Raw genomic sequence first — 57671 nt, forward strand, 5'->3', positions numbered from 1 at the left:
ATTAGCATCTACTCACTTTACTTGGACAAAGGATAATAAGGCTCAGACGATTACGTTTACGACGTATGGTTACGGTCATGGCGTTGGTATGAGTCAATGGGGAGCGAACGGAATGGCTCAAGAAGGATATCTAGCAAAGGATATTGTTACTTACTATTATAAAGGTGTTCATATCGAACAAGCTTCAAAGCTTGTAAAAAACTATTAAAAAATAGTATATATCACGTATAAAGATAGTCAGATTGGTAACAATGGCTATTGAGGTGATATTAATGAGTGAATATAATCAAAAATCAAAATCAACAGATGAATCTCTTAAAAATGAAAAGAGAGGTTCTAATGTTGCAAAGTCGGGTTCAGGATTCAAAAAGCTGCTATCGAAAAAATGGTTTTCTCCAGCATTGTTCATGATCACTGCAGCAATTATCGTTACCTTACTGTGGGTGTACCAGGATGTTAATACAGATAAGCCTACAACAGGTACAGAGGTAACTGAAGGAGTAGAAGGTACTGACAGCGAAGTTATTGCAGAGGATCCTCTAGATGCAACAGAAGAAATTGCAGCGACTGGTGAAGATATGCAGTGGCCTGTTGCTAACGTCAGTGATTTCCAAGTAGACATTCCATACTATGATGCACAAGCAACAGCAACAGAGCGTGAAGCTGCATTAATTCAAGTAGGTACAACGTTCGCTGCACATATGGGTATCGACTTCTCTGATCCAGAAGGCAAAGCTTTTGATGTACAAGCAGCATTAGCAGGTACAGTAACTTTGGTAGAATCAAATCCTATTAACGGACACCAAGTAGAAATCAGCCATGGTAACGGATTTATAACTGTATATCAAAGTTTATCTGAAGTAACGGTGAAAGAAGGAGATGAAGTTACTCAAGGTACAATTATTGCAAAAGCTGGTCGCAGTGATGTTGAACGTGATCTTGGTAACCATCTACACTTTGAAGCTCGTCTGAATGGCGCTAACGTCAATCCTAACGACTACATCGTAAAATAAAGATATTTGATAAAGGTACTTCATCCATTTTGGAGGGGTACCTTTATTTATTTTTAAACAGTCATAATCGATAAAAATTTCGCATAATGTGAGTGTCATTTTCATCAAAAAAAAGATGTTTTCGTTAGAAAAAACAACTTTATAACGTTCGTAAAAAGATACATAAAGAATATCTGCCCGCCCCACTCATATAATGTACCAAACTTAATACGAGTAGGGAGGCGGGAGCGTGCACGATTACATCAAGGAGCGAACGATTAAAATAGGCCGTTGTCTTGTGGAAACGAAACAAACGGTACGAACGATCGCCAAAGAATTCGGAGTTTCCAAAAGTACAGTGCATAAGGATTTGACGGAGCGATTGCCAGAAATTAACCCTGAGCTAGCAGATCAAGTGAAGCATATTCTCGAATATCACAAGTCAATACGCCATTTACGAGGCGGGGAAGCGACAAAAATCAAGTATAAAAAGAGTACTCCTAAGAAGCGGGAGGTGCTTACAGCAGGCAATACGAAGTGATTTCGTAGTGTTGCCTATGAGTGTGAAAGAAATACCAATATAATTTCTTTTTTCAAAGAGAGGATTTTCTGTCATTTTGGCGAATAATGTTAGTTAACGGTTATTTCCGGTTAGTGGAGATGCGCTAAGTAATGAATACATTATTCGTTGGAGGACTAGAGCCTGATGTTTAGTAAGGATATTGGTATTGACCTAGGTACGGCAAACGTATCGATTCATGTAAAGGGCAAGGGTGTTGTGCTTGACGAACCTTCTGTAGTAGCTATTGAAAGTGATACAAAAAAAGTGCTAGCAGTTGGAGAAGACGCACATCGTATGGTAGGGCGTACTCCTGGTAATATTATTGCGATTCGTCCATTACGTGACGGTGTAATCGCTGATTTTGACATTACAGAAATTATGCTAAAAGAATTTATTCATCGTGTTGATGGACGTACTTGGTACTCACGTCCGCGTATTTTGATCTGCGCACCTACGAATATTACTTCTGTTGAACAGAAGGCTATTCGTGAGGCCGCTGAACGTAGTGGTGCAAAAGAAGTATATTTAGAAGAAGAACCAAAAGCTGCCGCAATAGGGGCTGGAATGGATATCTTCCAGCCTAGCGGCAACATGGTGGTGGACATCGGTGGCGGTACAACAGATGTAGCAGTACTATCTATGGGTGACATTGTTACAGCGTCTTCTATTAAAGTAGCGGGTGACAAGTTCGACGAATCTATTATGAAATTCATAAAGAACAAGTACAAGTTACTTATCGGTGAAAGAACTAGCGAAGATATTAAAATTCGTATAGGTACAGTACTACTAAACTCTTCAAATGAAGAAATGGATATTCGTGGTCGCGATATGGTAACTGGGTTACCGCAAACGATTACGATCCATTCCAACGAAGTGCGTGAAGCGCTTTGGGATCCAGTTATGTCCATTGTGTCTGCAGCAAAATACGTTCTAGAACAAACTCCTCCAGAATTATCTGCGGATATTATTGATCGTGGTGTTATTCTTACTGGTGGCGGTGCGCTATTAGGTGGATTTGATTCCTTACTTGCTGACCAATTAAAAGTTCCTGTATTAATCGCAGAGAATCCGATGCACTGTGTTGTTAAAGGTACAGGCATTCTATTAGATAATCTGGACAAGCTCAGACGTTAATACAAGTGATGAGACGAGTAAGCGCGGGTAAGACGTCATAGGGGGACGTGCTGAAGCGCTTATTCGTGTAGTAATTCAAATTGTCCGCTTGTGATCACGCGGTAACGCGCTGTAGCATAGTCGGCATCGAAGATGACGTCCATCGGTTGCTCCAGTGCTCACGTACCAATAACGTACGCTTCGCGCTTCGCTTCCCTAGCTTCATGTCATTTTCTTGGTGCTGACAAGCGAACAATTGAACCTTCATTGTAATTTGTAGATCAGATAAGCGAACAATTTGAACGCAACGCACTATTCACATTACGTCTTCTTTATCCGATAATGATATAATAGAATTATGAGATGATGAGGAGGAGCAATATGCTTAGAGGGCTCTATTCCGCTGCATCAGGCTTAATTAGTCAGCAGCGACGTCACGATACCGTTACAAATAATATATCTAATATAGAAACAGCTGGATATAAACAGAATACAACTGCACTTCGTTCATTTAACGAAATGTTATTACAGATGACAGGTGTAGAAAGTACAGGTAACAAAACCATTGGTACATGGACTGGTGCTGTATTTGGGGAAGAAAGTTTAACGTATCATTCGCAAGGTGATATAACACAGACGAATAATGCGAACGATTTTGCTATTATTTCAAATATTTTAGTAGACGGATTGAACTTTGATCAATCAGGGAAAGCTATCTCTCAAGATGGTGAAGTTGTGTTTCAACCGCAAGCATACTTCACGGTTCAGAATGTTTCTGGAGAAGTGAAGTATACTAGAGGTGGTCAATTCTCTGTAGACAGTCAAGGGAACCTGCTTACGAATAATGGCGATCGTGTACTTAATACGAATAATGAGCCAATCGTATTACCTGCAGGAGTAAGCATCAATGATCTTACATTAACTGCTGATCGTCGTCTTGTTACATCAAAAGGTGAAGATACGGGCATTCAGCTCTTAATCTCTCAAATAGATAATCCTAACGGTTTAGTGCGTGAAGGTGATGGAACCTTCAAATTAGTTGAAGGAACCGCTGAAGCAATTGCTGATAATGCTCAAGTTGAAGTAAGACAAGGTTATATTGAACTTTCTAATGTGGATATGACACAAGCGTCCGTTGATTTAATGGCAGCAGCTCGTGCGTATGAGGCAAATCAAAAGATGGTTCAATATTTCGATCAAACATTGCAAAAAACAGCGAATGAAATTGGAAGAATCGAATGATATTCGATAAATTGGATGATCTAGTGAGGTGTGAATTATAATGAATAGCTCAATGGTAAATGCTATCAATTCCATGAATGCCTATCAAAATAAAATCAATACGATTTCTGATAACGTTGCAAACGTAGGCACAGTAGGTTACAAATCGAAATCAGCTGTGTTTAATGATCTATTAACGACTACAAAAGCACAGCCTGAAGGTTTTGGTCTTGATGGACGCTTATCTCCACTAGGTTTCACTCAAGGATGGGGCTCACGCGTAACTGGAATTGCAACGGATTTCACTCAAGGTTCATTGAATCAGACCGGTGTATTGACGGATATGGCCATTGAAGGCGATGCATTATTTGAAGTTATTGTTAATGATTCTGGAACAAAAGCATATACACGAGATGGGTCATTCCAGATTAGTATGAATGCAGCAGGTCAAGGTGTGCTTACTACTAGTGAAGGTTATCCTGTTTCAGGAACATTAGCGGATGGTTCATCTGGACCGATTATTATTCCTAATGGATACGAAATGCAAGTTCAGTCGGACGGAACAGTACTTGCTGTTAACAATAGTGGTACAATTACAGTAGGTTCTATAAATATGGTAAAAGCAGTTAGACCTGATGCAATGACAGCTATTTCAGATAACTTATACGCTGTATCTGCGGGCTTGAATGTTGATCAAGTTGTTGCTAGAATTATTCCTAATGGTGATAACAAAATAGCTATTCGTCAAGGTTACTTAGAGCAATCTAATGTTGACATGGCTACACAAATGACAGATTTAGTTAGAGTACAGCGTGCTTATCAGTTAGCTGCAAGAGCTTTAAGTTCTAGTGATACGATGATGCAATTAGCTAATAACTTACGCTCGTAACATATAGAACGAAGGTGATTGTACAATGAAAGAAAGCGGACATGAAGTAGAAGATCGGAAAAGCAAAGAGCAGTCCTCAAACTTAGATGTTCATACAACGATCGATGATACGGAAAGAAGTATGTTGCTTTCTCGCTCAGACAAGCATAAATCCGCCGGACGAAGTGCTAAAGAAGAAGATGTAGTTGAAGTGAAAAAAGAAGTTTCCACTAAAAAAATACCGTGGTGGGCGAGCTCGACATTTTGGATACTACGTAAATGTATCGCTCCGATTATTATGATCGTGATGTTATTGGTCGGATTGTACATTGGCTATGTTGTTGTAGGTGGCCAACCTAAGGGTGAAATATTGCAGTGGAGTACGTGGAAGCATATGTGGGATCTAGTCTTCGCCGACTCTTAGAGGAAGTTCATGAACTTTCATTGTAATATGGATGTTCAAATCTTCGATAGAATAGATGGTTTACGCAAAAAGAATCAGTCAGCTATAGCTGACTGATTCTTTTTGCGTAAATGGGACTAGAAGGTTTTGGATTTGTTTTCATTTTCCATGAGGTAGTCTATAATAGTTGAAGACAAGTGTATTAATCTACAAAGAGACTTACCCTTTAGAATGTTATTCTAAAAAGTAAATCTCTTATCTCAACCTTCATTACCTGCAGGACAATGTAGGATAGTATTAGTATAGGAATAACGATACACTTTTATACGTAATGATAATATTGGAAGGGGTAATATATACTATGATGGATATCAATGAAATTATGAATGTTATACCACACCGCCCACCTTTTTTACTTGTAGATCGAATGATTGAGGTAGTACCAGGGCAGCGTGCTGTAGGTATAAAAAACGTTACGATGAACGAACCCTACTTCGTAGGACACTTCCCAGGCTATCCAGTTATGCCGGGAGTATTAATAGTTGAAGCATTAGCACAAGTAGGTACGGTTGCTATGCTTACGGTAGAAGGTAATGCTGGTAAGTTAGGTTTCTTCGCTGGTATTGACGGATTCCGTTTCCGTGGTCAAGTTACACCTGGAGATACACTTACTCTTGAAGTGGAAATCACAAGACTTAAGGGCACAATTGGTAAAGGTAAAGGAACTGCTAAAGTAGATGGTAAGGTAGTTGCAGAAGGCGAATTGATGTTTGCGCTATCCGATGCAAATAAGAAATAGAAGAACTACAGTATAGAAAGAGGTTATTGGTAATGGGACAATTGTTGAATGAAGAAGTTTTGAACAAATATGAGTCATGGCTGAATGATAGTAATATTGATGCAGCTACAAAACAAGAGCTACAAGAACTTTCAGGTCAAGACGGTGAGATTTTAGATCGTTTTTATCGTGATCTTGAATTCGGTACAGGTGGTTTACGTGGTGTTATGGGTGCAGGTACGAATCGTCTTAATGCATATACAGTCGGTAAAGCTACTCAAGGACTAGCCAACTGGTTATTAGAGTCGAACGTACAGTCACCATCAGCAGTTATTGCACATGATTCACGTAATAACTCCCCACAATTTGCACTTGATGCTGCACTTGTTTTGGCGGCTAATGGAATTCGCACATATTTATTCACTTCACTTCGTGCTACTCCTCAATTGTCTTATGCAGTTCGTGAGTTACAGGCAAGTACTGGTGTAGTTGTAACGGCAAGTCATAATCCTCCTGAATATAATGGTTATAAGGCATATGGCGCTGATGGATGTCAGTTAATTCCTGAGGATGCAGAAAAGGTCATTGCGGCAATTGCACGTATTGAAAGCTTCGATGAAATTAAGCGTATGAACCAAAAAGAAGCTGAAGAAGCTAATCTTTTAGTATGGCTTGATGAGACAATCGATAACTCCTACGTTGAAACTGTTGTAGCACAAAGTGTGAATCAAGAGCTACTTCAAGGCGATCTAGGTAAAAATTTCAAAGTAGTATTTACACCCCTTCATGGTGCGGGTAATCAGCCAGTGCGTGATGTATTAGCAGCTGCAGGTTTTGAAAAAGTATACGTTGTAGAGCAGCAAGAGCAACCTGATGGTTATTTCAGTACTGTTAAATCTCCGAATCCAGAAGAGAAAGAAGCATTTACACTTGCAATAGAGCTTGCTCGAAAAGTAGGCGCTGATGTTATCGTTGGTACTGACCCTGATGCAGACCGTATGGGCGCGGTTGTGAAAAACAACGAAGGTGAATATGTTGTACTTACAGGTAACCAATCTGGGGCATTAATGATTCATTATTTGTTAGGTCAATTACAACAACGTGGTCAATTACCTGATAATGGTGTTGTTATCAAAACAATCGTGACAAGTGAGATGGGCGAAGTTGTGGCTAAGCATTATGGTGCTTCAGTCGAGAACACTCTTACTGGTTTCAAATATATTGGCGAGAAAATGTCTGCTTATGCAGCGTCAGGCGAGAAAACATTCTTATTCGGATATGAAGAAAGTTATGGTTACTTAACAGGTACTTATGCACGTGATAAAGATGCTATTGTTGCTTCAATGTTGATTTGTGAAGCTGCGGCTTATTACAGTACTCAAGGAAAAACATTGTATGATGTGCTACAAGAACTATACCAACAATTTGGTTACTATCTTGAAACACAACAATCACGTACATTGAAAGGGATCGATGGCGTACAGCAAATAGCTGCTATTATGAATAGCTTCCGCGAGCAACCCCCTGTGGAGATCGCAGGTGTTACTGTTACAGAAGTTCTTGACTACTCCAAAGGTATTCAAGGATTACGTCCTGAAAATGTATTGAAATATATGCTTGCAGACGGTTCTTGGTTCTGCCTACGCCCATCTGGTACTGAACCGAAAATTAAAGTGTACTTCGCTGTGAAAGGTTCTTCCGAAGAAGATGCAGTTAACAAGCAGGGGAGAGTATCGGCAGCGGTAATGCAAAGAGTAGACTCCCTATAGGAGAGGATGTTCAAATCGTGCGCCCGTGATCACGATGTAACGCGCGTTATAGCTTAGTCGGCATCGAAAATGACGTTCATCGGAAGCCTGTGATACTCACGTACCCAAGACGTACGCTCCGTGTCTCGTTTCCTAGCTTCCCGTCACTTTCTTGGTGCTGACGTGCGAACGATTTGAACTTTCATTGGAAAAAGGACCGTTCAAATCGTCCATCCGTGATCACGATGTAACGCGTTGTGGCTTACTCGGAGACGAACATGACAATGACCGCCCGTGTACTCGAATCGTACACATTGCTAGGTTCAGACATGAGAACAACCTGAACAGAAACTAATTAACATTATTTTTAATAAAGATGACGTCAATGTAGCATTTTATAGTATAGGACATATATTCAGGTTGCCACCTTACTTAAATTACGGGTGGCAATACTATGTTTTGCTCAATGATGGTTTCCGCAGAAAGAGAGGGCTTTTGTGCGCACACTATGGCAGCGTTTTAATAGACAAGCTAAGCTTTGTTTATGGGTAATTACATTAATAGGTGTTATTGCAGCTATTCCATTAGGCTTTATACGTGTAGAGATGGAACATTCCTCAGACACCGTAGAGTATGTATTTGATTATCGAGACTTAGAGGAAATTGCGAATTATCAATTGGACTTTACGAAATATATGGACGAGCAGCTCGCTAGTTTGAAAGCAGCTGGCGTAAACTCTATGTCCTTATATGAAAGTTCTTTAAAAGACTTGATGCAATCAGGACGTTTGGTGTACTACTCTGAGAAAGAAATGGCAACTTTGAAGGGCGAAGTGCTCGACACTAATGTTAACCATACTTACGTTCTGTTCAGTAGTGAGCAAGCAGCTACGGAAATTTCACCAATCATTAAACGTGAATTTGAACGTCAAGGTGTCAATGTTACGGAGTATGAATACAAAGGTAAGTCAGGTCTGATTATTGATGAAGCAGTTAATGCTGCTACATTAAAAACATTAGATTTTGATCCTATGACAATAGACAAATTAATTAGTATGGGATTCAATATCGTAGCACGTTTTTCTGACCGTATTCAGCCATTTGATGTGAATTGGGGTGCTGAACAACTTGCTCGTCTCAATGAACATGGCGTTACGCGTATTATTTTCGACGGTACTAAAGTAAAAGGTGCTACGGATCAAGCTGAATTGAAAAGCTTGACTCAATATGCTGCACTTCTTGAAAAATATAATATCGGTGTAAGTATTATCGAAAACTTGAAAGCACCACAAGAAGGCTTAGATAAGCTTGCATATGGAACTAATTATAATATCGTTCGTGTATATTCTTTATCTCCTGACGATAGCTTTACAATGACCGCTGAAGGAATGACAGATCGTTTCTTACTTGCAGCTAAAGATCGTAATATTCGTATATTCTTCCTGAATGTTGGTATTAAATCAAATGGTAACACAGGTGTGCTTGAAAGCTCTGTTGAGAAACTTGTTAATGAACTTGCAGGTGAAGAAGGAGTAATCGCACAATTAAATGCTGAAGGGTACACTTCAGGAATTGCAAAAGCATTTACGTATGAAAATCCGGCTTGGGTTAAATATTTACGTATGATCGTTGTACTTGGAGCAATTGCGATTATTACATTACTAATTTCTACATTTATTCCAGGTAGTCAGCTTATCGTATTCTTGCTAGGTCTGATCGGTTCTGCTGGTTTGTACGTGCTGAATAGCTCGCTGCTAGAGCAGGGGTTGGCATTAGGCGCAGCGATAAGTGGACCGACACTAGGAGTCATTTGGATCATGAATCGTATCTATGCTCGCACTATCGGAGAGCGTCGTATGGTTGGTGGCAACGAATGGACTCTGGGTGGCACAACTCCGATTCATGATGGTAGCTTAGAGCAACATAAATGGATTTTCCCTGATATTGCTGCTACACGTCGCTTAGGGCTTGCTCTGAACTGGTTCGTTGTTGGGACATGCATTACGCTATGTTCTGTTCCACTCGTATTTGGACTATTGCATAACATTACGTATCGTCTAGTCATTGAACAATTCCGCGGGGTAAGTGCGCTTCATATTGGTCCAATTGTTCTAGTTGCGATTTATGTGTTCTTATATCAAGGCAATGGCGCTAAAGGTGTGCTTTCGCGTCTATGGAATATTCTTGTAAAGCCAATTACTTTGCTGTGGATTGTAATTGCGCTTGTGTTAGCTGCTATAGGGTTATACTACTTAAGCCGTACTGGTAATAGTGGACAAGTACCAGCAATAGAATTAATCGTTCGTCGCTGGTTAGAATCAACCGTTGGAGTACGTCCACGCTTCAAAGAATTTATGATTGGACATCCACCGATGTTATTAGGTCTATTCCTTGCCCTTCGTTATCGTTCTGCTTGGTTACTTATTATTATAGGGACACTAGGTCAGTTGACGATGGTAAGTACATTTACACATATTCATTCTCCATTATTAATTTCTGTCATTCGTACGGGATTAGGACTTGGTGTGGGTATCATCTTCGGCTTAATACTTATCGGCATTTGGATTGTATTGGAAGGGGTTTGGCGTAAATGGGTATGGCCTCCAATTCGACAACGTTTAGAATTGTAATTTCAGGTTATTACGGTTTTCGCAATAGTGGGGACGAAGCGGTGCTTCGTTCTATCCTACTTGCCTTGAAAGAACAAGGTAAACGCGCGAACGTAACCATTGTGCCTATCGTGCTAAGTAATGATTCTGCTTTGACAACTGCCATGTATGGTGTAGAGTCTATGCCACGGATGCATCCTGCTTCTTTATGGAAAGCATTGAAGTCAGCAGACGCCCTTATAAGTGGTGGAGGAAGTTTATTACAAGATGCAACGGGCAAGAAGACTATTCCGTATTATACTGGAGTCATTAAACTTGCCCAGTGGTTAGGCAAACCAACCTTTATCTATGCACAAGGATTAGGGCCGGTTAATTCTCGAGCAATGTTCCCATTAATTTCCTCAGCGATGAAGAAAAGTAGCTACATTTCAGTTAGAGATGAACAATCTGCACGGTTATTGCGTAATGTTGGCGTAGTTAAACAGCCAATCGACGTAGTTCCCGATCCAGTGATGGGTATGCCACTTCCTGATCGACAAACAGCTTGGAAGGCAATGGAGCAAGACAAGCCTGTTATTGGCGTTTCTGTTCGTTTCTGGCGTAGTGATCGCCAAGAGCTGGATTCAATTGCAGCAGCTTTACTTAAATTAATGAATGAACGTGATGTTCATATTCGCTTCTTACCGTTTCATACGCCCGATGATGTGGAAGCGTCTCGTTATGTCCACAATCTCATCGTACCGCACCTTAATAAGGCAAGTACGTTAGAAATCGCTGATGTCGAAGACGACCCACAGCAGATGCTATTAGCCGTTTCACAGTGTGATGTCTTGTTCGGTATGCGACTTCATGCATTAATCTATGCGGCTAATCAACGCATACCTTTGATTGGTCTAAGCTATGATCCAAAAATTGATCAATTTCTAGAGCGAATCGGTTCAGAGGCAATTGGATCGACAGAACAATTGAATGCGGATCAATTTACTACGAAGGTCATGCAATTATTAGATGGCAAAGATAAGTGGAAAACGGACAAAGAACCTTATATTTCACAACTTATTGAACAATCTCAGAAACCAGCGCAACAATTGATCCAATTTTTGCGTCAAAATATATCGAGGTGATGATCCTCATGACGAAACCTGTACCGAAAATTCCGATCTTTGGTATTCCGTTTTCCAAAATGAGCATGCAAGAAACGGTTGAACATGTAACTGAACGTATTGAATCCAATATTCAAACCCATGTAATTACAGCAAATCCAATTATGGTCATGACAGCTCTAGAAAAACCTCAGTACAAAGAAATGATGTTCAAAGCAGATCTTATTGTGCCTGATGGTGCTGGTATCCTATGGGCAGCAAAGCAAGGTGGTAATCCAATTGAAGAGCGGGTTACGGGTATTGAACTTATTCATGAGCTGATGGCTAAAGGTGAGAAGCATCATTGGAAAGTGTATTTACTAGGTACGAGTCAAGAAGTTATTGAATCTGCTGCCAACATGCTTCAATTGCAATATCCTCAAGTGAGAGTAGTGGGTTATCGAAATGGTTACTTTACTGCTGAGCATGATGCTGAAGTTGTAGCAGAAATAGCAGAGTTGCAGCCACATTTGCTCTTTGTAGCTAGAGGTGCCGAAACACAAGAACCTTGGATTGTGAAGTATAGGAAGCAACTAGGCGTTCCCCTTATTATGGGCGTCGGCGGTAGTTTTGACGTTATTTCAGGTCAATTGAAGCGTGCGCCGAAATGGATGCAAAAATCAAAACTTGAATGGTTATTCCGATTATTGCAAGAACCGAAACGTTTACCAAGAATGATGGTTATTCCTAAATTTATGATTAAAGTGATGCGAAACCGCGATAATGTAACAAAATAAGTAGGAAACGATTGTTTTTCAATCAAATTTATGTAAATTTGCACGAAATCGATAGTAGTAATTTACCTTAGTGGGGAGTATAATTCTGTTTGGTGCCTTATATATAAAGAACTGGCATCAAGACCTTGGATAAGTTGATGGCTACTTGTGAATGATAAGCACATCGCAATCATCTATTTCCGCTTGTACGTACAGAGGGGGAGAATTATTATTATGCCAATTGGAGCAGTGTATGCGGTTGGTTTCGTAATTGCACTTGTAATAGCCTTGGTATTAACGCCGTTGGTTAAAAAGTTTGCATTTATGGTCGGCGCAATTGATAAACCGAATCATCGTAAAGTTCATACAAGAATCATGCCGCGAATGGGTGGTCTTGCTATCTATCTTGCGTTTGTCGGAGCATTTTTCTGTGTATTCGCATTAATTCCTGAAGGTACATGGCTACCGAAAGATTCTAATCTTGTGAAAGCGATGCTAGTTGGAGGCACAATTATTATCGTAACAGGTGCACTTGATGATCGCTTTGAACTATCCGCGAAACTTAAACTTGTATTTCAGATTATTGCAGCATGTGTTGTTGTATTTGGATTCGATATTCATATTAGCTTTGTTAGCTTGCCGTTCGGAGAGAACATGCAGCAACTGAAGGAATGGATCGGTATTCCCGTAACAATTCTTTGGATCGTAGGCGTAACCAATGCCATTAATCTTATTGATGGTCTAGATGGTCTAGCCGCTGGTGTTTCCGGTATCGCAATTAGTACTATTCTTATTATGGCAATTATTATGGGCTTCCAGCCTGTTATTCTTATGAGTACATTGTTACTCGGTGGTATTATAGGATTTATGAAATATAATTTTCATCCAGCCAAAATTTTTATGGGCGACTCAGGGTCACTGTTTCTAGGCTACTGCTTAGCGTTGTTATCTTTGATTTCCTTTAAACAAATTACACTTGTATCATTTGTCATTCCGTTGCTTATTATCGGTGTACCGCTATCTGATACATTTTTCGCCATTATTCGTCGATTAGTGAACAAAAAGCCAATCTTCGCACCTGACAAAGGTCATCTACATCACCGTTTGCAAGACCTTGGCTTCAGCCATCGTAGAACGGTACTGATGATATGGGGGATTGCAGCAATCTTTGGCGCTATGGCAATTATTCAATCAGCTGTTATCAAATTCAACGGTGCGAACTGGATTACATTCGCTGTAGTATGTTTAGTTATCTTCTTCTTACAAATTGGCGCAGAAGTTATCGGCATCGTGGATAAATCAAGAAGACCCGTCATTAATCTGCTAACGAAGCTTGGACTCAAGATCGGTAAAGTTAATGCGGAGTCTCGAAGTAAATAATTATACCAACATCATATAAATGAAAAAACTACTAAACATTATTGTTTAGTAGTTTTTTCATTTTAAAATCCCTTAAAAAGAACATCTCTCTAACCGATATACAGTGTATGGAACTTTTTTGGACATTTTGCGTCTATAGTAAGATAGGACATGTAAATTATGGGAAGGAGTATTAAATTTTGAAGGCTATTCTCACATGTGATCTGCATTAAAATGCAATTCATATAGGAGCTAAATAATAAATATGGTTGTCAGAGAGGAGTTATTCACTTGAAAAAGTTTTTATCAATTGTTTTAACATTGGCGTTATTCATATCATTACTTCCAATGTATGGAACGACAAATCAAGCTGAAGCTGCAGGTAGTTACTTCTTGTTCCCGAACGAGAAAGATGTGAAAGCTTCAGCAAGAACGGTTTCTAGTAAATATGTTAATCTTACAGGTACGATTAATGGGATCGTAGGTTCTTCTATCAGTTACAAAGTAGAACAAGTAACTGCTAGTAGTGATGTGCCACTTAATAGTACACAAGAAATTTCAACTGGTATTACAACCACGGGTAATAATTCGATTACAGTTTCTAATCTAGAATTATTTGCGGGTATGAATAAAATTACGTTTAAAGGTGTTGCAGGCACTTCTACTGTAGAAGAATATATCTATATTGAGTATCGTGATAGTCCGATGCTAAATAACTTGCAAATTCTATTTGAAAACCAATCCTATAATGTAGAAGAAAATGGAGTGACGATGCTTTACTCTAATGCTACAACTCCTTCTTCAACAGGTAACATTACTATTGTTGGTAGTGCTCCTAATGCAAGCAGAGTAACGGTTGAAATCAATGGAAATAGTTATGAATTTAATGTTTCTGCCAATTCGACAGAGTATAGATTCTCAACTTCACAACTTGTTATTAATAAAGGTATGAACACAATTAAGTTCAAAGTATCTAACAGTGGACAAATTATCGAAACAACTCGTCTAGTAACTTTATACAATGGTGAGGTGACGCACTACGATGAGAAGATTTCTGATGGTACGAACACATACGATATTAAGTTCGGTGAGGAATATTCTGTAGTTAATACAAATAACCTAACGCTAACAGGAAAAGCAATTATACCACTGCCACTATATGATGTTGCGGGTATTCCATCGCCAGAGGTTCCTGGAGTTGATTATAGTATTGATCTAACGAATAGTACGGCTAATCAAGCTGTTAAAGATGCGGTATTTGCAGCATTAAAGAAAAATATTACTATAGCTTTTGGTCTTGCAGCAGTAGATCCTATCGTTACAATTGATAGTATTAATCCTGCTGTAATAAATAATACATCCAAATTTGTAACAGTGAGCTACAAGTTTAATCTGAGTAACTTAGGATTAGCTTATAACACGCCAATTACTTATAAGATTAAAGCCCCTAACGGCAAGAGCCTAAATACTTCTACAGAGCGCAATTTTGTTTTACGTAATGGTAGTTTAGCCTATATCGCTGATATAAATTATTTGACTGGCTTTGATTCGACAATGACTAAGTCAGATCCAAACGATTCAAACTACGCAAAGGCTGTAATTCCTAATCAAATTAAAGCATTAGAAGGTACAGACATTCCTAGCTCAGGTGTAGAGGTGTACTCAGTACCTATGGGTGTAGAATTATTAATAGCTAACCATACTAGCTTAAACAAGAGTGTTGCTGGTTTAAATAGTTTAATTAAAGTCGAAATTAACGGCAAATCGTACGCCTACAAAGTAATAGGGGTAGACTCTAACACACCAGTTATGGAAGAAGTTACAAAGATAGTTAATGGTATTCCACAATCATATTTACGTGTGTTTCTGCAATTTGCTCAATTAGACAAATCTGGTACGAATACAGTAAAGTTTCAACTTAGTGGTAACGGAGCCGTTACTGAAATCAAAACAGTAATCTTCAAACTACAATATGGACCATACGTGAAATTTGAAAGCATTGTTGATGGTATGGCTGTTCAATATGATTCCTACAAAGACACAGATATAGACCTTTTAGAAAAACTTGGTGGATTAACTGGTAGAATTATGAATGTTGCCAATAATTCAGATATTTTATATAAAGATTTAACTACGAATGGTGTTACGAAAAAAGCATCAGTATTTGTATATTTGAATAATGTTAAACTAAATATGGAATCGTCAGATAGTAGTAATCCAAACGCTAACTTATTTAAACCGAATGGAATTACCATTAACGCTAACAATACTCTTACAATTACTCCGGCTACAGCTGGTGAACTAGTTGCTATTATGAATAAAGCGGGCGAAAATACGCTGAAATTCATGTTCTATACCGATTCATACAGCTATGAGAGTACAGTGAAGTTCAGTGTTGTTCCAACGAACTTGCCTGTTATTCCCGCTGATAAAACAGATGGCGTGTATCCATATGCAGTTAATACGCAATGGCCTCCTGTAGGAAATGACGCTAAATTCACGCTGACAAATGGAATTTATACGACTAAGGAAGCCGAGTTTAATGTGTATGGCACATTTGACTTTGTAGACTTGGGTATCAGTGAAGCTGACATTAATGCTACAATGGGTGTTACTTCTTCAGGTACCAATAATGGTAGTATTATGAAAGAAAACTATATTGTATCGATCTCTAATCCGAACTGGGATAATCCTATAAAGTGGGATCTATCAAAAGAATTTACAGTTGTTGATAAGAACAAAAATAAGCTTAATAACGCAAATGGAACAGCGTGGAAATACAATGAAAATAATAAAGTCTTGAGTCCAGATGCGGCCATTGCATTCTACTATGATAAAGACAACCAAAGTTTCTTCTTTGATATTACTGGTCAACAAATGCCGGAAGATGGTAGTCCGTTAGTTTATGTTATCTCCGTATTCAATGCTGGAGATGCTGGACCACGTGCTACGTATCGTCTTGAGATTAATCCAATTTCTATTCCGTATACGATCAAATCTCCAGTAGAAGAAGAACGTATTGTGAATCAGAACTTTGTAGAATTCATTATTAATGCTCCAGGTGCCGAATCTGTTGTAGTAAATAAAATTAAAGCAGAAAAGGTAGTGTTCTTGGATTATAATTCTGCAGATTCAAGAGTCAATGCGTTCAAAGCGGTTATTCCAAACCTAGGTGCGAATAAAGACACCAAAATATCGTTCACTATCACTAGAGGCGATACGACAATCACGGATACTATTACAGTGAAATATGTGCCTACGAATATTCCAGGTGCACAATATATGACACCACTAGATAAAACTCATAAAGTATTTAATAACAGCTTAACGCTGACATTTCCGAAAAGTACGAATCTAATTCGTTCGGAGTTTAAAAAGACGGATGATTATGCAACTCAAGTATTTAACGGTCATAACCTTTTGTTTGCCATTGCAAACTCTGAAGATGGGATAGTAGATCGTCATATGTATGACGGGCAAGCACCTAACTATACAGCTTCCAGTAATTCTACTGGTTATCTGTGGGTAAAAACTCGCTTCGAAGATATAGCAAGCCGTTACATTAAAGCAAGTCCGTTATATTGGATAGATGGTGGACTAGCTGACGATCCAGATACAACGAACAAATTTGACCCGATTAAGACAGGTCTAGATCCATTCCCGTTCCCTAATATTGAGGGACAATATAGTGAAAACTTTGCAAGTCGCTACCAGCAATATAATCGACAATTACTACCGAGCAATGTTGGTCAATTGACATTGACTTACGATCAGAACATTGTTTCTAGTGCAGGAACTACAGTTACGGTATTCCGCTTTGACCCCGTAGAATTATCATGGGAAAACATCGGTGGGGTTGTTGATACAAAAAAAGGTACAATTACAGTACCATTCACTAAATTCGGTTACTATGTCGTTACTAAGCTAACTCGTAGCTATAATGATATTATCGATCATAGCTATGCTCGTGAAGCGATGGAGGCAATCTATGCCAAAGGTGTTATGAATGCTGTTCAACCAGTCAATCAATTTGGTGGAGATCGTTATGTCACTCGTGGAGAGTTTACGCGTATGATTGTTAGAGCGCTTGATCTACCATTGAATTATGATGGTACATTGCACTTTACGTATTACCCAGAGACAATTACTAACGCAAGTAATCCTGAAGCGATTTACGATTATCGTTATATCGAGACAGCAGCACGAGCAGGTATTGTTAATGGTACGCGACCAGGTTTCTTCGATGAGGATGTACAACTTACAAGACAAGATGCTTCGGTAATTCTTGCTAGAGCGCTAGAGCTTAAGTTAGAGACGAGTTCTACTAAAGCGAAGACTCAACTAGACAAAGCTTTCAAAGATGGAGCTAACTTCGACTTCTATGCTATTCCGTCAGTATTAGCTATTCAGAAGAAGGGTTTCATTGTAGGTAAGCCAATTAGCACAACAGATCCGAAAGCTGGATATATGTTTGATCCGAAAGCCAGAATGCTTCGTAGTGATGCAGCGATTATTTTATCTCGCGTCATGGCTGATCAGAAGAAGCTTCCAGTTATCTATAATTAGTAAGATCAAGAACGGTACGGATTAATCCGTACCGTTTATTGCTTTCAATGGTAAAACTTTGGTATCGACTTAAAATCTAGTACAAGCTATACTAGTAAATAGAAGATTGGAATAATAATTTCCATATTATGCTTTCCATCAATTCTTGAAAATTATTATAGATTGCGCAACTTTTTCAAAGTTGATACGTCTATATATATGTAAAGATGAGATGGGAAGATGAAGAATGAAAAATTTCGGAAATATTTGGAATGAAATTTGAACTTCCTCTTTACGGTGTAGGTACAACAATGTATAATGTTATAGTGATACATATAATCTACCAGTACTCTCTCATTCGTTTACAAGTTTCTACAACATGTTACTTATTAAGTCGTGTTAGTAGACATTATTTTATAATTACGTGCTCTACTCTAGGAAGGGGGTGAATTGGCTATGAGTAAAACGAGCCATTTATTATCAAAACAAAACTCTCAACAACCGAAGCAATTTAGAGGAGGAGAAAAAAAGGTTATGAAAAAAAGTTTATCCCTATTAGTTGCGATTGCCATGGTATTCTCCATGTTCGCAACACTTGTATCTGCAGCTGAAAAAACTGCAGGTGAGAAATTAGAAGCATATGGTATTATTAAAGGTACTTCTGAAGGTCTTTCTGAGGACGCTGAATGGAAACGTCAAGACGTAACTGTTCTAATCTCTCGTCTACTTGGAGTAGAAGCTAAAGCTGCTGCTACTGCAAACACTCACGGATTCACTGATGTAGATTCTAAATTCTACAACGGTTATATCTCTTGGGCAAAAGCTGAAGGTTATTTCCTTGGCGAAACAGCAACTGTGTTTGGTGTAGGTAACTCTATCACTAACCAAGAATTCGCAGCTGTACTTCTTCGCGTACTAGGTCTTAAAGACGTTCCTTACGCTGAAGCTTTTGAAAAAGCTGTTGAATTGAAACTAGTTTCTGCTGATCTAGTGAAAACTGATAAAGCTATTCGTGGCAATATCTACACTGCACTAGTAACAGCTCTTGATTATGAAATCGATGGCAAAAAACTAGGTACTATTCTTGGTCTTGAAGGTTATAAAGTTGTTGACGTTGCAATTTCTTCTGCAAAATCAACTAACTCTAAAACTGTTGTAGTTGAATACAACCAAGAAATCGCTGATGTGATTGCTAACGATTTCACAGTTCTTGGTCCAGATGATTCTTTACAAGTAATTGAATCAGTTGCTACTTCTGGTAAAACTGCAACAATTACACTTACTGAATCTTTGAAACAAGAAAAAACTTATACTGTTACTTCTACAGGAGTAATAAGCAAAGATAAAGCTCAAACACAAGCTAAAGATCAAACAGCTGAATTCACTTATGTTAAAACAGCTCCAGTTTCTGTTGAAGTAACTAAAACTGTTGTTGCACATGATTCAGTAGTACCATATGCTATTAAAGATGCTGCTGGTAATGATATCGCTGTTGACGTACTAGCTAACGATGATTATATTGTAACTGCAGTTTCTTCTGCTCATGATGTTATTGGTGTTGATAGCACTGATACTGAATTGAAGTCTAAAAACGAAGATGGTTATTCTGTAGTAAACGTTACTGTTGTGATTGATGAGGATAAAACTATTGAGTCTGGTAACACTGTTGTTAAAGTTCAACCAACTGTTAACATCGTAAATGGTGTTTCTGAACTTACTCTAGGTGACCTAGGTAAAGATGCTGTTCTTTCTATCTTTGCTGGTGAATCTGGTGTGTTTGCAACTAAAGTAGTTGATACAGCTGGTAACACGGTTGTTCCAACTGAAAAAACTTTCAAATCTGCTAATCCGTCTATACTAGTTGTTGATACAAATGAAGGTACTGTTCAAGCTGTTAAAGCTGGTTCTGCTACTGTAACATACACTGCTAAGTATAACGATAAAACAGTTACAAAATCTGTTGTTATCACAGTTAAAGCTGAAGCTAAATTAACTTCAATCGAAGTTAGTAAATCTTCTGTGAAACTAGTTGATACAGCTGGTATTGCTGAAACTGTTAAAGTAACTCTTAAAGATCAATACGGCGATAAAATGAAAAACTATGATGACAAAAACCTTGAAATTACTGTTAAAAACGGTGATGTTGTAACAATCAACGATGAAGCTGTTGCTAAAGGTGCTGTAGAAACAATTACTGACCTAACTTCTGGTGAAGTTTCTCTAGTAATTGCAGAAAATGCTAATGATGCAGCTTCTGAAGTAATTACAGTTAAAGTTGGAACTTTCAAGAAAACAATTAGTGCATCTGTTGTTAAAAAAGCTGCTCTAGCAGGTTACATTGCTGAAATTTCTGCAGAAAAAATCGACAAAAACGCTGGTAATGGCGATAAAGCTCTTGACGATGCAACTGCAACAGTAAAAGTTTACGAAAAAGACACTAACGGTAATAAAATTGGTATCGTTACTGATTTCGATCTAGAACTTTCAAAAGGTGAGTTCATTGAATTCGCTGACGCTGCTGAGCACACTGTTAAAGTAATTAAAGCTGGTAAAGAAGTAATTACAGTTAAAGTTAAAGGTGTTAAAGTTGCTTCATTCAATGTAGAAGCTGTTAATACTGCATCTACTTTGACTAAATATACACAAGCTAAAAATGCTTTGTCACTTAAAAACACTGCTAATCTTTCACATGAACTATTCGGTTATGTGAATGCTGATGGTGATGTTGTTAAAGGTGCATTTGTTGGTTACGATCAGTATGGTACAGTAGTTGATCTTACTGGTGCAGATATCTCTGTATACTCTGCAAACAAAAACATCATTGATGGTAAAACAGTTAATGAGGTTGACTTCACAACTGACGCTGGTACTGTTCTTCTTACAGTAGTTATCGAAGGTAATGTATTTACAATCAGTGTTAAAGTATCTAAATAATCGAATCTTCGATTAAACTAAACTGCTAAGTCTTCGGACTTAGCAGTTTTTTTATTTTAAACGCAACTTTTCTACACGTTTCTTCGTTTAACTATTAGAAGAGGAGGGGTATCGTTGTTAAGGAACAATAGCTCATATTACAAAGTGATTATTATTGCGTTATCCTTATGTTTACTGCTGCCAGGTTCATTCTTAGGTGGACAACAAGCTGCGGAAGCGGCTACATCAGTAAATTTAAGTTCAGGCGTTACTGTATCATTGTATGATGCTCAGCTTGTAAAGGATGAATCAGGTAAACTTGCAACTTATACATTAATTATCGAGAACAAATCCAGTACAAGTGTACAACTAATTGATTACTGGGCAAAGATTAAAGGAAGTAATAACAAAGCTTATGTCACGAAATTAATTACAGAGGATAAAGCGAAAAAAGTAGTTATTCCCAATTCGACAACTTATCTAACATATTATGCATATGTTGATGAAAAGGAACAACTAACTGACCTAAAAATTGATATGATCAGATGGGACTTTGGAGTAAACAATTATGAAAGTGTAGTTGGACAAATCAAATCTGCTAATGATGGTGTAACCGCTTATAAAAAAGCAGAAGAAACAAATATTAACAAATCATTACTGAATATGTTACTCGGTACATACAAAATGTACTCTGATGAGAAGTATAGCTATATTAATGTGGAGTTAAGTATGCGTAACAAAGGTAATTCTACAGTTGATATGAAAGCAGTTGGCTATTACTTGTCTGATGGAAAAGGTGCATTGATTCCATTAGTTTCATCAGTTACAGAACCAATACTGAAGCCACAAGAACGTAAAAGCATACTACTTACTGCTACGGTAGCGAAGAACTTTGCCAAAGATAATGCTTCAATTGTAGTTATGTACAAGGATGAAGAAGGTGGAATGAATCTTCCACGTATCACGTTCGCATTACCAGCATTGAAAGATACTATAGCTACGAAAGCGAATACTGCTACATCATATCAAGTGAATGGAAGCGAAATTGCTGTAACCGTTAAAGATAGTAAATTAAGCTATGTAGAAGGTAAAGCATTCCTTGATACTGTTATTACGCTTGAGAACAAAAGTTCAACTAAGCTTAATATGCCTACTTTTGAATATTATATTAAAACACAACAAGGTTATTTATATCCATTATTATTACCAGAAGATAAGGCAGTTAACCTTCTTCCTAAAATTGTGCAACAACTTGATCTTCATGGTGAGATCCCAACAAATGTTGACTTGACGAAGAGCCAATTTGTTGTTTTCCTACGTAATGCAGATAATACGAGCAGTAATTTCCTAGGTAATTTTAAAATTTCTGTTGGAACTAGTAGCGAACCAACAAAACCTGCATCTAATAGTGTTACCTATGAGAAGAATTTAGTAGAACAGGTTTCTCTGCAACGTGTTCCTAATGGTATGAATGATCTATTAATAGCTGAATTCAAAATTACTAACAAAGGAACAAAATCTCAAGCTCAACTTGCCTTGAATGGACAGTTCCAGATTGATGGGGTTAAACTTTCTGAAGAGTCTACAAAACTCGTTAACTTAGATCGCTTACTTGCTGTAGCTCCTAATCAAAGCTATCGTATTATTACTTATACAGAAATTCCATATAGTCAATCTGCAAAAGATATTATGTTTAGTATGACTGAGAAATCAACGACAGGTGCTAAGAGCATTCATACATTCAAAGTATCTTCTATGACTAGTGCGAAGCTTCTTGGTACTAATGAAAGCTACAAAATTGATACTGCTGGTGGCCGTGGTGAGGTTACTGTAGTAAACTCTAAAATTTATAATGGTACGCAAACAGATATGTTCTTTGCACAGCTAGAATACGAGAACAAAGAGCAACGTACTGCAATACCTTCTAAACTAAAAGGTTACATCGAAAACAGTAAAGAAGATATTGTTGAACTTAATGTGAAAAACTATGAATCTAAAATTCTTCCAAACGGGAAAGCTGTATTAAACGTGTGGGCAATTATTCCGAAAAATTACGAAAGTCAGAAACTGAATATCTATATCGGTGAATCGATAGAGACTTCAGATGAATTGACAAACGTAATGATTAATCCGGCATACACACAGTATGTTTACAAAGAAGACAAACCAGCGACGTCGTTGAAGGAATTAGAATTTATGCAATATGATGTTTCCTTATACAACATCTATGCACAATTAGATAGCTCTGATGGCGGTTCAGCTGATACAATCAAACTAAACTTTGATTATGATCTTAAGTTACGTGATGGTGCTCCTGCATATAGTGATGCTCAAAGCATTGTTATCGAGTATGTTGATCCAGAAGTATCAACAGTTAAATTCTCGAAAAGCTTCGCTATTGGAGATGGTGCGGAAGGTTCTCTACAGGTAGGTACTCGTAGAAACATGGAATTTAGCTATACGAACCCGGTAATCCAAGCGTTAGCGCTTAGCAATTACAAACTAAACGTCTATGTACAATATCAAAATCACAAAAAATTGATTGCTACAGATGAGTTCCTTTTCGGAAACTTAGAACAGTAATCTAGCAATTCCTCTCTTAATCTAGTATCTTATAAGTAGAGTATTTACGAGAGAGGAGTGGAATTACAAGATGAGTAAATTGAAATGGATAGGTGCATCAGCAATTCTTGCTGTCGGTATTATTAGCGGTTCGCTAATTGGTAATGCGTTATCGGTTGGTACTAGCTCTGTGACTCCTGGTACTGTAAGTGATCCAGTAGTAACTAAGAGTTATGTAGACGAACAGATCGCTAAGCTATCTGGAGGCGGCTCCACAGGTGGCGGTACGGCAACAGCTACATTAGAAGTTGTCACTGTTCCTGCAGATCGCATACTGATGGTTAATGCAGGCAGTGAAATCGTTATTCGTACTGGTAAAGCTGTTGCTTACAGCTCTGATAGTAACGGGATATCTGATGTAACAGCTGGTGCCGACATTAAGAGTGGTGTAGCTGTTCCAGCGAATCATGAAATATGGTTTCCACGTGACGGACGAGGTATTCAAGCAGCACCAGGCACTACAGGCTCGCTGACGGTCCTTGTTAAAGGTTCTTATTACTTGGAATAATCATATACAATTATCCGAAAATCCTTATCTTACATACTGTAAGATAAGGATTTTCTTGTATTATTCAGGCAATAAAGCAGAATAAGGAATAGTTAGAAATGATTCATCAGTGTAGCTATTGGCTAATCACGACATAATACGAAGGTAATTATTCTTATTATATGGAGGGTTTTCAATGGCAAAGCGTAATTGTGTCGTTCCAGAATGTAAGGCAGCATTGAACGCAATGAAGTATGAGATAGCAGCAGAACTAGGCGTAGTAGGTGCGGCAAGTAATGATTTTAACTCAGAATTCGCGGATGAACTTGGTGGAGCATCATCAAGTGAAGGTTCAATCAATTGGTCAACAATGTCGACAAGAAACGTGGGATATATTGGTGGTTCCATTACGAAAAGACTCATTCAACAAGCTGAGCAAGTACTCGGACAACGCTAGTGTGTGCCTTCTAGGCATTTGCTTGGATTGACACAAACACTAATATTCTGTATTATTTTATCTTAGAAGTGTTGTATTACAACCTTTTCCTATGGGAAAAGGTTCATTTTTTGTTTGTAATGTACATTCTTATATATTTATGTTTAGCATATGGGAGGTTGATACGGATGTCGGTAAAAGGACGCCATTTATTTACATCAGAATCAGTAACAGAAGGTCATCCAGATAAAATCTGTGACCAAATCTCTGATGCGGTTCTCGATGCATTTTTGGAAGCTGATCCTAATGCGCGTGTTGCATGTGAAGTTGCTGTTGCTACTGGATTAGTACTTGTTATTGGGGAAATTAGTAGTAAAGCAGATTTTATTGATATTTCATCAATTGCACGTCGTACGATTAAAGAAATTGGTTACACTCGTGCGAAGTATGGTTTTGACTCCGCGACAAGTGCAGTATTGGTCTCTCTTAATGAGCAGTCTGCTGATATCGCACAAGGGGTTAATGCTGCTCTTGAGTCTCGTGATGGTAAAGACATTAAACAAGAGAATGAAGATATTGGTGCAGGTGACCAAGGTCTAATGTTTGGTTTTGCAACGAATGAAACTCCGGAGCTTATGCCACTACCTATCGCATTATCACACCGTATCGCTCGTCGTTTGGCTGAAGTGCGTAAAAATGGTATGTTGGACTATCTTCGCCCAGACGGTAAAACTCAAGTTACCATTGAGTACGAAGATGGTAAGCCTTTGCGTGTAGATACAATCGTTGTTTCTACGCAACATGCTGAAGAAGTAACACTTGAGACAATTCAAGCTGATATTATGGAACATGTTATCAAACCAGTAGTAGCTCCAGAATGGCTTGACGCAGAAACCAAATACTTCATTAATCCAACTGGCCGTTTCGTAATCGGTGGACCACAAGGCGATGCTGGTCTTACAGGTCGTAAGATTATCGTTGATACTTATGGTGGTTACGCTCGTCATGGCGGTGGAGCATTCTCTGGTAAGGATCCTACGAAAGTAGACCGTTCAGCAGCATATGCAGCTCGTTATGTAGCGAAAAACATCGTGGCAGCAGGTCTTGCCGAAAAATGCGAAATTCAATTAGCTTATGCCATTGGTGTTGCTCAACCAGTATCTATTAATGTTGATACTTATGGTACGGGTAATGTTGCAGAAGACAAACTAGTTGAAGTTATTCGCAAAAACTTTGATCTTCGCCCCGCGGGCATTATCAAAATGCTTGATCTTCGTCGCCCAATCTATTCACAAACAGCTGCTTATGGTCACTTTGGCCGTACGGATATTGATTTACCTTGGGAACGTGTTGATAAAGCGGATCTATTGCGCACAGATGCATTAGCATAATTGTTAACATTCAAATAATGAAGAGCATGTTTCTTTAGCTATCCATTATTATTAGCATTTACAATGTCATCTAAACAAGATATTTGATGCTTGAAAAGCCTCGTTAGAAACTTTTCAAATATTTTCTAATAAAGAAACTTTTAAACCATAGTTTACGTCTATATAGATGTAAATTATGGTTTTTTCTGTTTAGGTAAAAAGAATCAAATAAGCTTTCTTGTGAGGAGTCTCTTCATTTTGGTCTCGTGAAAGCCGACAAATACTATACGAATGTATTATTGAGGAGTGAATGGAATGCAGGCGAGAAAAAAACTTTCAATGTTAGTTGCAATCATGTTGTTATTACAATTATTTTTGCCTATATGGAGCGACATGTATACAGTTAAAGCAGCTGTAACAGGACCGCAAATCGTTAGCTTAAGCCCAGCTAACGGTACTAGTAATGTGCCCACTAGTGGAAAATTCATCGTGACTTTTGATGAGAATATTAAATTTAATGATCAAACTAAAAAAATTGGCATTTATACAACTTCGACGAACACGTTGTATCAAGAATATGCGATGAGTAATTCAAGAGTAACCATATCAAAAAATGTATTAACACTTGATGCGCGTAATCTTTCGTTACCATTGAATACAGATTACTATATTCTTATGGAGGCTGGCGCGGTAGCGAATGAATCGAATGGTGCACTTTTTAATGGGATTACTAATCCAGCAACTTGGAGTTTCCGAACAATTGAAACAGTAGATAACTCTAGACCAACGATTCTTTCTGTAACATCGGGTTTATGTGGGGCAACAGGAACATGCTCAACAACGGTACCTATAACTACGACGCTTCAATTCGTATTTGATAAGGCGGTTTATGTATCTGAAGGAAATATTGAGCTTACTAGTACTACAGATAATCGTTCTATTCCAGTAAGTTCTAGCGAGGTGCAAGGAAGCGGTTCTAACGTCATTACGATAACACCATCTCAAGTGCTGAAGCCATCAACTACATATAAGCTGACGATTTCTGGCAGTAATATTGTTGATGCATCAGGTAACGGATATGTAGGTGGTTCTTGGAGAGTGGTGACAGCGGCAAGTCCAATTCAGTTAATATCAACTACACCTACAGCAGGAGCTTCTAGTGTAGTCATTGGGAGTAATATAGAATTAACATTTGATCAAAGCGTAGAAGGTTCTCTTAATAAATATATCAGAATTCGTAAAGTAAGTAATAATGAGATTGTCTATGAAAGAGCGACTAAACATTCTAGTGTAACGTACTCAAATAATAATAAAACGGTAACGATTAAGCCGGGAAGTGCCCTTGAGAAAAATACGAGCTATTATGTAACGATTGATTCTGGAGCATTTGCACAAGTGGGCAACCCGTCTGCAATTTTCTATGGTATCCATAGTGCAACAGATTGGATGTTCTCAACAGATTTTGGTACAGATAACATCAAACCTACGATTAAAACCTATTCACCAACAATTGGTAACACAAATGTAGGTGTGAAGGAAAAGATCGTGCTAACATTTAGTGAGATTGTTATTCCTAATAGTGGTACGATTGAAATTCGCGAATACAATTCAGATGCATTGTATCGTTCCATCCCTGTGACATCAGATCGTGTTTCAGGTGGTGGCAGTACTGTTATAACAATTGATCCCCATGCTCAGAAGACAGGGGAATCTGCAAAAAGTTTCTCGGTTGCCACGAGATATTATGTGAAAATTACTAATAATGCTTTTAGCGATGTTGCAGGTAATACGTACGTAGGTACTACCCAGAAGACATATAACTTCCAAGTGGCTGCAAGCGCATCTGCACCACAAATTGCTACCATTTCACCAGCAAATCTTTCAACAACGGTCGCTACCACTGCAAAATTTAAAGCGACGTTCGATAAGTCAATTCTAATTGACGAGCGAAACTATAATGTAACCATCTACTCATTGGCGGTGAATGGTACAGCGATTAATGCGACACTGGAAGTAGATCCTACTAATGCCAAAGGTGTTATTATTACACCGAATTCTACTTTACTTGCCAATACAGATTATTATATTAATATATCCGATATGTCCATCATGGACGTGAATGGTAATTATTATGCTGGTATTCAAAATCAGTATCAGTGGAAAATTAAAACATTAGGTGGAGATATTACTCCGCCAACAATAGTTAAGGCAGAAGTTAGTGGTAACACAATTCGTGTTGTATACAATGAATTACTTAATGAAGAGTTAAAGCCGTCTATAGCAAGCTTTTACGCAACTGCAAATGATAAAGCGAAAAATATAAGCAGTGTTACTATCGAGGGTAATGTTGTATTTATTAAATTAGTAAGCAGTGTATCGACTTCTGAGAAAGTAGCACTGTCTTATACGAAACCGAATAGTGGTTTAATTCAAGATTTATCAGGAAACCAAGCGGCTAGTTTTTCAGGAGTAAACGTAACGAGCGGTTTTACTGAAAATAAACCGACGGTGAAAAGTAGCAGTTATTCCGGTTCTACTGTCACGCTTAACTTCACCGAAACACTCAATAGTATTAACAGACTGGCATATACACAATTTACTGTGAGTGTTAATGGCACATTAAAAACGATTAGTAGTATGACTCAATCAGGTAGTAATCTTACAATTACTTTGAATCAATCGATTCCAGCGAAAGCAAATATCGTTGTAAGTTATGTATCTGGGTTCTACCCGATTACTGGAACAACTGATGCGTCAGTAGCTAATTTCAGCCATGTAGTAGGTACAACATCGAATTCTGGTTCAGGTGGTACTAATACTTCTGGAGCACCTACTATTCAATACATTACATTAAGTGGAAATCAGCTTTTCTTGAAGTATGATGAAGCGATAAAGACTACGTCCAAACCAGGTGCATATCAGTATGCCGTACTTGTGAACGGTAAAGTGTCAACAGTGACGGCTGTAACGATCAATAATGATACGATTGTGCTTACGTTGGCTTCAAAACCAACAGACTCACTTCCAATTACAGTATCATATTACGGAACATCATCTACATTATTAGATAATGATTACAATGCAGCAGCATCATTTACTTCTATGGCTGTAACAGATGGAAGTGATATTGAAGAAGGATCAACGGTAACCGTTCAAGGAGCAGTATTGAAAGGCAATGTATTAACATTGAATTTCTCCGGAAACCTTGATACGACTTCTGTACCAGCTACAGATCAATTTCAAGTTCGAGTTTCTAATAATACGAGAGTGATTAGTAGCGTTAATATTAGTGGCTCACAAGTCATATTAAAACTATCAACTACTGTGAATGTAGGTGAGGTTGCAACAGTTACTTACTTTAGTCAAAGTAGTATGTTGCAAAGCAAAAATGGGATCGCAGTAAGCGGATTTTCGAATATGGCTGTAGCCAACCAAACGACAGTACTAGATGCCCTTTCAGATGATTATGCTTCTGCTCCAAATGGCGTTCTGTTGAAAACATCTGCAAGCTCAACAAGTAACGTTACTTCTCCAGGTGGATCTAGCGTAACGAATTATACAATTACAACAGACAAATTTGTAACAGCAATAACTACTCTTGCAGCAGCAGAAATGAAAACTGGTAACATTGTGTTCGAAGTTCCTACATCGCAAAATGCTGCCATAGTTTCTTATTCTATTGCTGCATTACAAGCTGCTGCAAAAATTGGAAACTACACACTTGTCGTAAATTACGGTGATCTAACTTACTCTGTTCCATTGAGTGCGATTGATCTATCGAAAGCTGCTAGTCAATCAGGCGGTAACTCTGTTTCTAACTATTTACGTATTGCTTTTGAAGAAGGAAGTACATCTGCAACGTCATCACTAGAGACTGCTATTAATCGCAGTGGGGCAACGATTGTCCAAGGACCATTCGCATACGAATTGACTGTAGTCAACGGATCTACTTCTGAGAAGGCAGTGATCACAGGTAATATTTCACGTACAGCGAAATCTTCAGACAGTATAACGTATAGCAATACAACAGCTGTATATTATGATGAAGGTATTTCTGCAATCTCAGCAGCACCGACAACATTTACTAACAGCAATGGATTAACAACAATTACGTTCAAACGTCCAGGTAATAGTGCGTACGCGATTGTGAAAAGTAATAAGACATTTAGTGATACATCATCACATTGGGCTCATAATGAAATAACAATTATGGCGCGTAAATTTATAGTAGAAGGCCATTCAACTACAAACTTTAATCCAAAATCAAACATTACACGTGGTGAATTTGCTACGTATATTGTGAAGGGACTTGGATTAAGTGCGAATAAGGCTGCTGCTAAACAATTCAAAGATGTTAACAGTGATACGGTTATGGGTGGATATATTGGTGCTGCTGTAGCGGCAGGAATTGTATCTGGTGTATCTAATACATCATTCGAGCCTAATAGTTACATTACCAGACAGGATATGGCGTTGATGATGGTTCGTGCAGCTAGCTACGCGGGACTATCAACGAAACTGTCAAGTTCTGCAGATTCAATCTTGAATGGTTATAGCGATAAATCACAATTAAGCTCATATGCGAAGACAGGTGTCGCTACGGCGATCAACCTAGGCATTATAAGTGGAACAACTACGACGAAACTATCACCAAAACAAAATGCAACTCGTGCTGAGGGAACGCTTATGATTATGCGTCTCTTGAAAAAGACTGATTTACTACAATATTAGTTAATGTTGATCGACCACTACTTTGCATTTGGCAAGGTAGTGGTCTTTTTGGTGCTTGGAATTGATAAGCGGAACAAAATAAAAAAACTTTAATGCATCTAGTGAGTCATCTAGGATAAATCATCTATACATATGTGTGTATCGAATCTAGTAAATCTACTATTTTCTCTCTATTTGAAAAAACTTACCAGTGAATGAAACTTTCTATTATCTCTTGTAGTCTAATATAATAGACAGATGGGAATAGGAGAGTAGATTACAAGATGCGTAGATACACAATTAAACAATTATTTACTAAGAAAAAGGCTATTATGATTATGCTAACTGGTGCATTAGTAATAACACCAATACAGCAGATTTTACCGTTTGGAAGCAATCATTATATGAATATCGCAGATGCCGCAACTAATTCTAGTAGTTTAGTAGCAATAGGTGAAAATATTATTTCTTCAGGCGTTGTACGTAAAGAATATACGTTCAAAACAACAAGAAGCTCCAAAGCTGTATCAACGGGCGTTCATGTTTTGGAGATTGATCTTAGTAACCCCTATATTTCATTGCAGGCACTGAGTGGAACGGAAGGACAAGTAGGTAAGCGAACAACTGTTATGGATATGTCTAAAAACACTGGAGCAATTGCTGCTATCAATGGTGATGTATTCGTAATGAAGAATGAAGGTGCTTCACTAGGTTCTCAAATCGTAAAAGGATCATTAGTTGTAAGCCCATCATTATTAAAAGGTATGTATGCGTTTGGCGTAACAACAGACAAGAAGCCATCTATTGATATGTACACATTTGAAGGTAATGTTACATCAAGCACGGGTCAAAGTTTTGCATTATCTGGAATTAACCAGTCTACATATTCTTCTGATGTTACAGGTGAAGCATATAGTCATTCGAACAAGTTATATATTTATACTAGTGCATGGGGTGGAGCGCAGCGTCCTATTAACTCAGGCACAACACCAACGGAAGTATTAGTAGTCGATAATGTGGTCAAAGAAATTGTTCAAAATGGTAGCATTACGTCAACTATTCCGAGTAATGGTTATGTTTTACGCGGGCACAAGGACGCAGCGCAATTTTTAGTAACGAATATGACAGTTGGCTCGACGGTTGAGGCTAACTATAATCTAGTATCACAGACAACGAAGCAGAAGGTAGATCCTGCTAAGTTTGAGATGATGGTAAGTGGACATACTTTGCTCGTTGAGAATGGAAAAGCATCAAGCTTCTCTCGTGATATTACAGGTGTAAGTGGTAGTTCATATACTTCTCGCACCGCAATCGGTTACTCTGCCGATGGGAAAAAAGTATATATGGTGACTTCTGAGAAATCAGGCTCTAATTCTGGGCTGAGTTTGAAGGAACTACAAACCGTATTAGTTTCGCTTGGCGTGAACAAAGCTGTTAATTTGGATGGCGGCGGATCTACGACAATGGTAGAACGTAAGCTAGGATACTCGAGTCTGTCACTCGCTCATGCGACGCAAGAAAGCTCATTGCGCAGTGTAGCTAATGGTATTGGAGTATTTACAAGTGCTCCTAAAGGTTCATTGAACGGTCTTATTGTCACAGGTGGTAATTCTATCTTAATAGGTCAGTCTATTAACTTTAGTGCACTAGGCTATGACAATTACTATAATCCAATTAGTGCCGATGTAAGTTGGTCCAGTCTTAACAGCAAAGGAAGCTTCTCTGGTAATACATTCACCGCAACATCTGCTGGAACGGTATCGGTTAAAGCAACTTCAGGTAGCGTTTCTGCATTGAAAGAGTTGCAAGTTGTAGGCGGCGATCAGATTAAATCGTTAGTAGCTTCTGGTGGAGTAGGAACATTATCTGCAGGAGCATCATTACCTGTAACGCTTAAGGCTACGCTGAAAAACGGTGATACTCATCAAGTTGATGGAAACTATTTGAAATGGGATTTTGTTGGATTTAGTGGTACATTTAAGGATGGCACTATTACTGTGAAATCGGTAAATGCCAATACGAAAACGGGTTATGCCATTGCGTCCTACGATGGATTTACGACAATGATTCCATTTAGTAATGAACAATCGGTTAGCACGGTCGAGAATTTTAATGCGGTTGGCTATTCTATTACGAATCAAGTGCTACCTGTAGATGTAACGAAAGGTAGTGCAAAGCTAGTAGCAGGTTCTACTTCTGATAGTGCAGATAAAGCATTGCAAATTAGTTATGACTTTACTGCTGGAACAGGAACAAAAGCCTCTTATGCAAAACTTGGCGAAGCGGGTAGAACACTTTCCTCTAATCTGACGGCATTAGCATTCGATGTGAATGGTGATGGAAGCAATAACTGGCTTCGTGCAGAGATTATTGATAGCAGCGGGCAATTACATTATGTTGATATTGCGAAAAGTGTTAATTGGACAGGCTGGAAAAACATAAAAGTTAATGTAGATACAAGTGCAATGAAGGGTTCTATTAAATTAAGAAGAATATATATGATATCGCTAGATTCCTCGAAAGCTGGACTAGCAACTTCTGGTCAAATTGCAGTAGATAACATTATGCAGTATACAAAAACTGCAAATTCATCAGAAAACTCTAATACTGTTGTGAAATTGTTTATTGATAAAAAACAAGCAACGGTTAACGGTAAATCAACGCTACTTGATGTAGCGCCAATTTTGAAAGGTGATTACACTTATTTACCATTACGATTTGTTACAGAACAATTAGGTGCAACGTTGCAATATGATAACAAAACTAAAGTAGTGAAGGTATTTAACGGATCCACGATGCTTCAGATGACACTAGGTAAGAAAGAGTATGTGCTGAATGGAGTTCGTTATGAATCTGACGTCGCACCATTTGAAACGAATGGACGTACATTAATTCCGGTAAGATTGTTCTCTGAGAAACTAGGCTATAAAGTAACTTATAATCATACTGAGCGTAGCGTAACTATACAGTAAAAGTATGGATGTTAGCACAATTATGATATGATAGTACAAGCAATAAATGTAAAAGGAGTGCCTGGATACGGTGGATCACCTCTCAGTCGATATTAATCGAATATTTTCTAATGCTATTCAAGTTATGGAGACTAGCAAATATCAAATCTATGAGGTGTGTGAATCAGCTCGAGACGAGCTACGCGCTTTGGAGAAAGAACTTGAACAAGTGCTGCAGCAAACGGTTCAGGTGATTGAGGAGGTTGACAAGCTAGAGCTTGAATACCGATATGCCAGAATTCGTTTAACAGAGGTAAGCCGTGAATTCAATCGCTATGGTGAGCAAGATATTAAGCGAGCCTATGAGAAGGCAACATTGACACAGTTACAGCTAGCTACACTACGTGAACAAGAAAAACATCTTAAGCTTCGTAGAGATGATCTTCAAATTCGAGTTCGAAATGTCGAAAAAAATATTGAACGGGCAGAAACTATAGCATCTCAGATGCATGTTGTGCTCGACTATTTGTCAGGTGATATGGATCACGTGACTCGCATACTAGAATCTGCGAAAAATCGTCAATTGTTAGGATTGAAAATTATTTTGGCGCAAGAAGATGAGCGTAAACGAATTGCTAGGGAGATACATGATGGACCAGCGCAGTCGTTAGCGAATATTGTACTTCGCACTGAAATAGCAGAACGAATGTTAATGAAGGAAGAATATCCTCTCGTACAAACTGAATTAACAGACTTAAAGGGGCAAGTTAGAACAGGCATAGAAGAAATTAGGAAAATTATTTTTAATCTTCGTCCAATGGCGCTAGATGATCTAGGCTTGATTCCGACATTAAGGAAGCTCACTCAAGATTTCGAAGAAAAATCTAAAATCCATACGATTTTCGAAGTGTTTGGCAAAGAGTTACGTCTTAATTCTTCGATGGAAGCTGCGATCTACCGACTTGTGCAAGAAGCGTTATCGAATGTGATGAAGCATGCAGAAGCAACGAGAGTATCGGTAGGTCTTGTCTTTCAGCAGGATAATCTGCGGTTAAGCATGAAGGATAACGGAAAAGGGTTTCGTAATAATCCTAATCTTAACTCTGCAGATGATAGAACGCACTATGGATTAATTGGAATGTATGAGCGCGTAGAACTTATTGAAGGCACAATTGATATTCAATCGGAGGTAGGTAGGGGAACAGAAATTAATATAGTAATACCTCTCACAACGACCTAAGAAAGGGGAAAATTTATGATAAGTAAGCTAGATAACAGCCCATCTGATCCTGCAAAGATTAAAATATTGTTAGCAGATGATCATCAATTATTTCGTGAAGGTTTAAAACGTATACTTAATATGGAAGACGACATCGAAGTAATCGGAGAATGCGGAGATGGCATACAAGTTTTAGAGTTTTGCAATCATATATTACCTGACATCGTACTGATGGATATTAATATGCCGATCGAGACAGGGGTAGTTACAACTGAACGGTTAAAGGACTTATTTCCAGATGTAAAGGTCATAATATTATCTATTCATGATGACGAAAGTTATGTGTTTGAGTCATTGCGAAAAGGTGCAACTGGCTATTTGCTGAAAGACATGGGAGCAGAGGCTTTAGTCAATGCGATTCGTTCTGTTTCGCAAGGTTATTCCTATATCCATCCTAAAGTAACGGGTAAACTAATTAATCAATTGCGTCGTATGACATATTTAGATGAAATAGGTGTGTCTGCGAATCAAACGATCGATATTGGAGCGACATATATTCCGTTAGAGGAAAGTCCTCTTACACGTCGAGAAGCAGAAGTATTGCGCCTAATGGCTGAAGGTAAGAGCAATAAGATGATTGGTGAGCATTTGTTCATTAGTGAAAAAACAGTGAAAAATCACGTTAGTAGTATATTGCAAAAAATGGAAGTTGATGATCGTACACAAGCAGTTATTAACTCCATTAAATTCGGTTGGGTTACACTCTAATATTACAACTATATTTCATATTGTAAACGATGGTTATGTTATATCTTATTGATGAATAAGATACGACATAACCATTTTTTTGTATTTGTAAAGAGTAGGATATTATAGGTGACCGCTTAACGTCATTCTGCATACAATGTGCAAAGAGGGGGTATCAACCATGATTAAACTTCTGCTTTTTGTTATTGGATGCTACATTATCGCTGCTGCTGTCGTCCATATTTATTATTACTTTTCGAGTCGCAAGCAATCTGCAAAACGGCATTATATATTATTAGATAACGAGCAACAGGATAGTATTGAATGGTATTATCGCTCCATAAAGCGTTTTTCAGTATGGATGGGTATCCCGATACAAGTAACGGTAATTAATACGGAGCCTGGTGGGGATTTGCGTCAGATGGTAGACCGCTGGAGTATAAAGCATAATGATATTGTATTGAATGATCGAGTTAGTGGCATATCTGATCACACAATAGTTATTGATCTTAGTAAACAAGATGACTTGTGTAAGTTGCCATTCTAGCCTATAATAATGACATAAATTGTAAGCGTGAAGCACACGAAATGGTCCGTCTAAGGACATTCGTGTGCTTTTTTGTTATTAGAGAAAGTTCAAAAAGCAGACTTATATAACGAAGTGATGCAAACAGGTTAATCGACATCGAAGTCGAAGAAAAATTGTGAAGTTCGGGATCATGTACCACTACGTACATTGGAGTGTCCTCCTTCTACAAGTAGTACTCCGTCTTCTCGACTTTCGAAGGCCCGGTTTTTAATATGAACTATAAGGAGGCAATGTCATTGTATGCAAAACTAATGTTATGGGCGGGAGTAGAAGAGTATAAATTATTACTACTTCCTTATGAAAAACGCAATCAGTTCCGGGTAGAGGATTGGATATGTTATATGGAAAAAGGGTGTATCTATACCGTAATGGCACAGCCAATTGCTCTTGCGTATGGTGAGTATGTAGTTAGAGAATGGATGTCCAGTAGGAGGACCTATAATAGCTTACATTTGGCGAAAAAAGCAGTAAATCGAATGTTGAAATATGAGTTGAATGTGTGTTGGACGGACGGAGTAGTTGAGGCAGGTATGTCACAATTATCTGCTAGTAATGGAAGTAGGCTAGCAGCATTACAATTAGCGTCCTTAATGAGAGGAAGACAACTGCTGTATTCAGAGCTGCAATCGTTAACCTCAGAGCAAGGACATATGGATGTACTACAAGATTGGCGTACAGCTCTGCAAAGATGCATCGTAGAGGGAAGTATCCAAGTAAGCAGTAGTGTGCAATTAGAACAGTTAGGCAATCGTCAAGCTCGGTATTGTTGCTTACGCTGTTATGAACGTCAACTAGAGCACGCTTCATCAATCTGTATCTACTGTGGGGAGGACTGCTTCTACTGCAAGGAATGTATCGTTATGGGGAGGAGTCGTACTTGTGGCTTACTGCTAATAGGTCGATATCAATCACCGTTACTTGGAGAAGAAGCAAAGTGTAACGCAGTTCATCCAAGCCGAATCGTACAGTTGGAGAGATATGATCTTAGTCCTGCACAGCAAAGAGCGACAAAAGCAGCACTTAGCTATATTTATACACAGAACAAGCGATATTTGCAGGAACAGGTCAGTCATAAAGTAAGAAGTAATAGCGAAAAGAAAGGTCTTAGTAGAAAAAGTAGCATTCGAATAAGAGATAGAGAACAACATCACGATAGCAACGTTCATAATGCGGTAGCCTTTGTGAAACGAGTAGACAATATACTAGGTAATAAACTACAACAGTTTCAAACGTGGCGACAACGCTACAATAGAAACTTTCTAATATGGGCAGTGACAGGAGCAGGTAAGACAGAAATGATCTTTCCGCTTATTGAATATGTTACAAAACAAGGGGGTAAAGTGCTACTAGCTACACCGAGGAGAGATGTTGTACTAGAGTTAGATCCGCGTTTGCGGAAAGCCTTTCCTGAGCTAACGATTGTAACACTCTACGGTGGAAGTTCGCAGCGCTGGCAGGAAGGACAACTTGTACTAGCTACTACGCATCAGTTAATGCGATTCCAACAAGCCTTTGAACTTGTCATTATCGATGAGTTAGATGCTTTTCCATATCACGGAGATCCACGGCTATACCGTGTAGCAACACAATGTAGCAAATTAGGAGGGATAAGAATATTGCTATCCGCAACGCCGCCTAGGCAGTTACAACAAGCGATGAATGCGAGGTTACTTAGTTATGTATTGCTTCCAGTAAGATACCATCGTCACCCACTCCCCGTTCCTACCATGCTAACGATACCTTCAATCGCCGAACAGCTGCGAAAATCTAACATTCCAACTATTTTGCTTACAGCTATGAAACAATCTATTGAAAGAGGAGCACAGCTCTTTGTATTTGTACAACGTATTGCAGAAGCAGAACCTTATGTAGCGCTGTTACAACGTTATTTTCAAGATGTAGTTATTGGTGCAACGTCTTCTAAAGATGATCGACGGACAGAGAAGGTATCTACTTTCAGACAACGTCATATAAGAATATTGGTCACAACAACAATATTAGAAAGAGGTGTCACCATCCCGCAAAGTGATGTCTATATTTGCGATGCGGATGGATCATTATTTGATGAATCGTCGCTTGTGCAAATGGCTGGGCGTGCAGGAAGATCAGCAGATGATCCAAAAGGGAAAGTATATTTTGCTGCCAAACATAGAAATGAAGCACAATTACGTGCGGTGAAGCAAATTGTAAGAATGAATAATCAGGCAAGGAAGGAGAGGTACTTATTAGAACAATATTGGTAGCTTGCTTTGTATAAAGTTGAAAAAATAAAAGGAGGAGGAGCATGATGAAATCTGCAAACAATAAGTGGTTGTGGTGGTTAGTGGCAAGAAACAAATGTTGTATACGATGTCAAAAAGGAATAACTCATCATAAAAATGAGCGAAGTAATCATAATGTATGGATTGAACGTAGATTATATGCCCTGCTTTGCTCAGCGTGTATGACCAAAATTCCATGGATTACTACGGTACAATGTCTGAGATGTGGACGAGCTCAAGTTTGCCAAGATTGTCACTATCGTAAGACGAGATCATTACGTTATAATCGCAGTGCGGTTAGATATACAGATGAGATGAAACAGTGGCTTAGCACATATAAATTTCAAGGAGATGCGCGATATAGGGAACTTCTCACGTACATGTTGTCTCATGTTTATGATCAAGTAACTCTACAATTAGTAAGAGATCAAGGGTTGTATGAACATTGGCAGCAGTCGCATCTAACTATTCGTATATATGCTAAGCGATATAAGCTTTGGCAAGTTGTCACTTCGGTGCCGATTAGTGAAGAAAGGATATTGGAGCGGGGCTTCAATCAAGCACAGCAGTTAGCGCTAGGTGTTGCTGAGTATGGTGAACTTCCATATATAGAGTTATTACGTCGTGATAGAGATAGTGTGAAGTTAAGCTCAAAGAACAAGAGGGAGCGGGAAAACAGTGTTCAACAATTATATGCTAGTGAAGCTTCATATTGGTTACCGCTTATGCGAGTGTGGAAGACCGCACCACTTATCAATATTTTACTCGTAGATGATGTATATACTACTGGGAGTACAATAGAAGCTTGCTCCTCAGCAATCATAAGTCATGCACCTAGTCCGATAGCTATTTATAGTCTCACATGGGCAAGAGCGTAATAGCGCAAAAATAAAATTATTTTAATTTAATATAGTACTAATGAAATTACCCGAAAATTACGATACAGTATAGTATAAGGTGAAGTGGTATAAAAGGAGTTGAGTAGAAGATGAATATTGCCAATTGTCCTCGTTGCGGTAAAATATTTGCAAAAGGTTTCAAGGATGTATGTCCTGCTTGCGTACGAGATATTGATAAAGAATATGAGTTATGTTCTACGTATTTGCGTGAACATAGAGGTGCGTCTATTACAGAACTATCTGATGAGACAGGTGTTACGATTAGGCAGATTACTAAATTCGTACGAGAAGGTAGAATTTCAACAATGGATGCTCCGAATCTAACGTATCCATGTGAATCATGTGGGGTACTAATATCCCATAACCATTTGTGTGATAGCTGTCGAACGAGGTTAACAAATGCTTCGAAAAATTTGTTCCATGCAGAAAATATTGCGGAGAGCAACAAGCTTACTGATGAACAAGTTAAGAGTGCTTATAAAGGCATTAGCGCATATAAAGATCGCACTTAATATAGGCAGTTCAAAAAGCGGACTGTGATAACGATGATTGGCTTTGTAGTATATTCGACATCGAATATGAAGAGAACTTGGGAAGTCCGGTACTCGTGTACCAATTACGTACACTGGAGTGTCCTCCTTCCTCAAGTAGCGCTCCATCTTCTCGGTTCTGAAAATCCACTTTTTGAACATGTACTTAAATAGGATTTACTATTAATAATAAATACAAAGAAGCCGATAATACTACTAGTAGCTTATCGGCTTTTAGTTTTTAGAACAATGGGGTGAGTATAATGAAAATCAATGATATAAATCGTATTAATGGAATCAATAAAACATATCAAAACCAAGCAGATTTTCGTAAAGAGGATAGAAAATCTATGGCAAAAGATGAGGTTCAAATTTCACAGGCAGCACAAGAAATGTTAGAAACTAGTCGTGTAGAAAATAGTGAGCGTACTCAATACTTAGATGAATTAAAGCAAGCTGTGCAATCCGGAAACTATTTTGTAGAGTCTGGAAAAATAGCAGAAAAGTTATTGCCTTTCTTCAAATAGTATGGCGCTAGATATGGAGGAACAATGATGGAACAGTCAGCATTTCAACTTTTGATCAGTCATCTGAGACAGCTATTGCTAATCTATCGTGCCCTATTTACATTAGCAGATGAGAAAAAGAGAGCCATTATTGAAAATAATATTGAGCTCATTAATGCGCTTACCATGAAAGAGACGAAAGCGCTCAAGCCTGTCCCAGAACTTGAATCTTCGATTCGTGCTCAATTAACGAAGTTGCAAAGGGATCTAGGATTCCGTCCGAAGTTAAAGATGACATTATCCGAGATGAGCAAAATGCTAGTCATACCTGAAGAAAAACAAGAACTAGCAGATGTTCAGGTTGCAATAGCAGATATATCAACAAAGCTTAGTAAAGCCAATGAACTTAACCAACAATTAATTCAGCAGTCGTTAGAGTATGTGCATTTCTCACTAGATGTTCTATGTGGGCCTCCAGATGACGAGGTAACGTATAAGCGACCTACTGTGAACCCAGATGTGCAGAAACGAACAGGAATATATGACACAAGAGCGTAAAGTCGCTTAATGAAGGAGGACTATCATGGTATCATCTTTTCACGGTTTAGAGACGAGTAAGCGCGCGATATTAACTCAATCCGTTGCACTCAGTACAATAGGACATAATATTGCGAATGCATCAACGGAGGGTTATTCTCGTCAACGAGTTAATCTAATCAACGCGTCACCATTATCTGCACCTGGATTTAACCGTATATTCACACCAGGCCAGATTGGTTCAGGGGTAGAATATTCAAGTATTACACGCATACGTGACAGTTACTTAGATATGCAATACCGTCGTGAAAATCAAGAAAAAGGTTTGAATGGTATATATAATGCCACAATGGAAGCTATTCAGACGATTATTAATGAGCCATCCGATAACGGCGTCAGTGCGGTTATGGATAAGTTTTGGAATTCACTTGAAGTAATGAATCGTGATCCTAACCTACTAAGTGCACGCGTTGACTTTATCGGTAATGCGAAGAATATGGCGGATACATTTAATAAAATTGGAACTTCCTTGACGACACTCGAAGGTGATATTGCTGGCAATATTGATATTAAGCTAAATGAAGCGAACAATCTTATTGATGGCATCGCTCAATTGAATGAAACCATTCGTAAAATTGAAATGCTTGGTGATCATGCAAATGACTATCGCGATCAAAGAGATGTCCTTGTAGATAAACTATCGAAAATTGTAGATGTACAATATACAGAAGATGCAAATGGCATGGTGAATGTGTATAGTGGCGGTGTTCAAGTTGTTAATGGTCAAGTACCAACATCTTTATCGACTGCTGATGTTGCTAATATTACGAGTGGTGAAATTGCAGGCTACAAAAAATCACAAACGGATATTATACAAACACGTAACCAATTAGATGCGTTAGTTAATACACTGATAAATGGTAAAGTTCAAGTTACAATGCCTAACGGATATAAAACATCGACAGATATGATTGCTGATAACGATGTTACCGTGAAAGATGATAATGGTGTTGAAACAACTTACGTAGCAGGAACAACCATTCCAGCTGGATCGAAAATAACAACTAGTGCAAAGTTTACGGTAGATGGTTTCAACGGTGTTCATAGACTGGGCTACACATTGAACTCACCTGCTGAAACAGGATTAGACTTCTTCACGTTAAAGGATCCAACACTGCCATTCTCCATAGATAATATTCAAGTTAATCCTGAAATTCAGAAGGATACGAATAAAGTGGCCGCATCAGGCCAATATGAAATGAACGGCACGAATATGTCTACGATCAAAGGGAATAGTGATATTGCATTAGCATTAACAAGCTTACGTAATTTGAAGTTTGAGTTCCCGGCTGATATGACTTCACTGTCTACAGGTACAACAGACGACTATTTCCGCGCTTTTGTAAGTGATCTTGGAACACGTTCTAATATTGCGCTTACTAACTATAATACAAGTAGTGATTTGACAGATAATGTGGAAATTCGTAGACAGTCAACAAGTGGCGTGCAACTGGATGAAGAAATGACGGATATGCTTCGCTTCCAACATGCATACAATGCTGCTGCACGTAATATGACAGCGGTAGATGAGATGCTCGATCGAATTATTAATAGTATGGGTCTTGTAGGTAGATAATTTACAAAAAGGTTTAGTCTATACTTTTGAAGTTACTTTTTGTTTCAAAGAAGTATCGCAGGTTGTACAACAAAAAGTTTGAGGAGGTTAATTATGCGAGTTACTAGTATGATGCAAAATACGCAGTTGTTGCGTAATATTGGCCATAACAATACTAATATATTAAATTGGCAGAATAAGCTGTCTACTGGACAGAAAATTAGTAAGCCAAGTGATGATCCTGTTGGAATCGGTTATCAAATGCGTTATACGACTGAGCTTAGTCGTAATGAGCAATATCTTGCGAATGCAAATACGGGATATGGCTGGTTAAGTCAAACAGACTCTGTATTACAACAAGCAAATGACGTATTACAACGATTAAATACATTAGTAAATCAAGCTGCAACTGGTACAGTAGATGAAGAGATTCGCAAACAAATTTCTCTTGAAGTAAAACAACTAAGAGAACAGATGGTTACAATTGGTAACAGTACTTATGACGGAAGATACTTATTCAATGGTCAGAAGACAGATCAGGCACCATATTCATCTGATACTGCTGCTGCTGATACAACTGATGAAGGAATTTACTACCTTAATGTTAGCTCTTCGGTAAGTGTTGAAGTTAGTATTCCTGGAGAAACTGTGTTTGGAAAAGCAGGTGGAGATGCTTCAGAAAATATTTTTCAAATGTTTGACGATATTATTGGCTTCCTAGATGATAATAAGCAAACGGAATTATCAGGTAGCTTGTCTAATATTAGTGGTGCAATTGATCGGATATCACTAAATTTAGCTGAGGTAGGAGCCCGTACAAATCGCTTTGAATTAATCCAAAGTCGAATTGGAGATGAGAAAGTCAGCTTAACAACATTAAGATCAGGTGTTGCTGATGTAGATATGGCTGATGCGATTATTCAATTGCAGCTACAGCAAAATGTTCTGCAAGCTTCACTGTCAGTTGGGGCTAAAGTGATGCAGATGTCATTGCTAGATTATATTCGTTAGTAAGTAAAGGGAGTGCGATGTACATGGGTGAGAATACCATTTCGAATCAAGTCATAAAGAGTGACCTTTATGGTGAAATCATAGTTGAAGATCATCAAATCTTTCATTTTGCACAAGGTATTGTGGGCTTTTCTCATCTGAAGCAATTTGCATTATTGCCTTATGAAGATACAGAATTGTTTATTCTGCAGTCATTTAGTGAAGATATTAGCTTATTATTATTTCCTGCTGTATACAGCGGAAATAATATTAGCTTTCGTATAGATGAAGCAACTGTTGATCAATTAGGAGTTAAAGGTGAAGCGGAATTAGCTATTTTCTATGTATTAAGATTTATTGATAATAGTCCGTTCATTAATTTAAGAGCACCTATACTAATTGTATCCAATACGCAGAAAGGATGCCAATATGTTGTCCCGGATGAGTCACTAAGCATTCGTGCACCACTGGAATTAAAAGGTGACGATGTATGTTAGTGCTTAAGCGTAAAGTTGGAGAGGTTGTTCGGATTGCAAATGATATTGAGGTTCATATATTAGCAGTTGAGGGCGATATTATTAAGCTAGGATTTGAAGCACCAAAGCATATTCAAATTCTACGTTCTGAATTATATGATGAGATTAAAGCAGAAAATGAACAGTCAGTAATGTCTAACGATAGCAACACAAAAGAGATGCTTAAGAAGTTGAAATTTAGCAACTCAGATAAAAATAAAAATTAAGGAGGAATTACTGTGATTAGTTCAATCAATGGTATGGAAGGATCCTCAATTGATTGGAGTCAGTTAAACGCATTGAAGAAGCATCCTGCTTCAGAGAATCGGTTATCTGGCTCTTCCACACAAGCCGCACAAGCTACACAAGCAGCCAATGGAACAACATCTCAGTTATCACAACAAGACAAAGAAAAACTCTACAAGGAAGTAGAAAAAGTCAATGGGCAATTAGAGTTACAAAATCGCGCTTTACGTTTTAAGTTCAGTGATGAAGCAGAGCAATTCTACGTGGAGGTCATCGATTCACGTACAAATGAAGTTATTGATAGCATTCCAGGTAAGCATATGATTGAATTAGCTGCTAAGTTGAAAGATATGATTGGATTCTTTATTGACGAAAAGCTGTAAAAATTGGTTTTAATGTTACTTTTCTTTTGATGCAACGTCTCTCTTTTGAGGGAGGTTGCATCGAAAAACTAAACGAACAATAAGGAGTGGTTACAATGGGTATTAGTATTACCGGTTTATCATCAAATCTAGATACTGCACAAATGGTTAAAGATTTAATGGCTATTGAAAAAATTCCATATACCAATCTCACTACGAAAAAAACCAATCTGCAATCCGAGCAAACGATTTTCAGGACAATTAATACAAAATTGAATGCTTTAGAGACCGCAGCCAATGCGCTAAGATATAGCGGTGACTTTAACGTATATAAAGCATCAAGCTCTGATGCAACGATTCTTAAAGCAACAGCATCGACTAACGCAGCAACTGGTTCTTACAATATAAATGTTGATAAGCTAGCAACATCCGCTTCTGCGAGTATTAAAGGTATTAGTGGAGCAGGTTCAGATTGGGCGACTAGTCTTACAGGATTATCAATTGGTGGTAAAACGATAGATTTATCGGCTGCATTCGATGGTGTAACGTTAACGAATAACAAAGAAGCACTTACCGCATTAACTAATTATATTAATAAAAACAGTGGCACACTAAATGTTAAAGCTGAATTAGTGAAAACAGACGATTCCGATAATTATGCATTTTCTATAACATCTACAACGACTGGTAAACAAACTTCATTTGATATGAATGTATCTGGTGTGACAATTGATACGGCAAATAAAAAAGTTTCACTTGGGCAAAATGCAGAATTTACTATGAATGGTGTATCTGTTACGAGATCTTCTAATACATTTGATGACCTAATAAGTGGTGTTAGTGTTACACTAACTAAAAAAGGTGAAAGTACACTAGATGTTAAGCAAGATACGGCTAGCATTACTTCTAAAATTGATGCCTTTGTTACTGCATACAACGATTTATTAGTTTTAGTAAAGGATAACCTAGCGAAACCTACAACCGAAGGAAAAATGAATCCTTTGCAAGGAGATACTTTACTGAAGAGCATTAGCAGTCAAATGTATAATATGTTTACAGCTACAGTTAACTCTAACAGTAGCTTGAAGTCTATGGCTGATATCGGTCTGACGATTGATAAAGGTATAACAACCGCATCTGGTATGACTGGGAAAATTACGTTTGATAAAGAAAAGTTTGCTACTGCACTTGAATCAAATTCATCTGAAGTTTCTAAGTTATTCTCTAATGGCGATGAAGCTAACAAAGGTATTGCACTCAATATTGCCAACACAATTCGTAGTAATTATACATCGACGGTAACAGGTATTCTCAATGTTAAAATAACTGGTTACGATTCAGAAATTAAAATGGTAGATGACCGTCTTTCTGCGATGGATACTAAACTTGAAATGAGAGAGGCTAGGATTAAGTTGCAATTTAGTAATATGGAAACAATGCTTTCTTCATTGAAAAATGAACAAAATTGGCTTACGTCTCAATTTGAAGCATTAACAAAGTCTAAATAGTAATTTATTAAGAATAGGGGATGAAGGGTATAATGATCTCGAACTTTAACGGATATCAAGCCTACCAAAAAAACAAATATGAGACAGCTTCTCCTCACCGATTAATTACAATGCTCTATGATGGTGTGATTCGCTTTGCTAATCAAGCTATCAGTCAAATAGAAAGTAATAATATTGAAGGAACAAACCAAGCGGTAAAACGCATGCAGGATATTGTGTACGAGTTAATTGCTTGCCTTAATTTTAATGAAGGCAAAGACATTGCGGTGCAACTGAATTCACTCTATATGTATGTAATTGATCTTTCTATTCGTAGCAATATAGAAAAAAACGTAGAACCATTACAACAGGCAATTGCAATTATTATCGATATTAAAGCTTCCTGGGAACAAATTGGTAAGGAAGTGACAATGAATAATGGGTAGTATAAGTGAGAAACTATTACAAAGCTATTGCGAGCTAGTTGCCCTTCTCCAAGAGCAACTTAGCATTGCCAAGATGGAGCGATTTGATGATCAACTCGATCAAATTAACCAGTTAGAATTGCAAAAGCTACCTCATACGGCAACTATTAATGTGATTAGAGCGGATTCCTCCGACTACGATACCATTACGCAGAGTCATTTAACGGAGTTAACTAACTATATTGAAGAGCTTCAACGATTGAATCAGCAATTACAAGATATTATAAATAGCTGGTATAGTGACAATTCTATTTCAATGAAGCAAGTTTCCTCGCACCGCCGTACACTTCAATCCTATGGTGGCGTCAATTATAGTGATGTAATCTCGTATTTTATTGATGACAAAAAATAATTTTATTTATTTCTGAAAATCTATTAACTATTAGTAGATTTGATCCGATAATACTATTGTGACCACAAGGATGTGGCACTAAAAACCTATCATGGAGGATGATAATTATGTTTATTAACACTAACGTAGGTGCTCTAAACGCGCACCGTAACCTTACTGCAAACAACACAGCAATGAACAAAACGATGGAAAAACTTTCTTCTGGATACCGCATCAACCGTGCAGCTGATGATGCTGCTGGTCTTGCAATCTCTGAAAAAATGCGTTTCCAAATCAATGGTTTGAACCAAGCACAACGTAACGCTCAAGATGGTATCTCTTTGATCCAAACTGCTGAGGGTGCGCTTACTGAGGTTCATTCTATGCTACAACGTATCAATACACTTGCTAACCAAGCAGTAAACGGTACGTACCAAGATACTGATCGTGAACAAATTCAACTAGAAGTTGATGAGTTGGTAAAAGAGATTGATAACATTGCAAGTAAAACAACTTTCAATGGTACTAATCTTCTAAATGCTGCTGGTACTGTAAACTTCCAAATCGGTAGTGAGTCTGGCGATACTATTTCTGTATCACTTGCAGATATGGCTACTGCCGCTCTAGGTGTTGATGCTGTAGATGTTGGTACTTCAGCAGGTGCAGCAGCAGCAATTACTTCTGTTAAAGCAGCAATTAGTACTGTATCTAACCAACGTGCAACATTCGGTGCTGTTCAAAACCGTCTTGAGCACACAATTAACAACCTTGGCGTAAACGCTGAGAACCTTTCTGCTGCACAATCTCGTATTCGTGACGCTGATATGGCTTCTGAAATGACTTCATTCACTAAAAATCAAATCCTAGTTCAAGCTGGTACTTCTATGCTTGCACAAGCTAACTCTGTACCACAAAACGTTCTTAAACTTCTTGGATAATATTAATTAATTATATTAATCGAGAAAAAGTAAAGGCTGCCCTCGGGTAGCCTTTATTTGTTCATTCATAATTTAGCTTTTAAAACCGATATATATAGTATAATTATTGAAAATAGAGACTCTAATAGAGGTGTTATGATGAGAATAGAACGAGAAATATTAATTGATATTGTTAATGATATAGAAGTATATATACCAAAATTAATTGCCGCTTGTAATTCCGTGTCTGAGCTGTTCTATGAAGAAGTGAATGATTCGGTATGGGGTATATTTGAGCAAGTATTATCCGGATACGAAGACTTATATAAAACGCTACAAATGACGGTAGAGGATGCAAAAGAGCATGACGAACATTGGGCTCTACCGCTACAAGAGCTTATTGATCAAATCCCTCAACATTTTGTAATATTAAGTCAGGAAATGAATGCTCAAAACTATGTAGCAATCGGAGATATCATTAAGTATGAGTGGGTCGCATTACTAGGTGATATATTGAACACTATCAAGGAGAAAGAGTAAATGAGTAGTGTTTTAGAGACAAATCTAAATGCACTTCGAAGTTATCGTGAAGATCTCTATGAAAAAATAATTACTTATATGAAAACATATTCAGAAACAAATTGTACAATCCAGCAGGCTGCAAATGGTACTCCTAACTTACTTGTTCATACCGAAGGACAACCATTAATATATGCATATAGCAAATACAATCCCGAGCACGAATGCGAGCGATGGGCTGAGGCAATATATACTGAGGATGTAGCTGTAGGTGATGTCATTATGTATGGTTTAGGCTTAACCCATCATTTAGCATCATATATTACGAAATACCCGAATCATCAAATATACTTGTATGAACCACGTATGGATATATTCATTGAAAGTTTGAAGATCATTTCATTAGAAGGCTTACTAGCTAGTCCCAATATACGGTATCTTGCCGTTGGAGAATCTGATGAGGAATTAGCACAGCTATTCTATTGGTATCATACGTATGCAGTGTTGAAGAAGGAAGTAGTAGCCGTTCCTTTTTATTTGAAATGGGATCGGGATAAATATATGAATTTCCAAAAGCAAATGGAAAAGTATTTACTCAATTACGTATCCTTTCAACAATATAATAAACATGTTGGGAAATTACAACATCGTAATATTTTGAGGAATATACCTGAAGTGTTACGTACACCTTCATTAATTCATTATAAAGATAAATGGCTAGGTAAAACGGCTATTATTGTTGGTGGTGGTCCCTCATTGGAAAGGGATATTGAATTATTAAAGCAGTTAGAAAATCAATATATTATCATCGCAGCAGGAACAAGTATACAAACATTATTGAAACATGGAGTTAAGCCTCATCTAACGATATCTATGGATGCTAATATTTATAATTATAATGCGTTCTCGAATATTGATATGTTGGATTTACCTTTATTATTTATTCCGACTATCGAAAGTCGAATTGTTGAAAAACAAGGATACATTCGTATCCATGCCTTTTTTAATCATAATGATGAATATATACATTTGCTTAATCTTAATGAGAATAGCGATCCTATCTTCATTGGTACGCATTCAGTGACTGGTACGGCAATACAAGCAGCTATTTATATGGGCGTACAAAAGATTATCTTTACCGGTCAAGACTTATCATATCCAAATATGAAATTATATTCATCAGGAGCTTCACATTTAGACGAACATAATGTTGAAAAGCATAAACGAAATATGACGGAAAGAGTTTATAATGTAAGTGGAGGACAAAATGTCACTACTCTAAAAATGAAAATTACATTAATGGATATAGAAGAGTTAATTAGCAAATACAAGGACGTTACCTTTATAAATTGCTCACAAGAAGGAGCATTAATTTCCGGAGCGGAATATAGACGGTTACAGGAATTAGATCATCCTAGCGAACAATATTCACGAGACGATTTCATTGATGATTATGTTCAAAATAAAGAATTATATGATAATGAGCTTATGAAAAGAGCTTTAAATAAATTAATGAATCAAAAAGAGTGGTTAAGTAATGTAATTCTTAAGAGTAGTAAAGTGAATCAATTATTAAGTGAACTTGCAATGCTAAGTCGTAGTAAACCGAATAAATGTATGAATTCAATTGCACAAATTGAAAAATTATGGGGAAGTATTGCTCTACATTCAAATTTTGCTTTGCTTATTGAGCCTTTAATCAAGCCTGAACTAGTCAATTTTGATAAGGTAGTACCATATATTCAAAAAGAACAGCGAATTATCGCAAAAGCTAAGCTTCTGAGCGAGGCACTATCTCCACTAATAACTGAGATGAATAAGCAAATTCCGGAAAATATAGGCGAAATAGAAAAAAGTTTAGAAACTATTTCAAAAAATAAGGATTATGGTGTCTTATATAACGGAGAAGGTGAGTGTAATGATAGAGAGCGCATTGAAAGATAAAGTTGTACTTGTTACTGGTGGCACTGGATCATTCGGAAAGAAATTTATAAGTAAAGCACTAATGTTAGATGCCAAAAAAATAATTGTGTTTAGTCGTGATGAGCTAAAGCAATATGAGATGAGAAAAGAATTCGGTGAGAATAGCCGACTACGCTATTTCATTGGTGATGTACGTGATAAGGAACGCTTGTATCGTGCTTTTGAAGGGGTAGATATTGTTATTCACGCTGCAGCTATGAAGCATGTAGATGCGTGTGAGTATAATCCGTTTGAAGCAGTTAAAACGAATATAAACGGCGCTCAAAATGTTATTGAAGCCGCTATTGACCGTGGTGTGGAAAAAGTTATTGCTCTATCAACAGATAAGGCAGCAGCACCAGTCAATCTTTACGGAGCTACCAAATTAGCTTCAGACAAATTGTTTATTGCTGCAAATTCTTATGTTGGTGAAAAAAACACTAAATTTTCAGTTGTTCGCTACGGTAACGTTGTAGGGAGCCGTGGTAGTGTAGTTCCGTTTTTTCAACAGATTAAGCATACTGGCGTTTTACCGGTAACAGATGAGCGTATGACACGTTTCTGGATTACTTTAGAACAAGGCGTTCAATTTGTTATTGATAATCTAAATCGCATGCGTGGTGGCGAATTATTTGTACCCAAAATTGCGAGTATGAAAATTATAGATTTAGCAAAAGCGATTGGACCAGAGTGTAAGATTGAAATTGTTGGTATTCGCCCAGGTGAAAAATTGCATGAGACGATGATAACAATCGATGATTCACGTCATACGATCGAATATAATGATTACTATGTTATAGCCCCAGAATTTAATTGGTGGACTACTGAGAAGATTGAAGGGAAAGCTCTGCCAGATGGATTCGAATATAATAGTGCAATTAATGATAGATGGTTGACAGTGGAGGATTTAAGAGAAATCGTTAAGGAGAATTAGATGATGATAGCAGTGGTTGGTGGTGCAGGATATATTGGATCACATACGGTCAAATATTTATTAGAGCAAGGTAAAGAAATTGTTGTATTCGATAATTTGAGCTTTGGTCATCAAGAATTTGTTCCTGAAGGTGTTCCTTTTGTAGTTGGAGATTTAGCGAACAAATCAGATCTTAGTAATCTTTTTGATCGTTATCCAAGCATTGATACAGTGGTACATTTTGCTGCATTCGCTTATGTAGGAGAGTCTGTGAATGAACCAGCAAAATATTATAGCAACAATGTCGTCAATACTATAAATCTATTAGACATTATGCTAGAGCATGGCGTGAAAAATATTGTGTTCTCATCAACCTGTGCAACATATGGTCATCCCTTAGAGCTTCCAATTATAGAGGAGCATCCTCAGAATCCTATTAATCCATATGGTAGAACAAAGCTAATGATGGAGCAAATATTGGAGGATTATTCTCATGCATATGGTCTTAACTTTGTTGCGCTTCGGTATTTTAATGCTGCAGGAGCTGATGTCGAAGGAGAGATTGGTGAATGGCATACACCTGAGACACATTTGATTCCATTAATATTAGATGTAGCAGCTGGTCTACGTGAATCCATTCATGTATTTGGTAGAGACTTTAATACTCCAGATGGTACGTGTATTAGAGATTATATTCATGTTACCGACCTTGCAGATGCACATAGCAGAGCTATTGATTTTCTGCATAGGGAATCTAGTAACTTAAAGTTGAACTTAGGCAATGGCTTAGGTTATTCCGTGCTTCAGATTATTCATACAGTTGAGAAAATAACTGGGAAATCCATTAATACTATATTTGCAGATCGTCGTGCAGGTGACCCAAGCTCATTGGTAGGATCAGCCAAGCAGGCCAAAGAAATAATAGGATGGCAGCCAAAGTATAGCTTAGAGCAAATTATAGAAACAGCTTGGAAATGGCATCTTAAAAAATTCGGAGGTGTGCAATGAGTCGCATTCTAGTAACTGGCGGGGCGGGCTTTCTCGGCTCACACCTTATTGATAGATTAGTTGAGCAAGATCATGAAGTTGTTTGTTTAGATAACCTACAGACGGGTTCTTTGGAAAATATTAAGCACTTGGAAAGTAAGATAACGTTTATAGAGCATGATATTGTGGAGGCTCTGCCCCAATTAAGACAATTTGATGAAATCTATAACTTAGCATGTCCAGCAAGTCCAATTCATTATCAAGCTGATCCAGTCCATACATTCAAGACAAGTGTAATTGGTGCTATGAATATTTTGGAGTTAGCACGTCAAACTGGAGCTAAAGTTTTTCAAGCTTCAACCTCTGAAGTATACGGTGATCCGTTAGTACATCCTCAACCCGAACAGTATTGGGGGCATGTTAATCCTATTGGTATTCGCAGCTGTTATGATGAAGGGAAACGAGGGGCAGAAACTCTTTTCTTTGACTATGCACGTATGTACGACTTAGAAATTAAAATCGTACGAATTTTTAATACGTATGGTCCTAGAATGGATGCTAGGGACGGACGCGTCGTTAGTAACTTTATTGTACAATCACTTCAAAACAGGCCGCTTACAGTATATGGAGATGGTAAGCAATCAAGATCATTCTGCTATGTAGATGATTTGATTGAAGGGTTTTTACGTATGATGGCATCACCAAAAACGGTAACGGGACCTATTAATTTGGGAAACCCAAATGAATTTACGATGTTAGAGCTTGCTGAGAAGGTTCTGAAATGGACAGCTAATGAAACTCCACTACAATATCATGAACTACCTCAGGATGATCCTAAGCAACGTCAACCAATTATTGATCAAGCGAATATAATTCTCAACTGGGCACCTAAAGTCATGCTAGATGAAGGACTACAAAAAACAATTGAATATTTTAAATCTGTTGTAGCTTAGTAACCATTTGCTTTAACAGTATCATATAAAGGTGGAAAAAGACATGAGGGTGTCAATTATTGGTACGGGTTATGTAGGGCTTGTAACAGGTACAGTTCTATCAGATATTGGTCATAGTGTTACTTGCCTAGATATTAATGAAGAAAAAATTGCTTTGTTACAACAAGGGAAGTCACCCATCTATGAGCCTGGATTGGATGAGTTGTTGGAAAAAAATATACAAGAACATCGCTTAGCTTTTACTACCAACGTTACTCAAGCTTTTAAGGATGCACAATTTATTTTTATTGCAGTGGGAACACCACAAGGAGACGATGGTTCCGCTAATTTAAGCTTTATAGAGCAAGCAGCAAAAGATATAGCGATGAATGTTACAGATGATTGTATTGTCATAGTAAAAAGTACTGTTCCAGTAGGTACAAATGATCGTGTGGAGCAAATTCTAAGAGAAAATGGATTACCACATATTCAATTTAATGTGGTATCTAATCCAGAATTTTTACGTGAAGGTCATGCTATACGCGATACTTTTTATGGTGATCGAATTGTGATTGGTGCAGAACTGGATGAGGTAAGTGAAGAAGTGGCAGTACTGTTTCAACCATTAAATATACCAATAGTAAAAACTAACCGTAGAAGTGCAGAAATGATTAAGTATGCAGCAAATGCCTTTCTAGCAGTGAAAATTAGTTATATTAACCAAATATCTAATTTATGTGAGAAGGTTGGAGCTGATATTCATTCAGTAGCAGACGGTATCGGTATGGATAGTAGAATTGGGCGAGCATTTTTAAATGCAGGTCTTGGCTATGGTGGATCTTGTTTTCCAAAGGATACTGAAGCATTAAGCTTCCTTGCACGTGAGCATGATGTATCAATGAGTATTGTTGAAAGTGCTATTGATGCTAATCATAAGCAACGGCAAATTTTTATTCAAAAGGTACTACATCATTTTGACGGAAATGTCCAAGGAAAACGTATTGCTGTACTTGGTCTTGCGTTTAAGCCTAATACAGATGATATGCGTGACGCACCATCAATTGACATTATACGTACACTCGTACATTACGGTGCCGAGGTAACAGTATTCGATCCTGTAGTAAAAGTAACTTCTATGTTAGAAAATATCAGTATTACTTATGCCTCTAGTCTAGAGCAGTGTGTGGAGCAAGCCGAGGCTGCTTTACTAGTTACAGAATGGCCGGAGTTTGTTCATGCTGATTGGTCAGAATTAACATCACGAATGAAACATTCTACTATTTTTGATGGTAGATATGTTTTGCACAACAGTCAGAAAAATATAGAACCCAAAATTATAACACATATAAATTAGATGCTGATTTGATACAAAATTAACTAATATTAAAGGGGCAATAACTAAAATGTTAAATATTGTGTGTAGTGCGAATCGTTCTTACATTCAGCATCTTTGTGCAATGATTTCATCAGTAAGTGAAAATACAACATCAGAAACTATATTTCATGTGTTTAATGATGGATTTACAAGTGAGGAACAAATTCATATTCGTAATTATATGAGTATTTATTCCCATGCTTTCATAACTTTTTATACTATTGATGATTCAATATTTGCAGGATTAGATATAAAATTCAAACGCTTAACAATCCAAACCTTCTATCGTTTACTTGCATCTGAGTTGTTGCCCCAAGATGTGGAGAAGGCTTTATATTTGGATTCTGATATTATTGTCGAAGATGACGTGTCTATTCTATTAGCTACAGATTTAAGCGGATATTATGTTGGAGCAGTTAATGAATTAGCCCCGGAGGCTTCTTATGCATTAGGTCATGAACGATTAGAGGACTACTTTAACGCTGGTGTGTTACTCATAAACATAAAAAAATGGCGTGAAGATAATTTTTTCAATCAGTGTATGGAGTATGCGGTGAACAATCAAGATATCATCACATTTGGTGATCAAGATATATTAAATGGATTATTGCAAGGGAATTTCTATCAGCTAGAACTTAAATGGAATGTGACTTATAAGCTAGGACAGTATAAAGGTTTTTATAGTTTCTTATTAAAAGAAGATAATATTGATGAAATAGAAAAGAATCCATCTATTATTCATTATTTAGGAAATACAAAGCCGTGGAGTATTTTTACGATCCATCTTCATAAAGCTAGATATAGTTACTACTTAGATAAAATTCAATATCCATATATAATTAATCCCGAATATGCCGAATTTTCTAAACGAGATATTGTATTTTTTGGCGCAAGCAAGAAAGGTGCAGATAAACTTCATTTATTCAATGAACTTGAATTGCAGGTCAATTATTTCTGTGATAATGATGCGAATAAATGGAGCAAAACCTATAAAGGAATTGAAGTAATTTCACCTGATCAATTGAAACAATTGAAGAATCCAGCCATTATATTAACAAGTATGTATGCCGATGAAATTGGTATTCAGTTAGAGCAATTAGGATTTGTTGAAACAAAAGATTTCTTTAAATTACATATGTTAGACCTAATTGCATGGAGATAAAAATGTATAAATAAAGTCACTAGATAAAACAGTGATAGCGATATCGCAATAAAATATGTTCAAATAATAAAATGTGCTCATTAAATATTAATTTAGAAGAATTCAACAAAATGCACCTTGCGTTAACAAGGTGCATTTTGTAACATATGGATGTTTCACCTGTAGTTTTTTGTTTCATTATCGACCAATAGAAATGAAAAAGCATACACCTTTGATTAGTGTTTAGAAATGCTAGGGTAAAGAGTTTAAAAGTGTCAAATCTTGTTTGGCAATATCAAAAAAATAATGGATGTGAGCGAAGTGGAAAAGTTTCATGTTATTTTTTCATCTGATGACAATTATATTCAACACTTAATCGCGACACTTGTCTCCATGCTTGAAAATACTAATTATGCACAACATATTATTGTAAATGTTATTGACGGTGGTATTAGTGAGGAAAATAAACAATACTTGAATGTACTTGTAAATAAATACAATTCCAGTATTAAGTTTTTAGATATAGATACTAGCATGCTAGAGAATGTAGTGGTAAATGGACATATTTCGGAAGCAACCTATTATAGAATTTTAATTCCAACGCTTTTTGAAAACAGCATATCAAAAGTGATTTATTTAGATTGTGATTTAATTGTTAGACATGATATTTATGAGTTTTACAATATTGACATATCTAATTATGCTCTAGGAGCTATAAAAGTAAATGAATACAATAGACACGAACAGCTAGGGATTCCAAAAGACTCAAAATACTTTAATGCAGGAGTTCTAATTATTAATCTTACTAAGTGGAGAATAAATAATATTTCTACATTAGTTATGAAATTCATAGCTACATATCCAGAACGATTGAAAATGTGGGATCAAGATGCTTTAAACGCTATATTATATAATGATTGGTATGAAATAGATTATATATGGAATTTAAGAGCACAACTATTTAATCAAGATTTTCAAACTGCAGGATTTGACTCAGAAGCAGTTTTTGAAAATGCAAAAAATGATCCTGCAATTTCGCATTTCACGACAGCTTCAAAACCTTGGCACTTTTTGAATAACCATCCATATAAAGAAGAGTATTTTAAATACCTTGATGTTTCAAAATATCCTTACGTTAAATTTCCTGAAAAAGGGTTTATATTGACTAAGAAAATTATTGTGTTTGGTACTGGTAAAAGCGGAGAACAGGTGACACAGAGGCTTCTTGAACAAGGCATTGAAGTGGCGCATTTTGTAGATAATAATCAGGAAAAATGGGGAAGGGAATTTATTGGTAAGAAAATTTATGATCCAGGAACTCTTCTTGAGGAGAACTCAAAATTTATTATTATTGCTAGTCAGTATAATAATGAGATCGCAGAGCAGTTAATAAACATGGGATTGCGAGCAGGTCAGCACTTCTTGAAAGATTTAAATTGGAATACCAATATTATTACAGAATAAGAAACGATAGAAATAAAAAATGATATGTCAGGAGTATTCATATATGTTGGAGCAGCAGTTAAGTTTAAGAAACTGGTCTCATAAACTCGAACGGTATAAGCTTTTTTTTGAAGAAATAAGCATAATAAGTGAGTGTAACAGAAAATTAGATATTTCCATTATTATAATATCCTGGAGATTACATCCTGACACATTGCAGAATCTCATGATTTTAAACAAACAACGAAATGATATAAATGTCGAGATTATTTTTGTAAACAATGGAGCATATTTGGATGAGTTTCAAATCCTACTTCCCTATATCAACAAGTACATTACTTTAGGCGAAAATACGGGTGCATATTTGGCTCGTAATATAGGCGCGATTTTTGCGGATGCTCCAATATTACTGTTTTTGGAGGATGATGGAATTCCTGATGAGCAATTACTTTTAGCGCATTATTTAACACATCAAAAATATAATGTAATCGCTGTTCAGGGACCATATTTATATAAAACCGATAATCCGCTTAATGAGTATCAACATCATTACTATTATGGAGAAAAAGTTTTCCCAAAATGTTCTGATCTTGAAGGTAACAGCTCATATTGTGCTGA

General features: G+C 37.4%; 47 protein-coding genes (2 of these 47 cut by a window edge). All 47 read left to right on the plus strand.

Going from position 1 to position 57671, the window contains the following annotated elements; translation table 11 throughout:
- On the plus strand, positions 1-208 hold the end of the coding sequence (gene spoIID, locus NV377_RS24345) for a stage II sporulation protein D (protein WP_258203427.1). 1046 nt of this gene lie to the left of the window's left edge; 208 of the gene's 1254 nt are visible here — the last part of the coding sequence; the start codon falls outside the window, past its left edge; its stop codon occupies positions 206-208.
- A gap of 64 nt (positions 209-272) precedes the next feature.
- Entirely contained in the window at positions 273-1013 is a 741-nt protein-coding gene (locus tag NV377_RS24350) for a M23 family metallopeptidase (RefSeq protein WP_258203428.1), read from the plus strand.
- 229 nt (positions 1014-1242) lie between these two features.
- Positions 1243-1533, plus strand: a complete 291-nt coding sequence (spoIIID, locus tag NV377_RS24355; RefSeq protein ID WP_258203429.1) for a sporulation transcriptional regulator SpoIIID — start codon at positions 1243-1245, stop codon at positions 1531-1533.
- A 165-nt stretch (positions 1534-1698) separates the two neighbouring features.
- Positions 1699-2688, plus strand: coding sequence for a rod shape-determining protein MreB (gene mreB / locus NV377_RS24360; RefSeq protein WP_258203430.1), 990 nt, complete (start codon positions 1699-1701; stop codon positions 2686-2688).
- Between the two features lie 360 nt (positions 2689-3048).
- Complete coding sequence (locus NV377_RS24365; RefSeq protein WP_258203431.1) at positions 3049-3909, plus strand: flagellar hook-basal body protein; 861 nt, start codon at positions 3049-3051, stop codon at positions 3907-3909.
- A 40-nt stretch (positions 3910-3949) separates the two neighbouring features.
- Positions 3950-4777, plus strand: coding sequence for a flagellar hook-basal body protein (locus tag NV377_RS24370; protein ID WP_258203432.1), 828 nt, complete (start codon positions 3950-3952; stop codon positions 4775-4777).
- 25 nt (positions 4778-4802) lie between these two features.
- Positions 4803-5180: a DNA-directed RNA polymerase subunit beta gene (locus NV377_RS24375; protein ID WP_258203433.1), complete on the plus strand. Its 378-nt coding sequence runs from the start codon at positions 4803-4805 to the stop codon at positions 5178-5180.
- A gap of 340 nt (positions 5181-5520) precedes the next feature.
- Positions 5521-5958, plus strand: coding sequence for a 3-hydroxyacyl-ACP dehydratase FabZ (gene fabZ / locus NV377_RS24380; protein WP_258203434.1), 438 nt, complete (start codon positions 5521-5523; stop codon positions 5956-5958).
- A gap of 32 nt (positions 5959-5990) precedes the next feature.
- Positions 5991-7706 carry a phospho-sugar mutase gene (locus NV377_RS24385; protein ID WP_258203435.1) on the plus strand — a complete coding sequence of 572 codons (1716 nt, stop codon included), beginning with the start codon at positions 5991-5993 and terminating at the stop codon, positions 7704-7706.
- A gap of 476 nt (positions 7707-8182) precedes the next feature.
- Positions 8183-10315 (plus strand): DUF5693 family protein, encoded by a 2133-nt coding sequence (locus NV377_RS24390; protein ID WP_258203436.1) that lies wholly within the window; start codon positions 8183-8185, stop codon positions 10313-10315.
- Complete coding sequence (gene csaB / locus NV377_RS24395) at positions 10276-11418, plus strand: polysaccharide pyruvyl transferase CsaB (RefSeq protein WP_373425851.1); 1143 nt, start codon at positions 10276-10278, stop codon at positions 11416-11418. Before NV377_RS24390 ends, csaB begins: the two co-directional genes overlap by 40 nt.
- Positions 11419-11426: 8 nt before the next feature.
- Positions 11427-12173 (plus strand): WecB/TagA/CpsF family glycosyltransferase, encoded by a 747-nt coding sequence (locus tag NV377_RS24400; RefSeq protein ID WP_258203437.1) that lies wholly within the window; start codon positions 11427-11429, stop codon positions 12171-12173.
- 213 nt (positions 12174-12386) lie between these two features.
- On the plus strand, positions 12387-13532 hold the full coding sequence (locus NV377_RS24405; RefSeq protein ID WP_258203438.1) for a glycosyltransferase family 4 protein: 1146 nt from the start codon (positions 12387-12389) through the stop codon (positions 13530-13532).
- 270 nt (positions 13533-13802) lie between these two features.
- Positions 13803-18077 (plus strand): S-layer homology domain-containing protein, encoded by a 4275-nt coding sequence (locus NV377_RS24410; RefSeq protein ID WP_258203439.1) that lies wholly within the window; start codon positions 13803-13805, stop codon positions 18075-18077.
- Positions 18078-18512: 435 nt separating this feature from the next.
- The gene (locus tag NV377_RS24415; protein ID WP_258203440.1) at positions 18513-20990 is read left to right on the plus strand and encodes an Ig-like domain-containing protein; all 2478 of its coding nucleotides are present in this window, start codon (positions 18513-18515) and stop codon (positions 20988-20990) included.
- Between the two features lie 114 nt (positions 20991-21104).
- On the plus strand, positions 21105-23552 hold the full coding sequence (locus NV377_RS24420) for a hypothetical protein (RefSeq protein WP_258203441.1): 2448 nt from the start codon (positions 21105-21107) through the stop codon (positions 23550-23552).
- Between the two features lie 70 nt (positions 23553-23622).
- The gene (locus NV377_RS24425; RefSeq protein ID WP_258203442.1) at positions 23623-24099 is read left to right on the plus strand and encodes a hypothetical protein; all 477 of its coding nucleotides are present in this window, start codon (positions 23623-23625) and stop codon (positions 24097-24099) included.
- A 175-nt stretch (positions 24100-24274) separates the two neighbouring features.
- Positions 24275-24535, plus strand: a complete 261-nt coding sequence (locus tag NV377_RS24430) for an alpha/beta-type small acid-soluble spore protein (protein WP_258203443.1) — start codon at positions 24275-24277, stop codon at positions 24533-24535.
- 167 nt (positions 24536-24702) lie between these two features.
- Positions 24703-25905, plus strand: coding sequence for a methionine adenosyltransferase (metK, locus tag NV377_RS24435; protein WP_258203444.1), 1203 nt, complete (start codon positions 24703-24705; stop codon positions 25903-25905).
- A gap of 294 nt (positions 25906-26199) precedes the next feature.
- Positions 26200-30615, plus strand: a complete 4416-nt coding sequence (locus NV377_RS24440; protein WP_258203445.1) for an Ig-like domain-containing protein — start codon at positions 26200-26202, stop codon at positions 30613-30615.
- A gap of 263 nt (positions 30616-30878) precedes the next feature.
- Complete coding sequence (locus NV377_RS24445) at positions 30879-33566, plus strand: stalk domain-containing protein (protein WP_258203446.1); 2688 nt, start codon at positions 30879-30881, stop codon at positions 33564-33566.
- Positions 33567-33636: 70 nt separating this feature from the next.
- Positions 33637-34785 (plus strand): sensor histidine kinase, encoded by a 1149-nt coding sequence (locus NV377_RS24450; RefSeq protein WP_258203447.1) that lies wholly within the window; start codon positions 33637-33639, stop codon positions 34783-34785.
- 15 nt (positions 34786-34800) lie between these two features.
- The gene (locus NV377_RS24455) at positions 34801-35532 is read left to right on the plus strand and encodes a response regulator (RefSeq protein WP_258203448.1); all 732 of its coding nucleotides are present in this window, start codon (positions 34801-34803) and stop codon (positions 35530-35532) included.
- Between the two features lie 160 nt (positions 35533-35692).
- A complete protein-coding gene (locus tag NV377_RS24460; RefSeq protein WP_258203449.1) occupies positions 35693-36058 on the plus strand; it encodes a hypothetical protein in 366 nt (121 codons plus the stop codon).
- 278 nt (positions 36059-36336) lie between these two features.
- Entirely contained in the window at positions 36337-38343 is a 2007-nt protein-coding gene (locus tag NV377_RS24465) for an ATP-dependent helicase ComFA (RefSeq protein ID WP_258203450.1), read from the plus strand.
- 41 nt (positions 38344-38384) lie between these two features.
- Positions 38385-39239: a ComFC family protein gene (locus NV377_RS24470; protein ID WP_258203451.1), complete on the plus strand. Its 855-nt coding sequence runs from the start codon at positions 38385-38387 to the stop codon at positions 39237-39239.
- Between the two features lie 110 nt (positions 39240-39349).
- Positions 39350-39772: a flagellar protein gene (locus NV377_RS24475; protein ID WP_258203452.1), complete on the plus strand. Its 423-nt coding sequence runs from the start codon at positions 39350-39352 to the stop codon at positions 39770-39772.
- A 281-nt stretch (positions 39773-40053) separates the two neighbouring features.
- Positions 40054-40317 (plus strand): flagellar biosynthesis anti-sigma factor FlgM, encoded by a 264-nt coding sequence (flgM, locus tag NV377_RS24480; protein ID WP_258203453.1) that lies wholly within the window; start codon positions 40054-40056, stop codon positions 40315-40317.
- Positions 40318-40341: 24 nt separating this feature from the next.
- Positions 40342-40854, plus strand: a complete 513-nt coding sequence (locus tag NV377_RS24485; RefSeq protein ID WP_258203454.1) for a flagellar protein FlgN — start codon at positions 40342-40344, stop codon at positions 40852-40854.
- Between the two features lie 25 nt (positions 40855-40879).
- The gene (gene flgK / locus NV377_RS24490) at positions 40880-42469 is read left to right on the plus strand and encodes a flagellar hook-associated protein FlgK (RefSeq protein WP_258203455.1); all 1590 of its coding nucleotides are present in this window, start codon (positions 40880-40882) and stop codon (positions 42467-42469) included.
- A 93-nt stretch (positions 42470-42562) separates the two neighbouring features.
- Positions 42563-43459, plus strand: coding sequence for a flagellar hook-associated protein FlgL (flgL, locus tag NV377_RS24495; protein ID WP_258203456.1), 897 nt, complete (start codon positions 42563-42565; stop codon positions 43457-43459).
- A 23-nt stretch (positions 43460-43482) separates the two neighbouring features.
- Entirely contained in the window at positions 43483-43935 is a 453-nt protein-coding gene (fliW, locus tag NV377_RS24500) for a flagellar assembly protein FliW (protein WP_258203457.1), read from the plus strand.
- On the plus strand, positions 43929-44180 hold the full coding sequence (csrA, locus tag NV377_RS24505; RefSeq protein WP_258203458.1) for a carbon storage regulator CsrA: 252 nt from the start codon (positions 43929-43931) through the stop codon (positions 44178-44180). The genes fliW and csrA overlap by 7 nt, the downstream gene beginning before the upstream one ends.
- 12 nt (positions 44181-44192) lie before the next feature.
- Positions 44193-44582: a flagellar protein FlaG gene (locus tag NV377_RS24510; RefSeq protein ID WP_258203459.1), complete on the plus strand. Its 390-nt coding sequence runs from the start codon at positions 44193-44195 to the stop codon at positions 44580-44582.
- Between the two features lie 95 nt (positions 44583-44677).
- Entirely contained in the window at positions 44678-46069 is a 1392-nt protein-coding gene (gene fliD, locus NV377_RS24515) for a flagellar filament capping protein FliD (protein WP_258203460.1), read from the plus strand.
- Positions 46070-46101: 32 nt separating this feature from the next.
- The gene (gene fliS / locus NV377_RS24520) at positions 46102-46494 is read left to right on the plus strand and encodes a flagellar export chaperone FliS (protein ID WP_258203461.1); all 393 of its coding nucleotides are present in this window, start codon (positions 46102-46104) and stop codon (positions 46492-46494) included.
- Positions 46487-46885: a MerR family transcriptional regulator gene (locus tag NV377_RS24525; RefSeq protein WP_258203462.1), complete on the plus strand. Its 399-nt coding sequence runs from the start codon at positions 46487-46489 to the stop codon at positions 46883-46885. The genes fliS and NV377_RS24525 overlap by 8 nt, the downstream gene beginning before the upstream one ends.
- A gap of 107 nt (positions 46886-46992) precedes the next feature.
- Positions 46993-47802, plus strand: coding sequence for a flagellin N-terminal helical domain-containing protein (locus NV377_RS24530; protein WP_258203463.1), 810 nt, complete (start codon positions 46993-46995; stop codon positions 47800-47802).
- Between the two features lie 135 nt (positions 47803-47937).
- The gene (locus NV377_RS24535) at positions 47938-48321 is read left to right on the plus strand and encodes a DUF8042 domain-containing protein (RefSeq protein ID WP_258203464.1); all 384 of its coding nucleotides are present in this window, start codon (positions 47938-47940) and stop codon (positions 48319-48321) included.
- Entirely contained in the window at positions 48322-50244 is a 1923-nt protein-coding gene (locus tag NV377_RS24540) for a motility associated factor glycosyltransferase family protein (RefSeq protein WP_258203465.1), read from the plus strand. It abuts the gene before it with no gap.
- On the plus strand, positions 50219-51196 hold the full coding sequence (pseB, locus tag NV377_RS24545; RefSeq protein ID WP_258203466.1) for a UDP-N-acetylglucosamine 4,6-dehydratase (inverting): 978 nt from the start codon (positions 50219-50221) through the stop codon (positions 51194-51196). The genes NV377_RS24540 and pseB overlap by 26 nt, the downstream gene beginning before the upstream one ends.
- Positions 51197-51199: 3 nt before the next feature.
- On the plus strand, positions 51200-52183 hold the full coding sequence (gene galE, locus NV377_RS24550) for a UDP-glucose 4-epimerase GalE (RefSeq protein ID WP_258203530.1): 984 nt from the start codon (positions 51200-51202) through the stop codon (positions 52181-52183).
- Positions 52180-53115 (plus strand): UDP-glucuronic acid decarboxylase family protein, encoded by a 936-nt coding sequence (locus NV377_RS24555; RefSeq protein ID WP_258203467.1) that lies wholly within the window; start codon positions 52180-52182, stop codon positions 53113-53115. Before galE ends, NV377_RS24555 begins: the two co-directional genes overlap by 4 nt.
- Positions 53116-53158: 43 nt before the next feature.
- Entirely contained in the window at positions 53159-54448 is a 1290-nt protein-coding gene (locus NV377_RS24560) for a UDP-glucose dehydrogenase family protein (RefSeq protein WP_258203468.1), read from the plus strand.
- A gap of 49 nt (positions 54449-54497) precedes the next feature.
- Entirely contained in the window at positions 54498-55631 is a 1134-nt protein-coding gene (locus NV377_RS24565; protein ID WP_258203469.1) for a glycosyltransferase family 8 protein, read from the plus strand.
- A gap of 261 nt (positions 55632-55892) precedes the next feature.
- A complete protein-coding gene (locus tag NV377_RS24570) occupies positions 55893-57074 on the plus strand; it encodes a glycosyltransferase family 8 protein (protein ID WP_258203470.1) in 1182 nt (393 codons plus the stop codon).
- 43 nt (positions 57075-57117) lie between these two features.
- Positions 57118-57671: the 5' end (the start) of a glycosyltransferase gene (locus NV377_RS24575; RefSeq protein ID WP_258203471.1), read on the plus strand. Its footprint extends 712 nt past the window's final position; 554 of the gene's 1266 nt are visible here — the first part of the coding sequence; the start codon lies at positions 57118-57120; the stop codon falls past the right edge of the window.

It is taken from the genome of Paenibacillus endoradicis, from assembly GCF_024721975.1.

Bases quoted from the DNA above. Each gene is read 5' to 3' on its own strand.
- csrA (WP_258203458.1), top strand. From the start codon at position 43,929: ATGTTAGTGCTTAAGCGTAAAGTTGGAGAGGTTGTTCGGATTGCAAAT.
- pseB (WP_258203466.1), top strand. From the start codon at position 50,219: ATGATAGAGAGCGCATTGAAAGATAAAGTTGTACTTGTTACTGGTGGC.
- NV377_RS24405 (WP_258203438.1), top strand. From the start codon at position 12,387: ATGCCAATTGGAGCAGTGTATGCGGTTGGTTTCGTAATTGCACTTGTA.
- flgM (WP_258203453.1), top strand. From the start codon at position 40,054: ATGAAAATCAATGATATAAATCGTATTAATGGAATCAATAAAACATAT.
- NV377_RS24400 (WP_258203437.1), top strand. From the start codon at position 11,427: ATGACGAAACCTGTACCGAAAATTCCGATCTTTGGTATTCCGTTTTCC.
- NV377_RS24460 (WP_258203449.1), top strand. From the start codon at position 35,693: ATGATTAAACTTCTGCTTTTTGTTATTGGATGCTACATTATCGCTGCT.
- fliS (WP_258203461.1), top strand. From the start codon at position 46,102: ATGATCTCGAACTTTAACGGATATCAAGCCTACCAAAAAAACAAATAT.
- NV377_RS24445 (WP_258203446.1), top strand. From the start codon at position 30,879: ATGCGTAGATACACAATTAAACAATTATTTACTAAGAAAAAGGCTATT.
- NV377_RS24535 (WP_258203464.1), top strand. From the start codon at position 47,938: ATGATGAGAATAGAACGAGAAATATTAATTGATATTGTTAATGATATA.
- flgK (WP_258203455.1), top strand. From the start codon at position 40,880: ATGGTATCATCTTTTCACGGTTTAGAGACGAGTAAGCGCGCGATATTA.
- NV377_RS24440 (WP_258203445.1), top strand. From the start codon at position 26,200: ATGCAGGCGAGAAAAAAACTTTCAATGTTAGTTGCAATCATGTTGTTA.
- fabZ (WP_258203434.1), top strand. From the start codon at position 5,521: ATGATGGATATCAATGAAATTATGAATGTTATACCACACCGCCCACCT.
- mreB (WP_258203430.1), top strand. From the start codon at position 1,699: ATGTTTAGTAAGGATATTGGTATTGACCTAGGTACGGCAAACGTATCG.
- csaB (WP_373425851.1), top strand. From the start codon at position 10,276: ATGGGTATGGCCTCCAATTCGACAACGTTTAGAATTGTAATTTCAGGT.
- galE (WP_258203530.1), top strand. From the start codon at position 51,200: ATGATAGCAGTGGTTGGTGGTGCAGGATATATTGGATCACATACGGTC.
- fliD (WP_258203460.1), top strand. From the start codon at position 44,678: ATGGGTATTAGTATTACCGGTTTATCATCAAATCTAGATACTGCACAA.
- NV377_RS24555 (WP_258203467.1), top strand. From the start codon at position 52,180: ATGAGTCGCATTCTAGTAACTGGCGGGGCGGGCTTTCTCGGCTCACAC.
- NV377_RS24560 (WP_258203468.1), top strand. From the start codon at position 53,159: ATGAGGGTGTCAATTATTGGTACGGGTTATGTAGGGCTTGTAACAGGT.
- NV377_RS24415 (WP_258203440.1), top strand. From the start codon at position 18,513: ATGAGTAAAACGAGCCATTTATTATCAAAACAAAACTCTCAACAACCG.
- NV377_RS24525 (WP_258203462.1), top strand. From the start codon at position 46,487: ATGGGTAGTATAAGTGAGAAACTATTACAAAGCTATTGCGAGCTAGTT.
- NV377_RS24350 (WP_258203428.1), top strand. From the start codon at position 273: ATGAGTGAATATAATCAAAAATCAAAATCAACAGATGAATCTCTTAAA.
- metK (WP_258203444.1), top strand. From the start codon at position 24,703: ATGTCGGTAAAAGGACGCCATTTATTTACATCAGAATCAGTAACAGAA.
- fliW (WP_258203457.1), top strand. From the start codon at position 43,483: ATGGGTGAGAATACCATTTCGAATCAAGTCATAAAGAGTGACCTTTAT.
- NV377_RS24470 (WP_258203451.1), top strand. From the start codon at position 38,385: ATGATGAAATCTGCAAACAATAAGTGGTTGTGGTGGTTAGTGGCAAGA.
- NV377_RS24375 (WP_258203433.1), top strand. From the start codon at position 4,803: ATGAAAGAAAGCGGACATGAAGTAGAAGATCGGAAAAGCAAAGAGCAG.
- NV377_RS24370 (WP_258203432.1), top strand. From the start codon at position 3,950: ATGAATAGCTCAATGGTAAATGCTATCAATTCCATGAATGCCTATCAA.
- NV377_RS24425 (WP_258203442.1), top strand. From the start codon at position 23,623: ATGAGTAAATTGAAATGGATAGGTGCATCAGCAATTCTTGCTGTCGGT.
- NV377_RS24565 (WP_258203469.1), top strand. From the start codon at position 54,498: ATGTTAAATATTGTGTGTAGTGCGAATCGTTCTTACATTCAGCATCTT.
- NV377_RS24475 (WP_258203452.1), top strand. From the start codon at position 39,350: ATGAATATTGCCAATTGTCCTCGTTGCGGTAAAATATTTGCAAAAGGT.
- NV377_RS24530 (WP_258203463.1), top strand. From the start codon at position 46,993: ATGTTTATTAACACTAACGTAGGTGCTCTAAACGCGCACCGTAACCTT.
- NV377_RS24485 (WP_258203454.1), top strand. From the start codon at position 40,342: ATGATGGAACAGTCAGCATTTCAACTTTTGATCAGTCATCTGAGACAG.
- NV377_RS24455 (WP_258203448.1), top strand. From the start codon at position 34,801: ATGATAAGTAAGCTAGATAACAGCCCATCTGATCCTGCAAAGATTAAA.
- NV377_RS24385 (WP_258203435.1), top strand. From the start codon at position 5,991: ATGGGACAATTGTTGAATGAAGAAGTTTTGAACAAATATGAGTCATGG.
- NV377_RS24430 (WP_258203443.1), top strand. From the start codon at position 24,275: ATGGCAAAGCGTAATTGTGTCGTTCCAGAATGTAAGGCAGCATTGAAC.
- flgL (WP_258203456.1), top strand. From the start codon at position 42,563: ATGCGAGTTACTAGTATGATGCAAAATACGCAGTTGTTGCGTAATATT.
- NV377_RS24540 (WP_258203465.1), top strand. From the start codon at position 48,322: ATGAGTAGTGTTTTAGAGACAAATCTAAATGCACTTCGAAGTTATCGT.
- NV377_RS24365 (WP_258203431.1), top strand. From the start codon at position 3,049: ATGCTTAGAGGGCTCTATTCCGCTGCATCAGGCTTAATTAGTCAGCAG.